Annotated in this window: 52 protein-coding genes, 4 pseudogenes and 1 riboswitch; of the genes and pseudogenes, 28 read left to right on the forward strand and 28 right to left on the reverse strand. The window is 58.7% G+C overall.

Annotated features, from left to right (window positions below; all coding sequences use genetic code 11):
- Positions 1 to 141: 141 nt before the first annotated feature.
- From EV561_RS30170 to EV561_RS30190, 5 genes are all read right to left on the reverse strand, one after another.
- On the reverse strand, positions 142 to 735 hold the full coding sequence (locus EV561_RS30170; RefSeq protein ID WP_132527456.1) for a DJ-1/PfpI family protein: 594 nt from the start codon (positions 733 to 735) through the stop codon (positions 142 to 144).
- A gap of 62 nt (positions 736 to 797) precedes the next feature.
- Positions 798 to 1,730, reverse strand: a complete 933-nt coding sequence (locus EV561_RS30175; protein ID WP_245513092.1) for a substrate-binding domain-containing protein — start codon at positions 1,728 to 1,730, stop codon at positions 798 to 800.
- Positions 1,731 to 1,809: 79 nt separating this feature from the next.
- Positions 1,810 to 2,802 (reverse strand): ABC transporter permease, encoded by a 993-nt coding sequence (locus tag EV561_RS30180; RefSeq protein WP_132527460.1) that lies wholly within the window; start codon positions 2,800 to 2,802, stop codon positions 1,810 to 1,812.
- The gene (locus EV561_RS30185; protein WP_245513085.1) at positions 2,799 to 4,370 is read right to left on the reverse strand and encodes a sugar ABC transporter ATP-binding protein; all 1,572 of its coding nucleotides are present in this window, start codon (positions 4,368 to 4,370) and stop codon (positions 2,799 to 2,801) included. The genes EV561_RS30180 and EV561_RS30185 overlap by 4 nt, the downstream gene beginning before the upstream one ends.
- Before the next feature lie 8 nt (positions 4,371 to 4,378).
- Positions 4,379 to 5,062, reverse strand: a complete 684-nt coding sequence (locus tag EV561_RS30190; protein WP_165927972.1) for a GntR family transcriptional regulator — start codon at positions 5,060 to 5,062, stop codon at positions 4,379 to 4,381.
- Between the two features lie 151 nt (positions 5,063 to 5,213).
- Between EV561_RS30190 and EV561_RS30195 the strand changes: the two genes are divergently transcribed.
- The 3 genes from EV561_RS30195 to EV561_RS30205 are packed head-to-tail and all read left to right on the forward strand — an operon-like array spanning position 5,214 to position 8,775.
- Positions 5,214 to 6,440, forward strand: coding sequence for an iron-containing alcohol dehydrogenase (locus EV561_RS30195; protein WP_132527466.1), 1,227 nt, complete (start codon positions 5,214 to 5,216; stop codon positions 6,438 to 6,440).
- A gap of 18 nt (positions 6,441 to 6,458) precedes the next feature.
- The gene (locus EV561_RS30200; RefSeq protein ID WP_132527468.1) at positions 6,459 to 7,943 is read left to right on the forward strand and encodes an NAD-dependent succinate-semialdehyde dehydrogenase; all 1,485 of its coding nucleotides are present in this window, start codon (positions 6,459 to 6,461) and stop codon (positions 7,941 to 7,943) included.
- Positions 7,944 to 7,953: 10 nt separating this feature from the next.
- Complete coding sequence (locus tag EV561_RS30205; protein ID WP_132527470.1) at positions 7,954 to 8,775, forward strand: alpha/beta hydrolase; 822 nt, start codon at positions 7,954 to 7,956, stop codon at positions 8,773 to 8,775.
- A gap of 60 nt (positions 8,776 to 8,835) precedes the next feature.
- On the opposite strand, the gene EV561_RS30210 is transcribed toward EV561_RS30205, so the two are convergent.
- Positions 8,836 to 10,155, reverse strand: a complete 1,320-nt coding sequence (locus tag EV561_RS30210) for an MFS transporter (protein ID WP_132527472.1) — start codon at positions 10,153 to 10,155, stop codon at positions 8,836 to 8,838.
- Between the two features lie 80 nt (positions 10,156 to 10,235).
- The gene (locus tag EV561_RS30215) at positions 10,236 to 11,345 is read right to left on the reverse strand and encodes a mandelate racemase/muconate lactonizing enzyme family protein (RefSeq protein WP_132527474.1); all 1,110 of its coding nucleotides are present in this window, start codon (positions 11,343 to 11,345) and stop codon (positions 10,236 to 10,238) included.
- Positions 11,346 to 11,449: 104 nt separating this feature from the next.
- Here EV561_RS30215 and EV561_RS30220 point away from each other — a divergent pair, with 104 nt between their 5' ends.
- Entirely contained in the window at positions 11,450 to 12,133 is a 684-nt protein-coding gene (locus EV561_RS30220) for a GntR family transcriptional regulator (protein WP_281026230.1), read from the forward strand.
- Between the two features lie 215 nt (positions 12,134 to 12,348).
- On the opposite strand, the gene EV561_RS30225 is transcribed toward EV561_RS30220, so the two are convergent.
- The 6 genes from EV561_RS30225 to EV561_RS30250 all read right to left on the reverse strand — a co-directional run bounded on the left by EV561_RS30225 (position 12,349) and on the right by EV561_RS30250 (position 18,960).
- Positions 12,349 to 13,302, reverse strand: a complete 954-nt coding sequence (locus EV561_RS30225; RefSeq protein WP_132527478.1) for an SMP-30/gluconolactonase/LRE family protein — start codon at positions 13,300 to 13,302, stop codon at positions 12,349 to 12,351.
- Between the two features lie 62 nt (positions 13,303 to 13,364).
- On the reverse strand, positions 13,365 to 14,342 hold the full coding sequence (locus EV561_RS30230) for a sugar-binding transcriptional regulator (protein ID WP_132527480.1): 978 nt from the start codon (positions 14,340 to 14,342) through the stop codon (positions 13,365 to 13,367).
- Positions 14,343 to 14,379: 37 nt separating this feature from the next.
- Positions 14,380 to 15,282 (reverse strand): ribokinase, encoded by a 903-nt coding sequence (locus EV561_RS30235; RefSeq protein ID WP_132527482.1) that lies wholly within the window; start codon positions 15,280 to 15,282, stop codon positions 14,380 to 14,382.
- Between the two features lie 56 nt (positions 15,283 to 15,338).
- The gene (locus EV561_RS30240; protein ID WP_132527484.1) at positions 15,339 to 16,331 is read right to left on the reverse strand and encodes a substrate-binding domain-containing protein; all 993 of its coding nucleotides are present in this window, start codon (positions 16,329 to 16,331) and stop codon (positions 15,339 to 15,341) included.
- A 57-nt stretch (positions 16,332 to 16,388) separates the two neighbouring features.
- Complete coding sequence (locus tag EV561_RS30245) at positions 16,389 to 17,402, reverse strand: ABC transporter permease (RefSeq protein WP_132527486.1); 1,014 nt, start codon at positions 17,400 to 17,402, stop codon at positions 16,389 to 16,391.
- A gap of 46 nt (positions 17,403 to 17,448) precedes the next feature.
- On the reverse strand, positions 17,449 to 18,960 hold the full coding sequence (locus tag EV561_RS30250; RefSeq protein WP_132527487.1) for a sugar ABC transporter ATP-binding protein: 1,512 nt from the start codon (positions 18,958 to 18,960) through the stop codon (positions 17,449 to 17,451).
- 477 nt (positions 18,961 to 19,437) lie between these two features.
- On the opposite strand from EV561_RS30250, the gene EV561_RS30255 reads away from it, so the two are divergent.
- The 6 genes from EV561_RS30255 to EV561_RS30280 all read left to right on the forward strand — a co-directional run bounded on the left by EV561_RS30255 (position 19,438) and on the right by EV561_RS30280 (position 25,732).
- A complete protein-coding gene (locus EV561_RS30255; RefSeq protein ID WP_132527488.1) occupies positions 19,438 to 20,211 on the forward strand; it encodes an SDR family oxidoreductase in 774 nt (257 codons plus the stop codon).
- A gap of 26 nt (positions 20,212 to 20,237) precedes the next feature.
- Positions 20,238 to 21,230: a dihydroxyacetone kinase subunit DhaK gene (locus EV561_RS30260; protein WP_132527490.1), complete on the forward strand. Its 993-nt coding sequence runs from the start codon at positions 20,238 to 20,240 to the stop codon at positions 21,228 to 21,230.
- 15 nt (positions 21,231 to 21,245) lie between these two features.
- Entirely contained in the window at positions 21,246 to 21,887 is a 642-nt protein-coding gene (dhaL, locus tag EV561_RS30265) for a dihydroxyacetone kinase subunit DhaL (RefSeq protein WP_132527492.1), read from the forward strand.
- Between the two features lie 161 nt (positions 21,888 to 22,048).
- On the forward strand, positions 22,049 to 24,145 hold the full coding sequence (locus tag EV561_RS30270) for a bifunctional sugar-binding transcriptional regulator/dihydroxyacetone kinase subunit DhaK (RefSeq protein WP_132527494.1): 2,097 nt from the start codon (positions 22,049 to 22,051) through the stop codon (positions 24,143 to 24,145).
- A gap of 57 nt (positions 24,146 to 24,202) precedes the next feature.
- Entirely contained in the window at positions 24,203 to 24,844 is a 642-nt protein-coding gene (gene dhaL / locus EV561_RS30275; protein ID WP_132527496.1) for a dihydroxyacetone kinase subunit DhaL, read from the forward strand.
- A gap of 390 nt (positions 24,845 to 25,234) precedes the next feature.
- Positions 25,235 to 25,732 (forward strand): aconitase family protein, encoded by a 498-nt coding sequence (locus EV561_RS30280; protein ID WP_132527498.1) that lies wholly within the window; start codon positions 25,235 to 25,237, stop codon positions 25,730 to 25,732.
- Between the two features lie 65 nt (positions 25,733 to 25,797).
- Here EV561_RS30280 and gcvA read toward each other — a convergent pair whose 3' ends face one another.
- Positions 25,798 to 26,712: a transcriptional regulator GcvA gene (gene gcvA, locus EV561_RS30285; RefSeq protein ID WP_132527500.1), complete on the reverse strand. Its 915-nt coding sequence runs from the start codon at positions 26,710 to 26,712 to the stop codon at positions 25,798 to 25,800.
- A gap of 226 nt (positions 26,713 to 26,938) precedes the next feature.
- Between gcvA and leuC the strand changes: the two genes are divergently transcribed.
- From leuC to EV561_RS38075, 8 genes and pseudogenes are all read left to right on the forward strand, one after another.
- The gene (gene leuC, locus EV561_RS30290; RefSeq protein ID WP_132527502.1) at positions 26,939 to 28,354 is read left to right on the forward strand and encodes a 3-isopropylmalate dehydratase large subunit; all 1,416 of its coding nucleotides are present in this window, start codon (positions 26,939 to 26,941) and stop codon (positions 28,352 to 28,354) included.
- Positions 28,351 to 28,989 carry a 3-isopropylmalate dehydratase small subunit gene (gene leuD / locus EV561_RS30295; RefSeq protein WP_132527504.1) on the forward strand — a complete coding sequence of 213 codons (639 nt, stop codon included), beginning with the start codon at positions 28,351 to 28,353 and terminating at the stop codon, positions 28,987 to 28,989. The genes leuC and leuD overlap by 4 nt, the downstream gene beginning before the upstream one ends.
- Positions 28,986 to 29,870, forward strand: coding sequence for an isocitrate lyase/PEP mutase family protein (locus tag EV561_RS30300; protein ID WP_165927965.1), 885 nt, complete (start codon positions 28,986 to 28,988; stop codon positions 29,868 to 29,870). Before leuD ends, EV561_RS30300 begins: the two co-directional genes overlap by 4 nt.
- 98 nt (positions 29,871 to 29,968) lie before the next feature.
- Positions 29,969 to 30,967, forward strand: a complete 999-nt coding sequence (locus EV561_RS30305) for an ABC transporter substrate-binding protein (protein ID WP_165927966.1) — start codon at positions 29,969 to 29,971, stop codon at positions 30,965 to 30,967.
- Positions 30,964 to 31,770, forward strand: a complete 807-nt coding sequence (locus tag EV561_RS30310; protein WP_132527510.1) for an ABC transporter ATP-binding protein — start codon at positions 30,964 to 30,966, stop codon at positions 31,768 to 31,770. Before EV561_RS30305 ends, EV561_RS30310 begins: the two co-directional genes overlap by 4 nt.
- A complete protein-coding gene (locus EV561_RS30315) occupies positions 31,767 to 32,522 on the forward strand; it encodes an ABC transporter permease (RefSeq protein ID WP_207910622.1) in 756 nt (251 codons plus the stop codon). The genes EV561_RS30310 and EV561_RS30315 overlap by 4 nt, the downstream gene beginning before the upstream one ends.
- On the forward strand, positions 32,522 to 33,268 hold the full coding sequence (locus tag EV561_RS30320; RefSeq protein WP_132527514.1) for an ABC transporter permease subunit: 747 nt from the start codon (positions 32,522 to 32,524) through the stop codon (positions 33,266 to 33,268). Before EV561_RS30315 ends, EV561_RS30320 begins: the two co-directional genes overlap by 1 nt.
- An 80-nt stretch (positions 33,269 to 33,348) precedes the next feature.
- Positions 33,349 to 33,455 (forward strand): annotated as a pseudogene (locus EV561_RS38075) (ABC transporter permease); the annotation flags it as partial.
- Positions 33,456 to 33,514: 59 nt separating this feature from the next.
- Here the strand turns inward: EV561_RS38075 and EV561_RS38600 are convergent.
- From EV561_RS38600 to EV561_RS30340, 4 genes and pseudogenes are all read right to left on the reverse strand, one after another.
- Positions 33,515 to 33,727: pseudogene (locus tag EV561_RS38600) on the reverse strand (hypothetical protein); the annotation flags it as partial.
- Positions 33,728 to 33,918: 191 nt separating this feature from the next.
- The gene (locus EV561_RS30330; protein WP_132527516.1) at positions 33,919 to 35,805 is read right to left on the reverse strand and encodes a TRAP transporter large permease subunit; all 1,887 of its coding nucleotides are present in this window, start codon (positions 35,803 to 35,805) and stop codon (positions 33,919 to 33,921) included.
- Between the two features lie 17 nt (positions 35,806 to 35,822).
- Complete coding sequence (locus EV561_RS30335; protein WP_165927967.1) at positions 35,823 to 36,728, reverse strand: alpha/beta hydrolase; 906 nt, start codon at positions 36,726 to 36,728, stop codon at positions 35,823 to 35,825.
- Positions 36,729 to 36,776: 48 nt separating this feature from the next.
- Positions 36,777 to 37,787 (reverse strand): TRAP transporter substrate-binding protein, encoded by a 1,011-nt coding sequence (locus EV561_RS30340; protein ID WP_132527520.1) that lies wholly within the window; start codon positions 37,785 to 37,787, stop codon positions 36,777 to 36,779.
- 123 nt (positions 37,788 to 37,910) lie between these two features.
- Between EV561_RS30340 and EV561_RS30345 the strand changes: the two genes are divergently transcribed.
- A complete protein-coding gene (locus tag EV561_RS30345) occupies positions 37,911 to 38,900 on the forward strand; it encodes a LysR substrate-binding domain-containing protein (RefSeq protein ID WP_165927968.1) in 990 nt (329 codons plus the stop codon).
- 43 nt (positions 38,901 to 38,943) lie between these two features.
- Here EV561_RS30345 and EV561_RS30350 read toward each other — a convergent pair whose 3' ends face one another.
- Both EV561_RS30350 and EV561_RS30360 read right to left on the reverse strand, forming a co-directional pair.
- Positions 38,944 to 40,566, reverse strand: coding sequence for a carboxylesterase family protein (locus tag EV561_RS30350; RefSeq protein WP_132527524.1), 1,623 nt, complete (start codon positions 40,564 to 40,566; stop codon positions 38,944 to 38,946).
- A gap of 593 nt (positions 40,567 to 41,159) precedes the next feature.
- The gene (locus EV561_RS30360; RefSeq protein ID WP_132527526.1) at positions 41,160 to 42,188 is read right to left on the reverse strand and encodes a fatty acid desaturase; all 1,029 of its coding nucleotides are present in this window, start codon (positions 42,186 to 42,188) and stop codon (positions 41,160 to 41,162) included.
- A gap of 14 nt (positions 42,189 to 42,202) precedes the next feature.
- On the opposite strand from EV561_RS30360, the gene EV561_RS38085 reads away from it, so the two are divergent.
- The 6 genes from EV561_RS38085 (at position 42,203) to EV561_RS30390 (ending at position 47,875) form a co-directional block, all read left to right on the forward strand.
- Complete coding sequence (locus EV561_RS38085; RefSeq protein WP_245513087.1) at positions 42,203 to 42,505, forward strand: hypothetical protein; 303 nt, start codon at positions 42,203 to 42,205, stop codon at positions 42,503 to 42,505.
- Between the two features lie 298 nt (positions 42,506 to 42,803).
- Entirely contained in the window at positions 42,804 to 43,100 is a 297-nt protein-coding gene (locus EV561_RS30370; protein ID WP_132527530.1) for a YkgJ family cysteine cluster protein, read from the forward strand.
- Positions 43,101 to 43,294: 194 nt separating this feature from the next.
- A complete protein-coding gene (locus EV561_RS30375; protein WP_132527532.1) occupies positions 43,295 to 44,269 on the forward strand; it encodes a 3'-5' exonuclease in 975 nt (324 codons plus the stop codon).
- Between the two features lie 392 nt (positions 44,270 to 44,661).
- Positions 44,662 to 44,890: riboswitch (cobalamin riboswitch) on the forward strand.
- Positions 44,891 to 45,060: 170 nt separating this feature from the next.
- Entirely contained in the window at positions 45,061 to 46,077 is a 1,017-nt protein-coding gene (locus EV561_RS30380) for an ABC transporter substrate-binding protein (protein WP_132527534.1), read from the forward strand.
- A gap of 11 nt (positions 46,078 to 46,088) precedes the next feature.
- Positions 46,089 to 47,114 carry an iron ABC transporter permease gene (locus EV561_RS30385; RefSeq protein WP_132527579.1) on the forward strand — a complete coding sequence of 342 codons (1,026 nt, stop codon included), beginning with the start codon at positions 46,089 to 46,091 and terminating at the stop codon, positions 47,112 to 47,114.
- Positions 47,111 to 47,875: an ABC transporter ATP-binding protein gene (locus tag EV561_RS30390; protein WP_132527536.1), complete on the forward strand. Its 765-nt coding sequence runs from the start codon at positions 47,111 to 47,113 to the stop codon at positions 47,873 to 47,875. Before EV561_RS30385 ends, EV561_RS30390 begins: the two co-directional genes overlap by 4 nt.
- A 58-nt stretch (positions 47,876 to 47,933) precedes the next feature.
- Here EV561_RS30390 and EV561_RS30395 read toward each other — a convergent pair whose 3' ends face one another.
- On the reverse strand, positions 47,934 to 48,596 hold the full coding sequence (locus EV561_RS30395) for a DUF1007 family protein (protein WP_132527538.1): 663 nt from the start codon (positions 48,594 to 48,596) through the stop codon (positions 47,934 to 47,936).
- Positions 48,597 to 48,892: 296 nt separating this feature from the next.
- Between EV561_RS30395 and EV561_RS30400 the strand changes: the two are divergent.
- Together EV561_RS30400 and EV561_RS30405 are read left to right on the forward strand one after the other, a co-directional pair.
- A pseudogene (locus EV561_RS30400) lies at positions 48,893 to 49,188 on the forward strand (DUF1778 domain-containing protein).
- Positions 49,185 to 49,652: pseudogene (locus EV561_RS30405) on the forward strand (GNAT family N-acetyltransferase); the annotation flags it as partial. The pseudogenes EV561_RS30400 and EV561_RS30405, both read left to right, overlap by 4 nt.
- Positions 49,653 to 50,130: 478 nt before the next feature.
- On the opposite strand, the gene EV561_RS30410 reads toward EV561_RS30405, so the two are convergent.
- Positions 50,131 to 51,393, reverse strand: a complete 1,263-nt coding sequence (locus tag EV561_RS30410; protein WP_132527542.1) for a PHB depolymerase family esterase — start codon at positions 51,391 to 51,393, stop codon at positions 50,131 to 50,133.
- 27 nt (positions 51,394 to 51,420) lie between these two features.
- The gene (locus EV561_RS30415) at positions 51,421 to 51,840 is read right to left on the reverse strand and encodes a CopG family transcriptional regulator (RefSeq protein ID WP_132527543.1); all 420 of its coding nucleotides are present in this window, start codon (positions 51,838 to 51,840) and stop codon (positions 51,421 to 51,423) included.
- Between the two features lie 367 nt (positions 51,841 to 52,207).
- Here EV561_RS30415 and EV561_RS30420 point away from each other — a divergent pair, with 367 nt between their 5' ends.
- Entirely contained in the window at positions 52,208 to 52,621 is a 414-nt protein-coding gene (locus EV561_RS30420; protein ID WP_132527545.1) for a response regulator, read from the forward strand.
- A gap of 40 nt (positions 52,622 to 52,661) precedes the next feature.
- Here the strand turns inward: EV561_RS30420 and EV561_RS30425 are convergent, their stop codons facing one another.
- The 5 genes from EV561_RS30425 to EV561_RS30445 all read right to left on the reverse strand — a co-directional run bounded on the left by EV561_RS30425 (position 52,662) and on the right by EV561_RS30445 (position 55,976).
- Entirely contained in the window at positions 52,662 to 53,834 is a 1,173-nt protein-coding gene (locus EV561_RS30425; protein WP_132527547.1) for a GAF domain-containing sensor histidine kinase, read from the reverse strand.
- Positions 53,835 to 53,965: 131 nt separating this feature from the next.
- Positions 53,966 to 54,319, reverse strand: coding sequence for a hypothetical protein (locus tag EV561_RS30430; protein WP_132527549.1), 354 nt, complete (start codon positions 54,317 to 54,319; stop codon positions 53,966 to 53,968).
- A 106-nt stretch (positions 54,320 to 54,425) separates the two neighbouring features.
- On the reverse strand, positions 54,426 to 54,929 hold the full coding sequence (locus tag EV561_RS30435; RefSeq protein ID WP_132527551.1) for a DUF892 family protein: 504 nt from the start codon (positions 54,927 to 54,929) through the stop codon (positions 54,426 to 54,428).
- An 89-nt stretch (positions 54,930 to 55,018) separates the two neighbouring features.
- Positions 55,019 to 55,627, reverse strand: coding sequence for a general stress protein (locus EV561_RS30440; RefSeq protein WP_132527553.1), 609 nt, complete (start codon positions 55,625 to 55,627; stop codon positions 55,019 to 55,021).
- A gap of 31 nt (positions 55,628 to 55,658) precedes the next feature.
- Complete coding sequence (locus EV561_RS30445) at positions 55,659 to 55,976, reverse strand: PepSY domain-containing protein (protein WP_132527555.1); 318 nt, start codon at positions 55,974 to 55,976, stop codon at positions 55,659 to 55,661.
- Positions 55,977 to 57,019: the final 1,043 nt, after the last annotated feature.

The following is a 57,019-nucleotide window of genomic DNA, read 5'->3' on the forward strand; positions in this document are numbered from 1 at the left end:
GACAAGGCCGCTGAAAGAGTAGCACCGCGGCCCGTCTACACCCCAGCTATCGAGGATCGGCGGAAAAATTAGCGCTATTTCCGCACCCTGCTAAGTGGGATGCTGGAAAGGGTGATTTGCCAGCATCCCCGCAAGAACAATTCAACGATGGTGGATTTCAGTGCCCAGAACCTTCAGGCACTCCCGAATGAAGGCTGCAAGCGCGGTCCAGCCCTTTGCGGATACCATGGTGCCGTCAACGTAGGCCTCCGTCGGCGACAGGTCGATATAGGTGCCCCCAGCAAGGGTTACTTCCGGCTCGCAGGCACCCAGCGCGGCAACCTTCTTGCCGCGGACCACCCCATCCACCGCGATGAGAATCTGCACGCCGTGGCAGATGGTGAAGATCGGCTTTTGCGTCTCGTGAAAGTGGCGGACAATCGACTGAATGCGCTTGTCGGTGCGGATATATTCAGGACCACGGCCCCCAGCACAGTAGACAGCGTCATACTGACCGAGCTGGGTCTCGGCCTCAGCGAACGTCTTGTTGATCAGGGCAAAGTGACCGAGCTTTTCGGTGTAGGTCTGGTCCCCTTCGAAGTCATGCAGCGACGTCTTGATCAGGTCGCCGGCCTTTTTGTCGGGGCAGACAACATGGACCGTGTGCCCCACCGCTTCCATGGCCTGCTGGTAAACAAAGATTTCGTATTCTTCGGTGAACTCACCGGTCAGCATTAGTATCTTCTTGCCTGGCATCGACTATCCTCCTCTTTGCACTGTCGATGTGAGGACGGCATCGCCGTCCCCACTGTGGTTGTTTAGAATGGTGAATCGGGGAAATAGTATTCCTTCGCATTCGCCTGCGTGATCAAGGGAGCGTCGAGCTTCACCGCACCACGCACGGGAGCCTGTCCGACGAACTGAGCCGCCGTCAGGTAAATCGCCGTCTTGATCATCGACGGGGGGTAGGGCGTCTCCACGGGCGTCACTGCGTCGCCGTCGATAACCTTCTTGACAATGTCCTTCATGCCATTGCCGCCAAGAGCGAGTTTGATGTCCTTGCGGCCGGACTCCTTGATGGCCTCAAGGACGCCGAGCAGCATGTCATCATCATTGGCCCAGACCGCATCAATATGCGGATACTTGGCAAGGTAGTCCTGCATCAACTTGAACGCCTCATCACTGTTCCAGTGAGCGTACTGCATGTCGAGCACCTTGATGCCGGTGTCCTTGATCGCATCCTGGAATCCCTTGATGCGCTCGTCGTCGATGACCGTCGGAATGCCCCGCAGCACAACGATGTCGCCCTTACCGCTAAGCTTGTCGATCATGTACTTGGCGGTGTTCCGGCCAACGGCGATATTGTCGCCGGCAACGTAGAGACCTTGGATGGATGGATCTGTCAGGCCGCGGTCCACGACAGTGATAAATGTGCCTTTCTCCTTGATCGCTTTGACCGGCTCGGTCAGCTCCTCGGAGGAATAGGGCAGAATAACAAGCGCATCGATTTTGCCAGAACCCGACAGGTCCTCGATCGCGGAGACCTGGTCGCTTGCCGATGGCGACGTCTTCACCGTGACATGAAGACCGGGGAACGCGGCATTGATTTCCTTGGCCGCCATCTGGGCATGGTAGACGACACCTGCTGTCCAGCCATGGTCTGCTGCCGGAATGGAGACCGCGATCTCCTTCTTGTCTGCGGCCAGGACATGGCTTGTCGTTAGCAGCGAGCCGAGTGCGACCGCCGCCATCCATTTCTTCACTAACATTGATTGACTCCTCCCAAGAGTGGACCGTTTGCGATCAGTACCCGTGCGGTCCGGACACAGGCTATTTCGAGAACCTTTGTATGAGCATGGCGATGATGATGATGACGCCCTGTACCCCCGACACGAGGTATTCGGACACGTAGTTCGACAGGACCATCAGATTGGCGATCAGCTCCAGTATAACCGCACCGGCAACCGTCCCCCAGATATGTCCTTTGCCCCCGCGCAGTGCCGTTCCGCCGATAACGACCGAAGTGATGACCTGCAACTCCCAAAGCAGTCCCGTCGTTGGCGTGGCCGCTCCTAGGCGCGGTATGTAACAGATCGCGGCGATCGCAACGCAGATCCCCTGGATGGCATAGGCGATGGTACGGGTGCTGATGATGGAAATGCCGGAGTAGCGGGCGACGTCTTCGTTCGCACCCACGGCCGCGCAGCGACGCCCGTATTTCAAGCGATAAAGGATGACGGAAGCGACAAGCGCGGCTGCGACCGAAATCACAATCGGAACAGGAATGCCGAGGAAGGACCCGAAATAGACCGGACGGTAGGCTTCCCGCAATGAGCGGTCGATCGGGATGGTGCCGCCATCCGTCAGGTAGGTGATCAACGCCCGGAATATTCCCATCGTCCCGAGTGTCGCGATGAATGGCTCGATCTTTCCCACTGTTACGATGAGGCCGTTCAAGAGGCCACAGAGCAGGCCGACGATCAGCGCGACGCCCATGCCTGCGGGGATCGCCCAACCCTGGAGGGTGGGTGCCATCGCATTCATGAACATGATGGTGATGCCTGTGATAAAGGCGGCCATCGAACCGACAGACAGATCGAGACCTCCAGATGAGATCACGAAAGTCGCGCCAACGGCAATGATCGCGATAAACGCGCTGCGTGTGATGACGTTGCTGAGATTTGTGGCAGCCAGAAAGTCTGGGTTGACGGCAAAGCCGATGATGAGGAGAGCACAGAGCGCGAGAAATGGCCCCGTATCGGCCCAGCTGATGCTCCACGCCCTCTCTCGCCCGAGTGCCCCCGGGCTCGTAATCATTGTCATGACAGTCCTCCCATTCCGCCGCGATCAGTCGTTGCAAGCAACGCTATGTTGCTCTCGGTCATATCCTTGCCGCTCAGTTCGCCATTGATCTGCCCCTCCCGCATCACCAGGATCCTGTCGCAGATCCCAATTAGTTCCTGCATCTCCGACGAGATGACGATGCAGGATTTTCCTTCGGAAACCAGCTTCTGGATGAAGGCGTAGATTTGCGCCTTGTTGGCAATATCGATCCCGCGTGTGGGCTCGTCGATGATGACGATGGCCGGATCGGAGAGCAGTACCTTCGCAAGCAACAGCTTTTGCTGATTGCCTCCGGAGAGCTGCCCCGCCTTGACACGCCGGCTCTTGATCCGGATGTCGTAGTGTTCAACCTCTTCATCGAGCAACGCATCTTCGCGTCGGCGGCGGATATGAAGGCCGGGATTGAGACGGTTTAGTGCGGAAAGCGTTAAGTTCGGCGCAAGGCGTTCCTGCAAGAGCAGGCCTTTTCCCTTGCGGTCTTCGGTCAGATAGCCGATCCCAGCGTCGATCGCTTCCCTTTGGGAGCGCAGATGAACAGGCGCGCCCTTGAGCATGACCTTGGCGGTTGCTGGCCGCAGGCCGACGAGGCCCTCAAACAGCTCCGTGCGGCCTGACCCGATCATTCCAGCAAAGCCAAGCACCTCGCCCTTACGTGCGACAAACGAGACGTTCCTGGCGTAGCCTGGAACAACGGCGTCTCGTACCTCGAAGATGACGTCGCCGTTGGTGTCGCCCCCCTTCGGCGGATAGAGCGTCGCAAGTTCGCGGCCAACCATCAGACGGGCCATGTCCATCTGGGAGAGCGTTTTTCCGCAATAGGTTCCGATCAATTTGCCGTCGCGCAGAACCGTAACGCGGTCGGCAAGTCTTTCGACTTCCTCAAGACGGTGGCTGATGTAGAGAATGGCGATGCCCCGTGCCTTCAGACGTTCGATAATCGTAATGAGGCGTTCGACTTCGGGCCCGGTAAGAACAGCGGTTGGCTCGTCGAAGATCACCACCCGATGCTCCTCCAGGAGCGCGCGTCCAATCTGGACCATTTGCCGGTCAGCGAGTGCCAAATCACGAACCAAGGCAGAGGGCGATGCGTCGCACCCGATATCTTCAAGGAGTTCGCGCGTGCGGCGCTTCATGGTCCGATCGTCGATGAAGCCTCCTCGGGTGACTTCTCGCCCGAGAAAGAGGTTTTCCGCCACGGTCAACGCCTCCGCCAAGAGGATTTCCTGGTGGACGAGAACAATTCCCGCCGCTTCGGCCTGGTGCGGTCTTGAAAAATGCACCGGCTGGCCGTCGATGAGAAGACGGCCGCCAGTCGGCTCGACGTAGCCCGCCAGGAGCCGCATCAGTGTCGATTTGCCGGCACCGTTTTCGCCGATGATCGCGTGAATTTCGCCCGGGAGAATGTCCATCACCACGTCCGTCAAAACCGTTACAGGACCGTAGCGTTTGACGAGGCCATCGGCCCGAATGACCGGCTGCTCCTTGCCCTTCGCCGGCGATCCGACGATGGAGAGTTTGCTTGCTGTTTCGACGGTGGTGGCGGACATGACGACACTCATTCGAACGCGGGGAGAAGACGGTCGCGCGACTGCTCGATGTGACGCCGCATGGCCGCGGCCGCTTTGTCTGAGCTCCCGCTTGCAAAGGCAGCCAGGATCTCTTCGTGTTCGTCGAGCGCCTCTTCAGTGACCCTTGAATGAAACATCAATCGGAAGATGTGGAAGTGGGTATGCTGGAAGCCAAGAGTTTCCCTTATCAGCTCATTGCCAGCGATCTCCATGATCCTGTCGTGAAAAACGGCATCCTGACGGGCGAACGTCGAATACCGAAGTCGCTCATCCTTGCCTTCTCGCCTGGCCATCACCCCGGCAGCTTCCTGCAGTGCTTTGAGTTTGTCCTCATCCATCAAGGCGGCTGCCTTTGCTGACGCGTCAGGCTCAAGAAGCAGACGCAATTCGTAAAGCTCGTCGAAACGCCGCCGGCTGATCTGCGGTGCTGCGCGGTATCCGACCAAATGCGTCTTGACGACCAGACCTTCGCCTTCGAGCCGTCCCAGAGCCTCGCGGATCGGGGTATGAGAGACGTTGAACTCCTTGACGAGACTGTCGACGGTGATCCGTGAACCAGGGATCATCTGCAGCGACATCAGCTGCGCGTAGATCGCCTCGTAGACCTCGTTCGCAAGGCTATTTGGTCGTGAAATTGGGCCGCTTCCAGCGCGAACAAGTGGGGCGGGCATGGGTGAGTTCTGCATGGTTTTCCTCTTGACAGGACCAACGACTAACACGATGCTTCGGGTAATTCAATCCCATATCATATACGATTTTATCTCGGACATGATATTGGCTTGTTTCGAGCGCGCGCCGAGGGGCGATAGGGGAGGGAATGACATGACGATTTTTGCAGGGCTAAGGCTGCCACGCGAGATAGTCTTCGGTGCCGGGCAACGACATGCCTTGCCGGCCATCGCAAGGCGGCTCGGCGAGAGGGCGTTCGTGTGCACCGATGAACGCTTCGCTGCCACAGAGACGTTTCAGACAATGATACAGGCGTTGCGTGCGGCAGGTCTGAAGGTGCACGTATTCGACCGAGTTCTTGCCGATGTGCCACGAGACTCGGTTACCGCCTGTATCGAGGGGGCCGCTTCATTTAATCCCCAAATGGTTATCGGCGTTGGCGGCGGTAGCTGCATGGACATGGCAAAATGCGCAGCACTTCTCCTGAGCCACGGCGGCGCTTTGCAAGACTACTACGGCGAGCTAAAAGTTCCTGGTCCCATCCTTCCTGTGATTGCAGTCCCCACCACCGCGGGAACCGGCTCCGAGGTAACGCCAGTTGCGGTGGTTTCCGATCCAGACAAGACATTGAAGGTTGGTATTTCCAGCCCTCATCTCATTGCCACGACCGCGCTCTGCGATCCTGACCTGACGGTGACATGCCCACCTGGCCTGACGGCGATTGCAGGCGCAGACGCCCTGACCCACGCGGTCGAAGCCTACACAACCTCGCGAAAACAGGCGGATCATGTGCTGTTCCAGGAACGCGTCTTTGTCGGCAAGAACGAGTTGACTGATCATTTTGCTCTGATGGCCATGCGATTATTGGGTCGGAGCCTTGAAAAGGCAGTTCTCAATGGGGCAGACGAGGTTGCGCGCAGCGAGGTCATGCTGGGATCGCTCGCCGCCGGCTGCGCGTTCGGAACGGCCGGGACGGCGGCGGCCCACGCTATCCAATACCCGGTCGGCGCGTTGACGCACACGGCGCACGGCCTTGGGGTGGCAACAGTCCTACCCTATGTCATGACTTACAATCTTAAGGTCGCGGTTGCCGAATTCGCTAGCATAGCAAGAATTCTCGGGCTGGAAGACAAAGGCCGAACGCAGGAGGAAATGGCCGGTGCCGCCATATCCGAAGTTGTGCGGCTTTTTAAGGCGATCGGAATCACGGGGTCGCTAGCAGATCTCGGTCTTGAAGCAGACAAGATCGAATGGACCGCCCAGCAGGCTCTCGGCATAGGCAGACTAATCAACAATAATCCGCGGCCCCTCGATCTGACCTCGATGAGGCGTCTGGTCGAAGCGGCCTATCACGGCAATCTCGCCGCATCGGCAATGTAAGATCGACAGGAGTGCATCATGGACCTTTCCAATCCTAACCTCACTGCCGAGGAGCAGGACCGTCTCAGTGCCATCACTCGCGGCCTCTATATTGGCGGTGATTGGCTTTCGTCGCAAAAAGGGCAAACCATAGCCGTCATCGATCCGGCGACGGAGACGATCATTGTCCATGTCCACGATGCGACCCCTGCCGACGGAATTCGCGCCGTGGAGGCCGCGTCTACGGCCGCAAAGAGATGGCGGCAGACGTCTCCACGCGATCGTTCCGAGATCTTGCGACGGTGCTTCGAACTCATGAAGGCGCGCTTGGAACCGCTTGCCCGTCTGATCTCTCTTGAAAATGGGAAAGCGCTGGGCGACGCCCGATCCGAAGTCTCCTATGCCGCCGAGTTCTTCCGCTGGAACGCCGAAGAGGCCGTACGGATCTCAGGGGAATTCGCTACAGCCCCATCCGGCGCCAACAGGATCATTGTCGATTATCAGCCGATCGGCATATGCCTTCTGATTACGCCGTGGAACTTCCCCGCAGCAATGGCAACGCGAAAGATCGCGCCGGCACTCGCTGCCGGCTGCACAGTCGTACTCAAGCCAGCGAGCGAAACGCCCTTGACAGCCTACGCACTCGCCGCGCTGTTCGAGGAAGCGGGCGTGCCGCCCGGTGTTGTCAACGTCGTCACGACCTCTGACCCCTCTTCATTGACAGCGGCAATACTGGCGGACCCGCGGGTAAGAAAGCTTTCCTTCACCGGATCGACCGGCGTCGGGCGGATATTGCTGGGCGAGGCGGCCAAGCACGTAATTTCCTGCTCGATGGAACTTGGCGGCAATGCGCCGTTTATCGTCTTTGATGACGCCGATCTGAATGTCGCCCTTGACGGTGCGATGATCGCCAAGATGCGGAATGCCGGCGAGGCATGCACGGCCGCCAATCGCATCTACGTTCAGTCTGGAATCTATGACGCATTTGCTGCGGGCCTCGCCCAACGCATGTCTGCGCTCACCGTCGGACCGGGCCTGGATGAAGCGACGGTCTGTGGACCGATGATCACGGAGAAGGCGGTTGCGAAGATTGACCGGCTCGTCGAGGACGCCCGCAGGAAGGGAGCAGAGCTGCTTTGCGGCGGCGCGCGCGCAAACCGAAAAGGGTTCTACTACCTGCCAACCGTCCTCTCGCATGTACCGCCCAATGCGGAGATGGCCCGGGAGGAAATCTTCGGGCCAGTTGCCCCGCTGTCTCGCTTTGAAGATGAAGACGAGATTATCGCTCGGGCAAACGATACTGAATACGGATTGTCCGCGTACGTCTTCACCCGTGACACTGTGCGCGGCATGCGCGTGGCAGGGCAGATCGAGGCGGGAATGGTCGCGCTTAATCGCGGACTTGTGTCCGATCCAGCGGCTCCCTTTGGAGGCGTCAAACAAAGTGGCCTTGGCCGTGAGGGTGGGCAGCATCATGGGATAGCGGAGTTCATGGAAGCCAAGTATATCGCAACCACCATCTAATGGAGGCAGCATGCCGGAGACAGATCCTTTTCGCACGCGTGATCATGTCGCAAACTTCGACTCCATCGTGGAGGAGATGGTGTCCCGAAGCGCCGCCACTCGCGCAGCGCTTGAGATGGTCGCGGACGTTCGCTATGGAGAAGGGCAGGGCGAGACGCTCGATCTCTTTCTGCCGCCGCGGCCAGCAGCCGGCATGCCTGTCCATATCTTTATCCATGGCGGCTATTGGCGAATGTTCTCAAAAGATGACTATTCCTACGTCGCCAGGACCGTCACGGAAGCGGGAGCGATCGCCGTCATCGTTGACTATGCCCTGATGCCGACCGTCACAATGCGCACGATCGTCGAACAGATCCTGCGCATGAGGGCTTGGACGGAAAGCAATATAAAGCAGTTCGGTGGCGACCCGCGTCTGACATCGGTGAGCGGCCATTCTGCGGGAGCGCATCTTGCCGCATTTCTGTTTCGCAGGGATGCTGCACTGCCACAAATACGCTCGGCATTCCTGCTTGGGGGGATCTACGATCTAAAACCCTTGCAGACGTCGTTCCTCCGGAAAGAGATTGAGATCACCGACGACGACGTCGTCGCCTTCTCGCCAATTTCGTTCACGTACGATCCGTCGCCGAAAATAACGATCGTGGTCGGGGACAGGGAAACAGCACCGTTCCACCAGCAGGCTGAAGCTTTCACCGCTCTTCTGGTGGAACAGAGACTGCAAGCGGCCAAGATTGCTCTGCCCGAGAGTGACCACATGTCGAGCGTAAGGGATCTCGGCTTGCCGGGAACGGCGGCATCTCGGCTGCTTCTCCAAACCATCTCTAAGAGCTGAAGGAAACCCGATGATCTTCACAGGATCACCGGCTGCCGATCACTTGGATTAGTCAGTGATTCAACTCGACGGCGCTATCCTTTCAAGTCGCTTGTCATGCCCGACAAGGAGCAACACGATTCCCCCGAGAAGAGGTCCTGCCGCCAGGGCGAGCAGCGCAACGCTGGTGCTGCCGCTGGCATCGCGCACGGCGCCGTAGACCGAAGGCCCGATCCAGCCGCCGAGATTGCCGACGGCATTGATCATGGCGATCCCGCCGGCGGCGGCCGTGCCGGTCAGCATCGTGCCGGGGATAGACCAGAAGCATGGTGCAAAGGACTGGTTTCCGATGACAGCGATGGTGAGCACGATCATCAATATGACCGGGTGATCCCCACCGACGAATTTACAGATCAACATGGCCGCCGCAACAATGAACATCGTCGAGCTCGCATGCCAGACGCGCTCGCCGCTGCGGTCGGAGCTGTAACCCCACAAGATCATCGCCACAAAACCGAAGATATAGGGGATGGCGGCCACCGGCCCGATCCAGTCCTTGCTGACACCGAGGCCTTTGACGATGAGCGGCATGAAGAAGACGAGACCATAGCCGGCATACTGATGCCCAAGTTCCACGAATGTGAGGAGCCATACCTTCGTATTGCTAAAGGCTGCCTTCAGCGTGAAGGTCTGCACCGATTCCTGCTGCACTCGTTCCGTGGCCAGGCGCGCCTCGAGCCAATCTTGCGACTTCTTGTCCAGCCAGCGGGCTTGGCCGGGACGGTCGGTCAACTGCCAGAGGATAAGGGCTCCGGTGACAATCGACGGCACCGCTTCGACAACAAATAGCCATTGCCATCCGGCAAGTCCAAGATAGCCGTCGAGATGCATGAGCAGGCCGCCGATCGGGGGGCCCAGGATCTGCGAAATGACACCTGCCGACATGAACCAGGCGACGACCCGACTACGATATCTTGCTGGAAACCACCACGTAATATAGATGAGCACCCCCGGAAAGAACCCAGCCTCCGCCAGTCCCAAGAAGAAGCGAACGGTATAAAAGCTCCAGCCGTTCCACACAAAGGCTGTCAGCGCCGACACGATCCCCCAGGTCACAAGGATGCGGGTCAACCAGACGCGAGCACCAAAGCGGTCGAGGACCAGGTTACTCGGGATCTCAGCGAGCAGGTAGCCGAAGAAGAAAATGCCCGCTCCAAACCCGAACTCGGCGTTGGAAAAGTTCAGTGCCGGGCTCATTGTTGTCGCTGCCATGCCGATATTGGCGCGATCCAGGCTGGCACAGAAATAGCCGAGCATCAGGATCGGCACCAACCTCCAGGTGACCTTTCGCATCGTCTGGCGTTCGATTGTACTTGTGTCGGGCGGTGGGGCCGCATCCATATCTCATCTCCCATATGTTTCGATTCACTCTGCCGCGGGCTCTCGTCCCACGCCTCCCCCAGGGACGCGACGAGAGGGCTTCAGCGCACCCGCAGTTGCTCCAGCGCCGTCTCGTCGATGTCGATCCCCAGCCCTGATGCGGTCGGCAAATGGAACAGGCCGTCCATCGGTTTCGGTGCATTGGCGAAAATTGCGTGACGTCGCGAACTCGGATCGTCGAGCTCGCAAGGTTTGGTGGCATGGAGCTGCGTCGCGCAAACGTGAAGGTTTGCCAGATGTCCTATGGTTGGCTGGGTCTGGTGTGGCACAAGTTCGACGCCATGTGCCTGACAAAGGGCGGCGCAACGCAGAAGGCCGGTGATGCCACCCATCTTCACGATGTCGGGCTGAACCATGCGAACACCCGATTCAATCAGATCGACGATTGCGGCTGAAGTGTAACTCTGTTCGCCGGCTGACACGGTAATGTCGAGTTTCTGGGCAAGCGCCCCGAGCTCACGCGGATGATAGTGCTGGAGCGGCTCTTCGAACCACCAGTATCCGAGCTCTTCCAAGGCCCGGCCAACGCGAACGGCACCTCCGAAGGAAAGACCGTTGTTGGCATCGAAAGCGAGCGGAAAATCGTCGCCGACCAGACGCCGCACGGCGCGGGCCTTTTCGATGTCGCCGGCTATGTCTTGATCGAGCTTTGTTCGGTCATTGTCGAAGCGAATCTTGATCGCGGCAGGATTGTCGCGCATTCGCGCTTCGACAATGCGGCAGACTTCGTCAACTGTTCTCTGGCCTACGCTGTTGCGGCCGATCGAGGCATAGAAGGGCAGGGATGTCCGCCAGGCCCCCCCGATCAGTTTGTAGATCGGCTGACCGAGCAGTTTTCCCTTGAGATCCCACAGCGCAATGTCGATTGCCGCCAGGGCGCCGGTGAGTGCTCCTTCCGGGCCAAGCTTTACGAGGCGATGGAGGAGCCGGTCCTGGAGGACGGCATGGTCCAGGGGATCCGCGCCAACGAGGGTAGATGCTATGTCGTTGTCGATGATGGAAAGGGACGCACGCCCCCCTTGCATCGGAGAGGCTTCACCAATGCCAACCAGACCGTCGTCGGCATGGATGCGCACAAATGCGCTGCGCATCGCCGGCTGATCATCCGGCGACCATTGGATCTGAAAAGTTTCAACGCGCTCAATCTTCACGGCTCTCGCTCCATATTATAGATTATATATAATCTTTTTTCGATAATGAGATCAAGTGTCGAGGTATAGCAAGTCACGAAAGGGAGATTTCGGTGCTGGACAACATGGAAAGAGAGTTCGACGCCCTTGGCGTCCCCAACTATCAGCGCGTCCGCGATGCGATGCGTGCAGACATCGCCCGTGGAAATCTTGCGCCGAACGCCCACCTGAAAATCAATGATCTCGCAGCCCGTTACCGCCTGAGCCCGGCGCCAATTCGCGAAGCATTGGCGCAGTTGGCGGCAGAGGGTTGGGTGGTTATTCACCCAAACCGAGGCGCATGGGTAAGGGTGATCGACGAAGCCTTCCTACAGGATTTGAACGAAATCCGGATCGCCCTGGAATCCTATATCACCGGCCAGGCGGCCGCCGTTGCGACACCTGCCCAGATCGAACTGCTGGACCAGATTGAATCTGATTACGAACGGGCCCTCTCCATCGCGGGGCCGACGGACACTGGTCGTCTCGTTCAGCTGAATGCTGCGCTTCATGATGCGATCAAAGCCATCCGCCCCAATCTGGAGGCCAAGGCGCTCATGCAGCGCCATAGCATCTTTTTCAATACGATGAGAGTGGCATGGGGCTATGGTGACTATCGCCCGCATCAGATTGCGGAAGAGCATCGACGTTTGATTGAGGCGTTTCGAAAAAACGATGGCGCTTTGGCAGAGCGTATCTGCAGGGAGCATATCGCCCACGCCATGCAAGACCTTTTGAGCCTTTGGCGAACACGAAACGGCCGGTCGTAGACGACGTGTACCGGTTCGCTCGAGCGAACCGGTAGCTGCTTATTTTATCCTTTCCGACCGAGCGCAGCGCCATGGGTCGACCGCGGGCATGAAGATCGCGGGGAGCATCCATCAACCATCCTATCTTGAACGAAACAGCCGGTTTGGTTTAGGGCTTGTGCGGGCGTATCGCCATTGCCGACAATGGCCCGAAGGAGATTGGAGTAAGCCGGCAATTATGCCTTTCTTTCTGCCAATCTGCGTAAGAGTAAATCTTCTCTGTCTTCTATTGGTGCAAGGCGAAAGCGGTGACCATGAAGCCCGGCAATCTTTGCGGGAAAGGATATCAGCCGTCCGTCTTCCGAACCCCGCGCTAGCGACGTGACGAAGATGCGGTCCATGCTTTTGCCGCCGAAACAGATCATCGAGGGAGACGATACGGGAAGGTTGATTTTTTCAACGAGGTCACCGGTCGCTGAAAACCTGTTCAAGCAGCCGGCTGAAGCTCCCGCGCTCCAATAGTAACCCTGGCTATCGACGGTTCCGCCATCCGGTCGTCCATCCGTTTCCGAGAGGCGGGCGATGATGTGGTTATTCGAAAGACTGCCCTCGACTGGATCGTAGTCGAAGACCTGCAGGAGCTGGCCGCGACTGTCGGAGTGGAACATGCGTCGTCCATCTGCGGACCACGCAAGGCCGTTGGATGTGTAAAGACCGTCAATCATGCGGGTACAGTGCCCGTCAGGATCAATGCGGTAGAGCGCAGCGTCCGGCCTGCGCGGGTCAGAGAGATTCATGCTGCCAACCCAGAAGCGGCCTTCGGGACTGGCCTTGCCGTCGTTCAGCCTGTTGCCGGCGCGTTCGGGCTCGGGGGTTGCAAACAAAGTCAGCGTGCCCGTGGCAAGGTCGAACAGATAGACGCCACTACGCAACGCCACAATCGCGCCCCCCCCCTCGCAGAGCGCGAAACTGCCTATGTCCTCCGGCATTCTCCATCTGTCGGTTTCGCCGGTTTGCGGATCGGTGCGGATCAGAGCGGGATCGAACATGTCGACCAACCAGATGCAACTTGTCTCAGCATCCCAGAACGGGCTTTCCGGTGCTGTCAGGCCGCGAAGATGTGTCTCGCAGGTCTCCAAATGGGTGTATGCGACACCCAAATCGTCCGCAGGGTCAGAGAACCGAGGCATCACATTATCCTTTGCGGTAGTTCGCCTTTCCGTGTGCGATCAGCGCAGCCGGCAGGCACAGGCTAGGTTTTGGTCGCGTCGTCGAGAGCGATGACAGCCGCAGCATTGGCAAGGGAGGTCGCCAGCGTATTAATCGCCCCTGTCCGCAGCGCCCCCAGGATGATGGCCGTCTTCGTTGCTTCGGAGGCAATAGCTATCACGTTGTTTATGTTACGTAATTCCTGAAGGCCGAGACCTATAACCCTGCCTTCGATCATGCCGCCAAGGCTGCGGCCGTCGATCGAGATGAAATCGTGCCCCATCACATCGCCGACGGTTCCGGCAACGCGGGCCTGGGTGAGTTCCTGTGGGGTGAAAAGACCCATGCGAATGAGATTGCTGTCTTCCGAGAGGTCGCCGAGTCCGACCAGCGCGACATCGGCGCGCCGCGCACAGTCGAGCGTCTCCTTGACCGTCTCGTTGCGCAACAGTGCTTCCTTCAGCTCGCGCGTTGCAACGATCGCCGGCGCATAGAGCGTCTTTGCATGTCCGCCGAAGCGCTGCTCGAGACGGCGGGCGATGTGATCCGGATTGAGCGCGGCTGCACCATGCACGGAACCCCCGATCGAGGGCGCGAATAACAGCTTGCGCGGGGTTGCCGAACTCGGCGCCTCGGTGATCGAGGCGACGTTTCGTCCCATGCCGACAGCGACCGTCATGCCATCCGTCAGAATCTGGTCAAGATAGGCAGCCACCAACGCGCCAGTGGTGTTGCGCTGCTCCTCTTCAGTGGGCTGATTGATGGCCACAAGAAGCTTGTTCAGGCCGAAGCGCCGCTGGAACTCTGCCTCGAATTTCCATGCGAGGTTGGGGTTGGCGCGCACTTGAATGCTGACGATCCCCATTTCCCGCGCACGCTTCAAAACCCTGCTGATCCGAGAGCGGGACATGTTGTACCGGCGCGCCAGATCCTCCTGCGTCACCTCCTGCAGGTAATAAAGCGCTGCTATTTCAGTCGACTGATCGATATCTAAATCATTCATCGTCGTTGCTTTGGCCATCTGACTGCATCCCTCGGGGAAAGAGGATGCCGGGGTATCAGAAATCGGTCGAAAAAGACAAGATATCGGTAAGCCGGGGGATGGAGGTCTGCGCCCCTGGCAATGTGCAGGCCAGGCTTCCCGCGACGATACCCCGCCGTACGGCGGTTGCAAAATCGCTTCCCGCGTCCAATGCGGCTGCAAATGCTCCGACGAAACTGTCGCCCGCGCTGGTCGTATCCACCGCGGTTACTTTCGGGGCAGGAATTTCCAGATGCGCACCCTGATGCCATGCCTGCGCTCCCTTGGGACCGAGCGTGACGATGGTGCTGCAGCCATAGGCGCGATGCAGGGCTTCGGCAGCCTCTGTCGGCTGGCCTACGGAAAGGCCGACGGACTCTGCGACGATCATGGCCTCATGTTCGTTGACCACGAGGACGTCGAGCTCTCTCAGCGTCTCCTCGGGAACGCGTTGTGCGGGGGCGGCGTTCAGCACGACCCTCGCACCGCGGCGGCGCGCCAACGCGACGGCCGCGAAATTTTCCGGCAGTGTCACTTCCATCTGCAGAACCAGCGTGTCCTGCGATCCGAATTCGAGCGCTTCAAGCTGGCTCACCCGGGTATCGAGATTGGCGCCGGCTGCGGCAATCACCGTATTCTCACCATCGGCGGCGACTGTCACGAGACAAAGACCTGTTGTGCGGTCTGAGCGCGCAACATGCGAGAGGTCGACACCTTCGGCCCGCAGCAGCGCGGTCGCCAGTTCGGCATGCTCATCCCGTCCAACCGTGGCCACGTGGACGACCTTCGCTCCGGAGCGGGCAGCCGCCAGCGCCTGGTTGCCGCCCTTCGATCCGGGCACCAGCGCATAGCTCGGACAGGCAAGAGACTCACCGGGCGAGGGAATGCGGGGAACATTTGTCACGAGATCGAGCGCGACAGATCCAAAGATGACGATCATGGCCTTTACCTTTTGCGGAGGTCGACCCGGATGGTCCGGGTCGACCGATTTAGCCACTACTTGTTGCGGAACTTCAGCAACGCGTCGACGTTCTGTGCGGTGACGGGAGTCCACGGAACGTTGTAGTTGGCGGACTTGCCATCGGCAAACGGCATGTCCGGATACTGCTTCCAGACGTCCGACTGCGGCTGATAGCTAGGATCAGCCAGCTTTGCGGCAACGTCGAGCGAGCCCATTGCCTGCGCACGCGCATCCTGCAGGATGGAGGTCATCTCGCCGGCCTTGACAGCCAGCAGGGCGTCAGTGATGCCATCGATACCAGCGATTGCGAAATCGCTGACATTCAGGCCCTGGCCCTTGATGGCTTCGATCGCGCCGAGCGCCATTTCATCATTCTGGCCAATGACACCGTTGATCTGGCCCGGGTAGCGGGTCAGCCAGTTTTCCATCAGAGCCTGTGCTTCCGCACGCGACCAGTTGGCGGTCTTGGTCTCGAGAACCTTGACGTTCGGGCATTCGGCAAGTGCCTTGTCGTTGCCCTGGCTGCGCTGGATCTGTGCGGAGATGCCGATCGGACCCTGGATGACGACGACGTTGCCCTTGCAGCCGATCTTGTCGAGCACGGTCTTGGCTTCCATGTAGCCCGACAGCGTGTCGTCAGAGCCGACATACGACGACAGCAGGTCGGTGTTGGCCTTGGTGTTCGTGCCGACGACCGGTATTTTCGCGTCATGGGCCATCTTGACGGCAGTCGCGCCGGCATCGGCGTCGATCGGAGCGAAGATGATTGCGTTGTACTTCTGGCTGATCATCGTCGAGAACTGATCCTGCTGGACCAGCGGATCGTAGCGGCCGTCGAACACGGTCACCTGGACCTTGCCGCTCTTAACGGCTGGGCTTTCCTGGACGGCGGCGGCCCACAGCTGCATGAACTCGGCCTTGAGGCCGTAGAGCGATACGCCGACCTTGATGGGGTCTGCGGCGCTCGCGAAGCTGGTCAACGCCGACAGTGCAAGCGCGCTGACGATGCCAAGTTTAAGAAGTTTCATTTCGGTTCCTCCCGTTGGGTTGCTGCGTGGATGGTAGGGGTGGGCGTTGCTGCCCGTTCACTCGGCCTCTTTTTGGCGAGAGCTGTCGATCATGACGGCCAGAACGATGATCAGGCCCTTGATGATCTGTTGGTAGTTTGAGTCGACCCCCAGGAGATCGAGCCCGTTGTTCATGACGGCGATGATCAGCGTCCCAAACAAGGTTCCGGTCACAGAGCCTGTGCCGCCGGAAAGGCTTGTGCCGCCGATGACGACTGCCGCGATGGCATCCAGTTCGTAGGAGACGCCGGCCTGTGTCAGGCCCGATCCGGTGCGTGCTGCCAAAAGCAGGCCGGCCAGTGCCGCCGTGACGCCGGAGATCATGAATACCGAAAGGCGAATGCGCGAAACCCGGATACCAGACGTGTTGGCTGCGCGCGGGTTGCCGCCGACCGCGTAGACATGCCGGCCGTAGCGCGTCTTGTTAAGCACCCACCAGGAGACGGCGAAGACGACGAGCAGCACGATGATGGGAGCCGGAACGCCGAACACATGGCCAGTGCCCATCCACCGGAATTCCGGTGTCAGGCTGGGTACCGGCTTGCCGCCGGTATAGAGCATTGTGAGCCCTCGCGCAGAGGAGAGCATGCCCAGCGTGACGACGAAGGAAGGGACGCGGAAGCGCGTTACGATCATGCCCGACACAGTGCCGCAGATGAGGCCGATGATAAGGCCGACGATGATCGAGACCAGCGCCGGGTAAGGCGTGCCCGGCACCCCCGCGACTGGTGACATCGTCGCGAAGCTCGCGCCGACGATGCCGGCAAGCGCCACGACCGAACCCACGGAAAGGTCTATGCCGCGCGTTAAGATCACGAAAGTCAGGCCGATCGCCAGGATCCCGTTGATCGAAGACTGGCGCAGCATGTTCAGAAGATTCTGCGATGTCAGGAAGTAGGGAGAAATGACCGTCAGGAGGCCACAGAGCACGAAGAAGGCAATGATGATGCCATAATCTCTTAAAAGGCGGCCGATCAGCGGAGCCGGCGATGCCTTCAGGCTGCTGCTGGCAGTTTGGTTCTGTGTATCCATCGTCCTATTCCACTTTGTTCTCTGGGTGCCCTGCCGGTGACCTGCCTCAAGCCGCCAGGTGAAGAAGGGTCTCTTGGTTGGCGTCGGCGCGGCCGACGACACCCGAAACCTGGCCGTCCTTGATCACCACGATACGGTCGGACATGCCGAGGACTTCCTCGACTTCGGAGGAAACCATGATGATCGATCCGCCCCCTTGAGCGAATTCGGACATCAATGCGTAGATTTCGCGCTTTGCGCCGACGTCCACGCCACGCGTCGGCTCGTCCAGCAGGAGAATCTTGGGCTTGGTCAAATGCCAGCGTCCCATCACCACCTTCTGCTGATTGCCGCCGGAAAGAGCGGTGACGGCCAGCTGGTCAGAGGCAGTGCGTATACGGAACTTGGCAATCATCTCCTTGGCGAGGCTGGTCTCCCGTCGCTTGTCGACGACGCCGATCGAGCTGGTGAGCTCCGGCAGAATCGCCAGCGAGAGGTTGCTGCGCACGCTCGAATGCAGGATGAGTCCGCTTTGCTTGCGGTCTTCAGTCACAAGTCCGAAACCGGCAGCCATCGCATCCTGAACGGTGGCGATCTTTTTCTGCTGGCCGTCGATGTCGATCCGGCCGGTCCAGCCGCTGTATAGCCCGAACAGGCACTCCAGGATTTCGGTGCGGCCGGCGCCCATCAGCCCGTAAAGGCCGAGGATTTCCCCCTGCCGCAGATCGAGGTCGATATTGCTGAGGCGTCCTGGGCGCTGCAGGCCTGTGACCGACAGGACGGTACGATCGCAGGGAGTGCTGGTCTTGACATATTCCTCGGCAAGCTCACGCCCGGCGATCATCCGGATCAGATCATTGCGGCTGAGATCTGCCATCGAACCGGAGTCGACATAGGCACCGTCGCGGAACACGGTGTAGTCGTCGGCGATACCGAAGACTTCGGTCAGGCGGTGCGACACGTAAATGATGCCCTTGCCGCGCTCCTTGAGGCGACGGATCACCGCGAACAGATTATCCGCCTCAGCGGCTCCTACGGCAGAGGTCGGCTCATCCATAATGATGATTTCGGCGTCGCGGCCGAGTGCCTTGGCGATCTCGACAAGCTGGATCTGGGCGACCGACAGGCCCCCCATCGACGTCTGCGGCGGAAGCTCGAAGCCGAGTTCATCCAGCAGTTCCTTCGCGCGCTTGTTCATTGTGGCGAAATCGACTGTGCCGAACCGAGTGATCGGCTCACGGCCGAGGAAGATGTTCTCGGCAATGGTAAGCCCGCTGACAGGGCTGAGCTCCTGCTCGATGATCGATATTCCTGCTGCAAGCGCATCCGCAGGATTGGCGAAACTGACCTCCTCACCGCGAAGACGAACGACGCCGCCGTCACGCTGGTGGATTCCCATGATGATGGACAGGAACGTCGATTTGCCGGCGCCATTGCCGCCGCAAAGAGCATGAACGGAACCTGCTCGGAGACTGAAGCGTCCGTTCACAAGTGCTGCAACGCCGCGAAACGACTTGGTGAGCCCGCTCACATCCAGCAAAAGACCGGCATCAGCCCGGTTGGGCGACGATCCAGACATTCTTCTCCTCCCATGTCACGGAATTCTCAAAATTCCGCAAGCCGCATTGGGAATTTGTGTCCCGATTGCGCATTTGTTCGTGACATATGATGCCGTGATCTGAAAGATGTCAATCTCAGTGAATCGAAAAATGAAGGATTTCTTGTTGAAGTCGCATTTTCGCGCGATGATTGATCGAACTCAAATGCAACTGGTGGGTTTTTGATCCAAAAAAGTGGTCTTAGACGGATGGATCGGGCATTGCGTGATCGATCATATGTGCAAAACAGTAAAATATATGCACAAACATGCAAGTCTCTTGCGGCATTTGCCAATGTCACTGCGATGGCGCAGGGGCGTGGTCCAATCGAGCGTCATTAAATATTGCTCATTGACATTTGTCGATCGCTATTTGATTTTTGTCGAAATGGGGGAGGAGATCGTCATCTTCGTCGACGACGCCTTACCCGCGCCAGCTCACCAACGAGGTTTGACGACATGACGGATGCTACACCAAATATCGATCTGAACTTCCCGCTTGCCGGGAAGGTGGCTCTGGTAACCGGCGGGGCGTCGGGTATCGGCGCCGCTGTGGCCACCGCCCTTGCCGCCAAAGGCGCACGGGTGGCCGTTCTCGACATCAACGAGGATGCGGCACGCGCCCAGGCGGATCGCCTGGGTAGTGGAGCCAAGCCGTTCGTCTGCAATGTGTCCGATCCGGCGTCTGTCAATAAGGCAGTCTCGGACGCGGTGGCGGCGTTCGGCGGCATCGACATCGCCGTTAACAGCGCCGGTGTCGTCTTCCTTGCTCCGGCCGAGGATTTGCCGCTCGATTATTGGGATAAGACGATCGACATCAATCTCAAGGGAACGTTCCTTGTGACCCAGGCTGTCGGCCGCGTCATGATTGGCGCCGGCAAGGGCGGCAAGATCATCAATCTCGCTTCGCAGGCGGGTACGGTCGCGATCGAAGAGCACGTTGCTTATTGCGCATCCAAGTTCGGCGTCATCGGCATGTCGAAAACTTTCGCCGCCGAATGGGGCAAGCATGGCATCTGCGTCAACACTTTGTCGCCGACCATCGTGCTGACGGAACTCGGCAAGAAGGCCTGGAGCGGCGAAAAGGGAGAGGCTGCCAAGAAGCGTATTCCCACCGGCCGCTTTGCCTATCCGGAAGAGGTCGCAGCTGCTGCGGTCTTTCTTGCGTCCGCTGGAGCGGACATGATCAACGGTGCCGATCTCCTGATCGACGGCGGTTATACGATCCTCTGAAACCAGCCTGAAGCTGTGGAGTCATCATGCAAAGATTCATCAATAACCCTGACGAAGTCGTTGAAGATACCGTCAAAGGCTTCGTAAAGGCACATTCCGATCTGGTGCGGCTTGCCGACAATCCGCGGGTTGTCGTTGCGAAGGACGCGCCGATCAAAGGCAAGGTCGGCATCATCACCGGCGGCGGATCGGGGCACGAGCCGGCCTTCGTCGGCTACACGGGCAGGAACATGCTGGACGCGGTGGCGGTCGGCGAACTGTTCTCTTCCCCGACCGCCAAGAGTTTTTACGATGCCATGCGGGAAGCGGATGGCGGCAAGGGCGTCGTCTGCCTCTACGGCAATTATGCCGGCGACAACATGAACGTGAAGATGGCGATCAAGATGGCGGAGAAGGATGGCATCCAGGTTGCCACCGTCGTGGCCAATGACGACGTCTGCTCCGCCCCCATGGAAGAACGCCAGAAGCGGCGCGGCGTTGCGGGCGAGATCTTCATGTGGAAGGTCGGCGGCGCGAAAGCTGCAACCGGCGCCAGTCTCGAAGAGGTTCGTGCAACGGCGCAAAAGGCCATCGACAATTGCCGCTCGGTCGGCGTGGGCCTTGGCCCCTGCACTCTGCCGGCCGTCGGCCATCCGAATTTCCAGATCGAACCGGGCACGATGGAAGTCGGCATCGGCCATCATGGCGAACCGGGCGTCAGGGTCGAGCCGCTGAAGAGCGCCGATGGGGTCGGCAAGAGCATGAGCGAGCTCGTGCTGGAGGACCACAATCTCGCCGCCGGCACCGAAGTCGCCGTTCTGGTTTCGGGCCTCGGCGCCACGCCGCTCAACGAACTCTACATCCTCAATGATACGATCGAGCGGGAAATCACCGCGCGTGGGCTGGTCATTCACAAGACGTTCGTCGGCAACTATTTCACATCGCTCGAAATGGTCGGGGCGACGCTCACGATCATGGCGCTCGACGACGAGCTGAAGGCACTGCTCGACGCAGATGCGCAATGCACCATGGTATTCTGAGGCGAGGAAATTATCATGCAGACATTCCAGAACGCTTCGGCGGGGTCGATCGTCCTATCCATGGCCGATCGGATCATCGAAAACCGTGCCTATCTGAGCGAGATCGACGGCAAGATCGGCGACGGCGACCATGGCGTCAACATGGCAAAGGGCTTTGGCATGGCCGCCGAACGGCTCAAGGAAAAAGATGCCTCCCTCGCCAGCGCATTGGATACGCTCGGCACTGTGCTGATGACGGAGATCGGTGGTTCCATGGGGCCGCTTTACGGCGTCATGTTCACCGAATTTGCAGAAAAACTGCAGGGCGTGACATTGGTCGATGCCGCTGCCTATAGCCACATGCTGCATGCTGGGCTTGAGGGTATTCAGTCGATCGGTTCGGCCAAGGTCGGCGACAAGACCATGCTGGATGCGCTGATACCGGCCGTTGAGGCATTCGATACGGCGCACGTCAAGGGCCAATCCTTCGGGGAGGCGCTTCAGGCTCTCGTCGAGGCGGCGGAAGCCGGGCGTGATTCGACGCTGAACCTCGTCGCGAAGATCGGACGCGCCAGCCGTCTCGGCGAGCGCTCGCTTGGTGTTCTCGATGCAGGCGCAACGTCCTGTGCCCTCATTCTAAAAGAATTGTCACTTGGAGCCCGCAGCCGGCTTCAGTGAATCGTCTCAATTCGGCGTCATGCCGTCCGTTGTCTCCCAAGACCGCGTGATCGCGTCATCAGTGATGCGGTCACGCGTTGCCTTCTTTAAGGAAGGCGGTTGCAAACCTTTGACATTGCTTCCATCCTCTGGCCGGACGAACGAGGGAGCCCCACGAATTCATGACATCCAAGACGGCTTTGGCGCGTAAAGGCGGAACAAGCGGGAGCGGCGGCGCGGAGCGGACGGATGCGATGCCCTTGCGCTACGGGGATGATCCATATGTCTGGGCCTGCTGGCTATATTACGAAGATGGAATGACCCAGGGCGAGATCGCCGATACGATGGGTGTGTCGCGGGCCACCGTCAACAGTTATCTCGCAGACGCTCGCGAGAAGGGCATTGTCAGGATTTCGCTGGATCCGGCACGTCTCGCCTCGCTCACTGTTGCCCAGCAGCTCAAGAGCCATTTCGGGCTTGTCGATTGTCTTGTGGTGCCGAGCGACGAAAGCGGCCGACCTCTGATCGAGCGGCTGGGCGTTGCCGGCGCGCAGGCGCTTCCCAGCCTTCTCAAATCTGGAGATACGCTGGCGGTCGCATGGGGCCGAACGATTCTTTCCGTCGGCGAGCATATGAAACCCGCAGCGCTGCGGGACATGACGGTCGTGCAGGCGACCGGTGGTATGAACGCCACCTTTGCCTATACGCCCGAACTCTGCGCCGCCAAGATCGCCGATACGCTTGATGCGCGCTGCGTCAACCTTACTGCGCCCGCCATCGTCGCCTCCCGGGCATTGCGCGAGCTGCTTCTGGACGAACCGTTACTAAAGGAACAGTTCGCAACGCTGGAGCAGGCCAACAGGATCATCTTCGGCATTTCGTCGCTGCGCCCAAATTCCACTATTCATACAAGCGGCCTGCTCGAGCCGACCTTGTTGCAGCACTATCTCGCGCATGGCGTGGCCGGCGTCGTCGCCGGTCGTTTCATCGACGAAAAAGGCCGGCCGGTTCACGGGCCGCTGGACGACCGGACGGTCGGCATCTCCCTTGATAATTTGAGCCGCATCGGAACGCGCGTCGGCGTTGCCGGTGGTTTCGACAAGGTGCCGGCTTTGCTCGCCGCCTTGCGGGGCGGCTACATCAATGTGCTGATCACCGATGCGGAAACCGGACGCGGAATTTTGCGCGCCGATGGCGCTGTGGGGGTAGACGACAAGCCGCAGCCAAGGGTGGCGGAGAAACGAGCGCCAGAGCCGGCGGGTTTTTATCGAACGCAGGTGAAGAAATTTCTCAATAAGCCGAATGACGTCATTGAAGAAATGATGGACGGCTTCCTGAAGGCGCACGGCGAATACATCCAACCGATCGACGGATCGTACCGAGCACTGGTGGCGCGTGATGGCCCGAGAAAGGGCAAAGTCGGTCTCGTGATCGGCGGCGGCGCGGGGCACGAGCCCTGTTTTGCCGGATATGTCGGCAAGGGGCTTGCAGATGCCGTGGCAGTCGGCAATATCTTCTCGTCGCCCCCACCCGACCCGATTGTTCGCTGTGCCGTCGCCGCCTCAGGTGGCGCTGGCGTCCTCTTCGTTTATGGCAACTATGCCGGTGACGTGATGAATTTCGAGATGGCCGCGGAGCTTGCGGCGGAAAAGGGCATTGCGGTAAGGACGGTCCTCACCACCGATGATGTGGCATCTTCGTCACCGGAGGATCGCGACGGCAGGCGCGGCGTCGCCGGTAACTTCTTCATTTTCAAGATAGCGGGAGCTGCCGCGGACAGAGGCCTGACCCTTGATGCTTGTGAGGCAGTGACGCGAAAGGCGAATGCACGCACCTATACGATCGGCGTTGCGCTCGAGCCTGGCTCCATGCCGCAGACCCGTCGGCGCAATTTCGAGATCGGCCCCGATGATATCGAAATTGGCATGGGCATCCACGGTGAACCAGGCGTTTCACGCGAACGTATGCGAACGGCGGACGAGATCGTGGATTCCGTCATGGACAAGATTTTCTCCGAGTTGAAAGCAGGGCCCGGCGAAAAAGTGGCAGTTCTCGTCAATTCTTTTGGCGGAACGCCGATGATGGAACTCTATATCCTTTACCGCCGCGTCGCCCAGCGGCTCGCGGCCAAGAAGATTGAGATAGAGGCAAAATGGGTCGGCCACTACTGCACATCGTTGGATATGGTTGGAGCGTCGATCTCCGTTTTTCATCTTGATGAAGAATTGAAGGATCTGCTCCATCACCCGTGTGAAACGAGTGCTTTGCGGGTCAATTGATCCGCATCGATGGTGCTGATCGGGCGGCCAATCAGTCTGCGATATAGGGAGGATGGAATGTCGGAGAGCCCGGCCAGTAGTTTGGCCAAGATGTTCGAGATGATCTCGAAGGCGATCGAAAACGAAAAGGACCGTCTTTCGGAGCTGGACGGTGCGATCGGTGACGGAGACCACGGCATCACAATGTCGATAGGGTTTGCCGCGGTTCACAAAACTCTGTCGAAGCTCGATCTCGGTAATAGCAGCTTGTCGGAGGTCATGTCGACTGCCGCCGACGCTTTTCTGGACGCCGTTGGCGCATCGTCCGGGCCTTTGTATTCCACAGGTTTCCGTCGCGCGGCGAAGACGCTGGCCGGTCATTCGCAGTTGGACGTGAGAGCATGTGCCGACATGATCCGCGGCATATCCTCCGGAATAGCCGAGCGTGGAAAAGGGCAGCGTGGTGACAAGACCATGCTGGATGTCTGGCTTCCGGCGGCCGACGCGGCGGCCAATGCGATCGAGGAGGACAAGACGGGAGATGCCTTCTGGAGCGCCGTCATTGCTTCCGCCGACAATGGTGCCGCCGCCACGCGTTCAATGATCGCGACCAAGGGGCGCGCAGCTAGACTTCGCGAGAGGTCGCTCGGTCATATCGATCCAGGTGCAGCCTCTGCCACCGTGATGATCCACGCAATGGCCAAGGCAATTCGCCTGTAGTCGGAAGGTGAAGCAAGGACAGCGTCGCAACTGGGCCGGTGTGGTCGAAGCATCGCAAAGGGAAAGCTCCCAATCTCATGGCAGGCCCAGTCTAAATGTAGCCTCGTCCGGGGCACGCTGTCAGGTCAAATCGTCCCTGAAGGGATCTCCGACGGAGAAAGGACGACAACACACGGGATGCGTATCGCCTTCCCTTGATGTCAACCAGCCTGCTTGTCCGTAATCAGCTTCTGCCATAGTCATTCGCGATGGTGGCTTTCCCGAAAACTACGCCACAAGCAAGCCAAGCTGATGCATCATCATTTCCGAGGATGAGATCGGTGAAGCGTTACTCGTATGAGTTGCTGTGCGCCTGGAGGCTGATCGAAAAGTGATGGGAGTGAGTATAATATGCTGGCCAGTGCCTTGGGTATGCTGAAGACGATGTACGACAAGATCTGGGATAGTCACCGGATTATGTCGCGCGATGATGGCCAGGCCCTTGTTTTTATCGATCGCCATTTTATTCATGATGTTACCGCACCGGCCTTCCAGGTCCTGCGCGACCGCGGATTGAAGCCACGCTCGCCCGAGCGTATTTTCGGCACGGCCGACCACTACGTGCCCACTCACACGCATGAAATGTCCGCGATCAACGACCCCGAACGCCGAACGATGATCGAGGCGCTGACGCGGGACGCCAAGGAATCCAACATCACCGTTTTCGGTCTCCACGATCCGCGCCAGGGTATCGTGCATATCGTCGGGCCCGAGAAGGGTTTGAGCCTTTTGGGCATGACAATCGTGTGCGCCGGCAGCCATACCTCCACGCAACCGGTGATCGCCGCTGCGTCTTCGGGCGTCGTTCCCCAGGGCAAGGTTTCCCTGTCATCTCCTGCTGATGCCTGAAGTCGGCTGACCAGCCGTACCCCCGACATCACATCCCCGTGCCAAAATAGAGAGCCTGCGATCGTTCACTGCGGATTTGATGGCGCATCCCAGTCCTCTTCTCGCGCCAAGGCGGTGATCCAGTTCTCGAAAGTCGTGATTTTCGCTGGCGGTCGCGGATTCGTATAGGTGATGCAATACGCTTGCCCGGTTGGCACCCTAAGTTGGAAAGGCTCGACCAGCCGCCCCGTTCGCAGATCGTCCTTCACAAAGGCATATTGCGCCATGACGATCCCGAGCTCGTCGATTGCGGCTTGGTATGCCAGGGCGCTATTTTCAAATTTCAGGCCGCTGTTTCCATCTATGTGTGGGAGGTTGGCCGCCCTGAGCCAATCGGGCCAGTCGTTCGGTCGGTGCATTGAACAGAGTAAAACATGCTGCGACAGGTCTGACGGCTGCTGCGGCCTTGGAAACATTTTAAACAGTCCAGGACTGCAGACCGGTAGCAGCACTTCGCCAAACAATCGGTGGTGCTTGACGTTCGGGCTTGGAATGTAGCCCGACTCGATGGCGACATCGATATCCTCGACGCTAAAGTCTGGCGGCTGATGAGATGTGGTGATCTGCACGTCAATATGTCTGTTAAGGGCGTGAAACCGCGCAAGCCGCGGCACGAGCCAGCGAATCGCGAACGTTGGCGGAAGCTTCAACTTCAGCATGTTCGCGTCCGGCTTCTTCGTCAGCTGTTTGGTCTGAAGATCAATCTCCTTAAAAACCGGGCTGATGCCGCGAAAATAGCTGTCGCCCTCTGGCGTCAATTCGCTTCCACGCCGCGTTCTTACGAAGAGCGGCACCCCCAGCCATTCTTCGAGCTGGGAAACATGTCGGCTGACCGCTCCTTGCGTTACGGATAGCTCCCGCGCGGCTTGTGTGAGGCTCCCGTTGCGGGCTGCAGCCTCAAATGCACGCAAGGCGTTCAAAGGTGGAAGGCGTAAGGTCATTGTGCCATGACTTTTTCTAGGGTCACTATGATTAAATTCTGGCTACCGAGCCCATGATTTCTCATGTTTATGTAACCGGCAGCAATCCTCATATGCAAGAAAATCAGGATATGCCAAGCCGGTGCGAGGCCGGAATGTTGATCCGAACCTTGGGAGGAGGCGGGGACGGCACAGTAGATCGCGCGTTGAGATAGGCGTGGCGATGTCGCTGTCCCTTGGCAAATGAATGAATAAGTCCGCTCAAAGTCTTTTCGAAAAAATCTGGCAGTTCCATCTCATCAAACATTTTGACGATGGTCGGGACCTGCTTTTCATTGATCGTCACGTCCTGCAGGAAACGACCAGCGCTCGCGCCTTCGAAGGTCTCGTGCGCAAGAAGCGTCCGGTCCGGCATCCCGAACTAAGCGTCGCCACGCAGGATCATATCATATCGACGGAGCCGGGGCGCACCGAAACGACCAATCCGCAGGGTCGCGAACTGCTGACCCTAATGAGGGAAAATGCCTTTGCAAACCGCATTCGGCATTTCGGCGTCGAAGACCCGCGCCAGGGCATCGTCCATGTTATCGGCCCCGAACTCGGCTTGGCTTTGCCCGGCGCGATCCTCGTCTGTGGCGACAGCCATACATCGACGGCCGGTGGATTGGGTGCTCTCGGCATCGGCATTGGGACCAGCGAGGTCGAACACGTTCTTGCGACACAGACGCTGGCACTGATAAAACCGAAAACCATGCGGATCGCCTTTTCCGGTCGCTTGCCTGCCGGCGTGACCGCCAAGGACATGATCCTGCACGCGATCGGTAAGTTTGGCATTGCTGCAGGGCAGGGGCATGCCGTCGAATATGCCGGCGACACAATTAGGGCTTTGCCGATCGAGGCGCGGCTGACGATCTGCAACATGTCGATCGAGATTGGAGCACGTCTCGGTCTGATCGCTCCGGACGAGGCGACAATCGCTTACGTCACGGGTCGCGAGTACGCCCCCAGGGGCGATGTGCTCGAACGAGCGATCGCACACTGGCGTCGGCTTGCCACCGACTCAGGAACCAATTTCGACAAGGATTTGGTGATAGATTCCACCCGCATTGCACCTCAGGTAACCTGGGGAACAACACAGCAGGATGTTGTCGGAATCGGTGAACGTGTTCCGGATCCCGCAAGTTTCAGGGACGCGGCGCGACGTGAAATGGCCACCGATTCCATGCGATACATGGATCTTTCTCCCGGCATGCCGTTGGAAGGGTTGCCAATCGACATCGCCTTCATCGGATCATGCACAAATGCCCGCCTGTCTGATCTTGAAGATGCCGCGGCGGTCGCGCGCGGCCGCAAGGTGGCCCATGGTGTCCGCGCCATGGTCGTTCCCGGCTCGATGACCGTCAAGCGTGCCGCCGAAGCCAAGGGCCTTCACAAGGTCTTTCAAGAAGCCGGTTTCGAGTGGCGGGATGCCGGCTGTTCGATGTGCGTGAGCATGAACGAAGATGTTGTGCCTCCTGGAAGCCGTTGCATTGCGACCTCAAATCGCAACTTCGAAAACAGGCAGGGACCGCGCAGCCGTACCCATCTCGCCAGTCCCGCGATGGTCGCCGCGGCTGCGATTGCCGGCAAGATTTCGGATGTGCGCAAGGTGATGGCGTCATGAGTAACGGTTTCGTCAATTTCTCCGGCATAGCAGCTGCGATGCCAGCCGCGAATATCAACACCGACGCGATCATTCCAATACCATGGATGCGCACTGCTCATGCGGACCTCGGAAAAGGTCTCTTTGCCGTGCAGCGATATGATGATGCCGGCAACGAACGTCCGGAATTCGTTCTGAACCAGCAACCTTTTCGATCCGCGTCGATCCTTCTTGGCGGCGAGAATTTCGGCTGTGGCAGTTCCCGGGAGGCCGCGGTCTGGGCGTTGGTGCAGTTTGGTATCAAATGCGTTTTCGCACCCAGCTTTGCCGATATTTTTTACGAGAACGCATTTCGAAACGGCCTTGTCGCCGGGATCATCGACAAATCTGAGCTTGAAACTTGCTTCGCTCTCTCCGCCGAAGGCGGCGGCGATCCGGTCTTCTCAGTCGATCTTATTGGGGGCACCTTGATCCATGCAAAAGGCCATCAGACCCCATTTGGCATAGCCGCATCTCGTCGTGACGCGCTCATCCGCGGCGATGACGAGATCGGCCTTACTCTTCGTTATGCGGACGAAATTGCTGCGTTTCATGCCGAGGGACTTGCCAAATATCCCTGGCTACATGCTCCTCTGACATCCAAGGTATCGACGTGAATAGACAATCGTTCCGACACGCGCTCGCTTCAGAGCGGCCCCTCATTACCCCTCTTGCTCACGACGCCCTTTCCGCGCGGTTGATCGAAGAGGCCGGGTTCAAGGCTTTCACCATCGGCGGCTCTGCTTTGCTGGCCGCGCGTCATGCCTATCCGGATATCGGCCTGATTGGCCTCACCGATATGGCGCAGGGGATAAAGGATATCGCCGACGTATCCACTCTGCCGTTTCTGACCGATGCTGACGACGGCTATGGAGACGTTAAAAGCACGGTGCGCACGGTGCTCGCCTATGAGGCAATCGGCGTCAGTGGGATGCTCATCGAAGATCAAGAACGCGACAGGAAACAGCAACGGGCCGACAAGGCGGCGGCGGTAGCCGATGAAGCCGTCATCGAGGCAAAGCTCCGCGCGGCGCTCGCCGCACGTACCAATCCCGAAACCTTCATCATCGGACGTACGGATGCCTACGGCGTCTATGGGCTTGATGCGGCAATGCGCCGGGCGGAACGTTTTCTGGCGCTCGGCGTCGACGGCATTTTCATTGCCGGACTAAGGACCGATGCCGACTACGAGCGTGTCGGCAAGACGTTCAAGGGTGCGTTCTTGTCTGCGGCAATGTTTGAAGGCGGTAACGCACCTTGGCTTGCTCCCTCTGTCCTCGGACAGATGGGGTTCAGCCAGGTATCGTTCCCGTTGAGCATTCTTCTTCGTTCCGTTGCCGCGATGCGGGCCGGCCTGGAGGATCTGCGCAGCTATGGACTTGGCAAGACGCAATTGCAGCCGTTCGCGGGAATAACACAAGCGCGTGAGATTTTGGATGTGGCCGTCAACTTGACCAAATGGCGGAGCATCGAAGCGGAATTCGGACAGGACGGCTGAACGCCGACAGTTTCGGAAGGGAGTGGGCTGACGGAGGAGATTTTCATTCAGCGCACAGGAAAGATCGGACGCAATCGAATACAATGGGAGGAAAGTGCATGCCAAGTTTGAGTTTTCAATGTCTGTCGGGCCCGGTGATCGCTCTGGTCACCGGCCTTATGCTCGCCGCGCCTGCTGGGGCCGAGCAGCTTGTCGTCAGCAATTATGGCGTCTCTGCCAATGGCATGCCCTTTGCCGTCGCGATGGCCAAGGGCTATTTCAAAGATGAGGGCGCCAACGTCACCGGTATTGTGACGTCCGACGGTGGCGGTACCACGCTTCGCAACATGTTGGCCGGCGACGTGCCTTACGGTGAAGTCAATCCCAGCGTCGTTGTCTCTGCAATCCAGAAGGGCGCTGACATCAAGATCGTCAGCGACAATGTCAGCACGGTTGCCGAATTCGTCTGGGCGGTAAAGCCGGACTCGCCGATCAAGACCGTCAAGGATCTGAAAGGCAAGAAGATTGCCTATACCAATCCGCGTTCGACCAGCCAGGCGCTCGCGACGCTTCTGCTGCAGTCCGGCGGCCTCAAGACCGAAGATGCGGAACTTGTGAAGACCGGTGGGTTTGGCGAAGGCGTGGCAGCCCTCGATACCGATCTGGTCGACATCGCTCCCATTCCCGAGCCGCTTTGGTCGAAATTCAAGGACAAGTATCGCCCCGTCGCCAAGGCGACCGATATTTTGCCGCCGCTTGAAAACGTCATCGGTGTGGTCTCGGAATCCCAAGCGAAGGCGAAGGGTGATTTTATTCGCGCCGTCATCCGCGCGCGCCGCAAAGCAGTCGATTTCATGATCCAACATCCCGATGAGGCCGGCGATATCGTCGCCAAGGCCTATAATCTTGATCCCGCTGTCGGTCGCGCCGCGGTTACCAACCTTACGACCAGTCGAACGCAGGGCATGCCGTACTGGGGACCAGGCACCATTCACATGGCCGGCCTGCAGCGCATGATCGATCTGCAGAAGTCGGTAGGAGCGATTTCGGGCGATGCCGACGTGTCGAAGATGATCGATACAAGCTTTCTGCCGGATGACATCAAGGGCATACAATGACATCAGCAGTACATGTCACGCTTCGGGCAGCGGAGAAATCATTCCAACGCTCGGGCAGCAAGGAAATCGTGCATGCAATGGGGCCGATCGACCTCGATTTGCGCAAAGGCGAGTTCTTTGCGGTCGTGGGTCCCTCCGGATGCGGCAAGTCGACCATGCTTGAGTTGATCGCCGGATTGACGACAGCAAGCAAGGGCAGCGTCGAATTCGAAGGCGTTGCTATCGGCAACCGCATCCCGGACGGCGTCGGCGTGGTTTTCCAGGAGGATGCATCCTTCCCCTGGATGACCGTGCGGAATAATATCCAATTCGGGTTGCGGCGAAAGAAGCTTAGCCAGGAAGAAAGGGAAGGGCGCGTTTCGCGCGCACTTGACATGATGGGCCTCGCCGCCTTTGCTGATAGCTACCCCGCACAGCTTTCAGGCGGCATGCGTCAACGCGTCTGCATAGCTCGCACCCTGGTCATGCAGCCGCGCCTCATCCTCCTCGATGAGCCCTTCGGAGCGCTCGATCAGCAGACCCGCTTGCTGATGGGCGACGAGCTCTTGCGTCTCTGGCGGCATACCGGAGCCACTGTATTCCTCATTACCCATGCACTGGACGAGGCCGCGATGCTCGCTGACCGTATCGGCGTTATGTCGGCACGGCCGGGAAGACTGCTGGACATCGTGGAAACCGGATGGTCCAAGGATCGCGACAGTCGCATCGTCGAAGACAATCGCTTCGGCGAAATCACGGCGCGGCTCTGGCGATCGCTGCGGACGGAATCGATGAAGTCCATGGGCAAAGTGGGAGCTGCATGATGAGCCGCCCTGCGATCTATCGTTTGATGATCATCCTCGGTTTCATTGCCCTGCTCGAAGTGCTGTGCCTGACGGGAACGATCGATGTCATAACGATGCAGCCGCCGCACCGGATGATCATTGATCTGTTTGATATGCTGGCATCCGGCAGCCTAAACGCCGCGATCGTCAAAACGCTTTCCAACGCTGCAATTGCCTTCGTGCTGGCGCTTGCTATCGGCATTATGACTGCAGTTGTTCTCTACCGCTTCCGTCTGGCGCGCGATGTCCTCGATCCCCTGTTTGCGACTTACTATGCGATCCCGGTTTTTGCCTTCTATCCGTTGCTTATCATTGTGCTGGGGCTCGGAGATGCGCCGCAGATATTGCTGGGCTTCATGCTGGCGGTCGTGGCTATCATAGTGAACACGTTGAACGGCCTGGATCGCGTACCCCGCGTTCTTCTCAAGACGGCGAGGGTCAATTGTATGGGACCCGTCGAGACCGCAGCAAAAATCATGCTGCCGTCCGCGGCCCCCTATGTGCTGACCGGGGCCAAGCTCGCAGTTGCCTATTCGCTGATCGGCATCATTGGTGCCGAGTTCATCATGTCGCGTGGCGGCATGGGATATGAGATCAGCTTTGCCTATAACAATTTCGATAACGCCACCATGTATCCGTTGATCATCCTGATCCTGTTCGTTTCGATCAGCGTGAACACGATCCTTGCTTATTGGGAGAAACGGCTCATGCGGCGGAGGGGACAGGGATAATGTCTGGTTCGCAAACGGCACTGCGAAATGCCGCAATCCTCATTCTACTCGTGCTCATTTGCTGGCAGCTGCTTTACTGGGATGTTGGCGATATTGCACTGCGCTCGCCGGCGCAGACCCTGACCTATGTCGGCACCTTGCTTACCGGGGATATGATTTGGCCGCATCTGTGGGAAACGATGCGGGCCTTCGTGATGGCATTGATTCTGGCAATCTTTGCCGGCCTGGCGATCGGATTTACGCTCGGCTACAACCGCTCGGCGGCTCAGACCTTCGAGCCTATCCTCGTCGCATTCTATTCGATTCCCAAGATCACACTTTATCCGATCCTGCTCCTCATTTTCGGGCTTGGAATATCGGCGAAGGTGGCATTCGGCACGATTCACGGCATCATTCCGATCGCCCTTTTCACCATGAACGCCGTTCGCAACGTTCGCCCGGTGTTGATCAAGACGGGCAAAGTCATGCAGCTCAGTCAGGTCGACATGGTTCGTTCTGTCCTGTTTCCCGCCGCGCTTCCGGAAATATTCACCGGCCTCCGCGTCGGCTTTTCGTTGACACTCATTGGCACCCTGCTTGGCGAAATGTTTGCTTCTCAGAGCGGGCTAGGCTTTCTCCTGATGAACGCGATAGGGCTGCATAACATCGATCTCATTATGGCGATAACGCTGCTGCTGGTCATCTTTGCGGCAACGGTCAGCAGCGTCCTGCTCTTTTATGATCGCAAGCTGCACAAACAGAAGTAGCCATGCGGCGAGATTTCGGGGTGGGCACCGCTCGCCTTTTCCAGGACGAGCGCGGGATGCTGTGGCGTAAGGAGATAATATTGGGGCAGCCCTACCTGCTTCAGTCCATCGCCGCCGTCGTGCTTGGCGGAACGCTCATCTTCGGAGGCGCTCGGCGACCGCGCTCGGCACCGCGTCGGCATCGGTGTGGGAACCCTCCGGATCCCATACGATATGCCCGAACTCGGCCGCGCTTCCATTGACTCCTCGTACAACGGTGCTGTCGCGGACAATCGCACCGCCGACGCCGAGGTCAAACTTGCAGAGCAGGAAATCGGATTCTCCGGTCGCGGCACCCCACGCCATCTCCGCAAGAGCCCCGCAGTGAGGCGCCTCGATCAAGACGTGTCGCCCTCGTGCTGCCACTACTTGTTCCCGGCCAATAACCGCACGCCCCGCAGCGCGCCTTTCATGACGCATTATTCGTGCTGCGCGTCACGCCGCGTGCCATCCTTCGTGCCGCTCGAACGACGGGGTTAGTCATAACGAAGCCGGTGAAATGACCGCTGCTCGCGTTCTACTCTAGGCGGCTCTTTTGGCTGTGCGACCAATCACCTAGTAATTTGGCGTATTGAAATGATAGTCGAACAGCGTCTGGGCGTGGGCTCTGTCTATTGTATGAGGCCTATGGAAAGCCACGGAACCAGAGCAATGATCACCACGCCGATGGTGAGTATGGCGAGATAGGGCCAGAGATGTCGCATCGCCCTGTTGGGATCGGCTCCGCCGATTGCACAGGTGATATAGAAACCGACGCCGAAGGGCGGGGTGAACAGACCAAGGCTCATCGCCAGAATGGCTACGATCGCGTAGTAGATGTCGTTGATACCTAGGCCTTGGGCAATCGGGAACATCAACGGTCCGAAAAGCACGATAGCCGGCAGTCCCTCAAGCACGCTGCCGAGAATTGCAAACAACAGGATGGAAAGGGCCATGAAGGTCGGCACGCCGCCCGGAACTGCCGCAATGGCGTCGGCAAGCGTCTGAGAGAAGCCCGACTGGGTGATTGCCCATGCCATCGCCGTAGCAGCGCCGGTTACGAATAGAATGGCCCCCGAAAGAGAGGCCGTCGCAGCCAGCATGGGAATCAGCCGCTTCCACTCGAATTGCCGGTAGAGCAGGAGGCCGACGATGAGCGCGTAGACGATGCCGACGGTCGAGACTTCGGTGGCTGTCGCGACACCCTCGACGACGGCGCTGCGGATGACGAATGGCAGCGCAAGTGCCGGCAGCGCGACTACGAAACTCTTCCACATTAAGCTGCGCTTCACCGCAGGTCCCTTCGCCTTCGGCGCCTTGCGGGTGCGAAACCAGACGAATATGCAGAGCATGACGCCCAACAAGGCGGACGGCAGCAAGCCCGCGGTAAACAATCCCGCAATCGACAGGCCCGTTACCGAACCGACTGCGATCAGGATAAGGCTCGGGGGGACCGTTTCCGTCTGCGCGCCGGTTGCCGCAAGCAGGGCGGTCATGGCGTCTCGGTCGTTTCCGAGCTTTTCCATCTCGGGAAACAATGCCGGTGCAATCGCCGCCATATCGGCAGCCTTCGAGCCTGAAATTCCCGAGACCAGATACATCGCCGCGATGAGGACATATTGCAATCCGCCCCGGACATGGCCGAGCAGGTTTGACAGGAAGATGATCATCCGTTCCGCCATGCCCGTCATCTCGATGAGCAGACCGAGGAAGACGAATGTCGGGATCGCCAGCAGAAGCAATTGCGACATGCCGGCATCCAGGCGTGCAACCAGGATGGACGGCGGCACGTAGGTTCCGAGCGTCAGATAGGCAAAGGTCGCGGTGCTGAAGGCAAAAGCAATGGGAATGCCCGAAAAGACCATCAGCGGGACGCCGACCAGAAAGAAGATGGCAAGATTGGCCTGATCGAGATCGAGAAAGAAGGGTTGCAGAAAGGCAAGCACGGAAGCCGCAATCACCACGGCAACAACCGAGACGACGGCGACCATGCGCGGCATGGTGCGAAACCGCAGGATCGCCGAGACGATCATCAACCCGATGCCGACAGGCATGGCGACCGCCCGCCAGAACATCGATATTTCGAGACTGGGGCTAATGACGCCGGCCTCTGTCTGAACATGCTCGAAGGATGGCGGCAACAAAAGCAGCAGAAAGGCGATAACCACAGCCAGCGCGAAGCCCGACAGATAGCTCTGCCATGAGGCCGGCAGCATCGAGACGAAAGTGGTCATCCGCATATGTTCCCACCGCCGCAAGGCGATCGCGGCGCCGAGCATGCCGAGCCAGAGGAACAGGATGGAATCGAATTCGTCCGTCCATACGAGCGGATGGTGGAAGACGTAACGGGCAACGATGCCCAGGAACAGGACGACGATCTCGATAGCCAGCAATAAAGCCGCTACTGCTGAGATGGCCGCGACGAAGAATTCGTCGACTACCGTCAATATGCCGGTCTTCCGATCCTCGTCAGCCCGCTTTTCAATTGTCTTACCGCTCAAGGTTCTCGCCCCAGCCATGGATGTACCCTCCCGGCTCAGCCTGCCGCTGCCGCTGCCCGACGCTGCTGCGTGGCGGTATCGGATGCGGGATCCCAACAAGCGTCCACAAACGTCGTCAATTCGGCGTTGAACCGCTCCGCCGCCTCGTAGAACACGGAATGCCCGCATCCATCGTAAAGGCTCAAGGTCGCATGGGGGACGAGTCGGTGGGTGATTTCCGCGGCGCTTGGGAGGACCAGAATATCATCACGACCATGGACGATGAGGGTTGGGACGGTGACGGCCTTCAGGGCCGCTTCGGAGATTGTCGGCTCGGTCCACCATTTACCGATCTGCTGGCGGATCTCGAAGGGGCAGACCATGTTGTAGGCGAGCGCGAACGCAAATTCCTCGCCTGAAGGCTGCACGCCAAAGCAGTTGCGAAGGAACGCCAGCGAGACCTCCACCCGGCTGCCGAGGTCATCGATATCGAGCTTTTGCACGACGGCGTTACCGGCGCCGATAACCTCAGGCACTTCGACCGGCCGACAGGACAGGAAGGCGACGCCGCTCAGCTGCGCATCGCCGTAGTCGACCAGATATTGCCGCACGATCCGCCCGCCAAGCGACCAGCCGGCGAGGACTGGCTTGCGGAGCTTGAGTGCATCGATGACGGATTGTACCTCGCCGGACCAGCGCTTGCCTTGCTGATACCACCCGTCGCCGAAAGGCTTGTCGGAGAGGCCGTGCCCGCGCGGATCGAAGGAAATGATACGGAACCTCTGCATTTCTGGATCCGAGTATTGTTTGACGAAAGACAGATAGCTTTGCGCAACGCCCGTGACCAACAGCAGTTCGGGTCCTTCGGGATTGCCCCATTCCCGTACTTCGATCACCACACCGTCGTCGGTGCGAACGCGATGGCGGCGACCGGCAGGCCGGTTTTCGAAAGCATTCTTCAATTCAATCTCCAGATCAGCGACGGCCCGAAAGGCCGTATGACATTACCTTCAGCCCAGGGGCCCCGTGTAATGTTCGAGGCGCGTCCAGGCCTCATCTCCGATTTGCTTGCGCCAATTGGCGTAGAACCCAGCCTGCTTGAGCTTGGCGCGGAAGGAATCGGGCTCGGTCGGGTTCACCGCCAGTCCCTTGGTCTTCAACTGGTCGATGAGCGTCTTGTTGAGCGTGACGAGATCGGCGCGCTGCAACAACGCTTTTTCGCTGAAGACCGAGTTCGCGATGTTCTGAACATCTTCGGGCAGGCGCTTCCAAGCGGCGCCGTTGGCGATGATCCAGAACCCGTCCCAGACGTGGTTCGTCAGCGACATGTATTTCTGCACTTCATAGAACTTGCCGCTATCGATCTGCGACAGCGGGTTTTCCTGACCATCGACGACTTTGGTCTGCAGGGCTGTATAGATTTCGCCGAACTGCATACTGACCGGAGCAACGCCGAGGCCTTGGAACAGGGAGACGAGGGGCGGAGCGCCTGGCACGCGAAGTTTCAGGCCGGCAAGATCGTCGGCTGTGTTGATCGCCCGCGCGCTATTGGTGACCTGCCGGTAGCCAAGATCCCACATCTTGGTCATCGGAACGAGATTGGTCTTGCTGGAAATCTGATCGCGAACATAGGTGCCGAGATCTCCGTCCATGGCCTCCCAGACTTTGTCGTAGTTCGGGAAGGCGAATCCCATGCCGTCGATTGCGGTCACAGGCAGAACGGAGGCAAGAATGAGGCCGGCGGCCGGGAAGAATTCGACCGCTCCACTGCGAACCTGCGATAGAAGATCGTTGTCGCCGCCGAGCTGACTGTTGGGGAAGACCTGGATGTTTAGACGGCCGCTGGTTTTCTCGAGGATTTCGCTCGAAGCTTCAACAAGACGTTTGCTGAAGGGATGGTCGGCAGGCGTGCTGTGGCCGAGTTTGTAGCGAAACTGCGCGGCAAGGGCGTTCTTCGACATGGTCGCTGCTGCAGCAGCTGCCGCAGCCCCGCCAATGAAATGACGGCGATTGATATGCATATGTATTCCTCCCATTATTCTCGGTCTTCGCCGGCCGCTCCCCGGTACCGGCTGAAGTCGGTTTGCATGATGTCGCGCCTTTGTGACAGATGCCATTGCCCATTCGTGAAGCTGCATGCGTCGTTGGCGAAGATCCCGGCCGCGTGCTATCGTTCGGATGTAAGTTCTTGTATTGGCTATCGTTCAGTGCAAGGCGCGGGGAACATCGCTCTGGGGGAGGGCCATTTGACGCGTGTCGATCTGATTACACTTAGTCTTTTCATCGCTGTGGCTGAAGAAACGAGCCTGGCTAAGGCGGCTGAGCGCGAACATCTTGCGGCCTCGGCAATCAGCAAGCGCCTTGCTGACCTGGAACTCAATTTCAACATCAAGTTGTTCGAGCGCAAGCCGCACGGCATGTTCCTGACCGCCGCCGGCTCGGCACTGCTGCATCACGCCCGCCTTATCATGCGTAATGTTGCCGAGCTCGAAGCGGAGCTACAGGATTTCTCCGCCGGCGTGCGCGGTACCATCCGTGTTCAGGCGAACGCCACCGCGATGGGGAGCTATCTGCCAGAAGATCTGAAGACCTTCCTAGCCCTTTATCCCGAAGTTCGCGTCGAGGTGGGAGAAAGCACGACGCCTGAGACATTGCGCGCGATTGCAGACAATGCCGCCGATATCGGAATTTACGGTGACGTGATCGTTCCAACCGATTTGACATCCTTTGTCTATCGGGCTGACCGTCTCGCGCTGCTCGTTCCGCTGAGCCATCCCTTGGCCTGCAAGGATTGCGTCACCTTTGCCGACACGGTTGAATACAACTATATCGGCGCTCCGAAAGGGAGCTCGATCGACACCGCGCTCATACGCGCTGGAAGTGATCTTGGCGTGACGCTACGCATGAGCACGCGCACCTCCGGCTTCGACGCGATCAGCCGCATGGTCGCCGCCGGGCTTGGAGTAGCCGTGGTGCCGCACAGTGTGGCAACCTCTTATGCCGAAGCTCTTGGTGTAAAAGTCCTTACACTCAACGAACAATGGGCCGAGAGGCGATTGATGATCAGCGTTCGAAGTATCGATTCGTTGACTCCCGCGGCCGCGGCGTTCCTTGCCCATTTGACCACGGACTAAAGGTGGGTTGGAGAAGTTAAGGAGCGCGAGCGTTCGGCGCTGGCTATTTTCGTTCCACCGTTCTCCAGAAGGCGCATTGGTGTTCTGTCGCGAAATTGTTGATGCTTCTGGAGGTCGGCTTGTTAAGGGATTGCACCGGCCCTGCCTTGCCATCATCGAATCGGGGCCATACCGGCAGGCCCGTTCCATCGGGATTGCCGGCGCGAGCAAAATTTGCCCAATAGGCGCGCATCTGCCTACCAAGCGCTTTCTGGGCGTCCGTCATGTCGGGCGTTCCCTTAAGCGTGATGCTGGTCAGATCGAAGAGATATTGAAGCTCACTGAAATGGCCTGCCCGATAGGAAAAGCTGATCGGCGGAGCGACGATTGAGCGCGCATCGGTGTCAGCCATCTCATATTCAAAGGTCGGTGAATATTTTGCCATGACCTTGTTGATCTCGAACGCGGGGCAGGCGATCACACCATCGGTGATGACTTGGGCGGCCGCCAATCCCGGCGCCTTGTACTTCGAAAGAGCATAGGTTTTCGATATCGCCGGGATGGCTGCGTCGGCAAAGCCGACACGCGGTATGAAGGATCCGATACCCTGAAGCGCCTTCTCGTAATCCTTTGCGACAAGCGGGCTCCCCGACAGATCGAACATGAAACCCGCAATCAGATTGCCTTCGTCATGGTTCGTTCCGTTGATGACCGGTACGCGGTTGTAATGTCCGGCCCCGAGAGCGTCGGCGATCGGACCGATCAGGAGCTTCCCGTCGATGATCGTCGCAATCGGCGTTGCCTGCGCAGAAACGAGTGCATCGACCGGTACCTTGCGAAGACAGGCGGCCGCCTCCGCGCCGGCATCCACTGGGCAGCCCACTTTCTGGGCGAGGGTTTTGCCCTGGTCCTCCGCCGTCTGCAATGTCTGGTCCGCAGGAGCGCCGCTTTCGATGATCGCCTTCTGGAAAAGGCCGGCAGCCATCGGCGAAACGATGTGCGCGTAGATCGCGATCGCTCCGGCCGACTCGCCGAAAATTGTCACGTTGTCGGGATTGCCGCCGAAGGAGGCTATGTTGTCGCGAACCCATCTAAGAGACTGCTGTTGATCGAGCAGGCCATAATTCGCAACGGCATGATCTTCCGCATCCAGTGCGGGATGGGCAAAGAAGCCGAGCGCGCCAAGACGATAGTTGACCGTAACGACGACGACATCATTTTCCCTGGCAAGGTCGTCGGCATTGTAGAGATCCCCGGAACCCCCAGTAAAGCCGCCGCCATAGAAGAACACCATGACGGGCTTCCGCTGCCAGAATTGCATGCCGGAGCCGTCCGCGGGAACGGTAACGTTGAGAAAAAGGCAATCCTCATTCGAAGAAGGGACACCCCACGGGCTCTTGCCCTGCGGGCAGCCGCTGCCTGGTTTGGTCGCATCGACCGTTCCGCTTGCCGCCGGGGCCGGGGCGGGTGGCTTCCATCGCAGATCGCCGATCGGCGCTTGGGCATAGCGGATGCCCATAAATTTCGCGAGACCCGGCGAAGAGGTACCGACAAGCGTTTCGCGCCCGACATTTGCTTGAGGCGCATCGACAGCAAAGACTGACGTAGCTGACAGTACCGCCATTGCCACGGCTGCGGGCACAAAAAACCGTTTGGCGCCACGCAGCGACGCCGCCAAAATAGACATGAATTCCTCCCAGACCACGGATGCCTACAAGAGCTGCCCTTGTTTCGATCGCTCGGGCGTGTCCTCACCTATCCGTAACAGGAGACTATGCACTGAGGCCCGGCGATGGCTATTTCCGAATCAAGAACGGCCATGCGTGGAATGAGAAGGGCGAACTGCCAGTGAATTTGAGAAGCTGCTTATCCCGCAATCGATAGCTGCTGCGCTAGCTGTCGACACCCAGCTGGATCCGTCCGAGCCATACGATCTCGCCGTTTAGATAGTCCGTTTCGAGAGAGCCGGTACCCCGGACAACGCTTTGCATCGTCGATGACCCCATTCGATCACGGCCCGAAACGGTGCCCAAGGTTGTTTCCTTGCGAGCGGGCGCATCCGACTTGTCCTAATCAACGCCGGGCGCGCCCAAGACTTGCTCGCCTTCGGCGCGCACTGTCTCGTATCATTCGTTCTGTACCAGTGACGCGCTCGGGCAGTGTCGATCCGGCCAAACCGCGCGGCGGCTTCCGAGACGATATGTTGGGCGGTCACGGGATCGCCGATACCCTGCGCAACGCGGCCAGTCCTATCCATGCCCCAATGGTGCTGCGATCTTCCTACGGACATCTCTTGGCCTCGCTCAGCGAAACGAGCCGCCGCGAGTTCTCGTCCCAAAGGATGAATTTTACGCAGCGCAAGCTCTCTTTGAGGGTGATCCGGCTGACGCTTGTAAGTTCCGGATAATCGCGCAACACTTCCGGCAGCCTGTAGAAGGGCACGCGGCTTGAAATATGGTGGATGTGATGCATGCCGATATTGGCGGTTATCCAACGCAGAGGCCGCGGGAGATCGTAATATGAAGCGCCGTGCATGGCCGCATGCTGGAGCGTCCATTCCGGGGGCCTGGACCAGTGGGTCTCCTCGAATTGGTGCTGGATATAAAACAGCCACACACCGACCGAACCGGCGATGAGCACGATCGGCAGATGGATCAACAGAAAAGGGACGATCCCGACAGCCCATATCAGGAGTGCTGCGAGTGCCACAACGACCGCGTTCGTTCCCATCGTCGAGATCCACGGAAGCGCACCGGCTCGCATCATCCCGAATGGCAGTCTCTGCTTGAACAGGAAAAGCCATGCCGGACCAATGCCAAACATGACAAGCGGATGCCGATATAGCCTGTAGCCGAGCTTTCCAAGACGCGACAGGGCGCGATATTCGGCAACGGTGAACGTGGCGATATCGCCGACACCTCTTTCGTCGAGATTGCCGGCCGAGGCGTGGTGTTCGGCATGCGCGCGGCGCCAATAGTCGTAAGGCGTAAGTGTCAGGATGCCGATTGCGCGACCCGTCCAGTCATCGAACCGACGCCTTCCGAAGAACGAGCCATGCCCACAATCGTGCTGCACCATGAAGAGCCGCAAGAGAAATCCGGCTGCCGGGATAACAAGGATCAAGCCGAGCCAATACCCATGGTCTATCGCCATCCAGGCTGCCGCCCAGAGAAGCACGAATGGTACCAAGCTCACGCACAGCTCAAACAGGCTTCGGCCGATCGCCGGCTTTCGGTAGGTCGAGAGAATTTTGAGCCAGGTTCTTTCAGTCTTGTCGCCGCCCGGGCCAGTTCTGGTCGTGGCGTTCATGGGCGATGCGCATCTTGCGCCTCGGCGGCGCTGCGAAAGAAGTGTTCGGCGTGCTGGTAATCGTTTTCGGCTCCGATGCGGTCGCCAGTCGAAATCTTTGCCTCGGCAAACCGAAGGTGCTCGTGGTATCGATCCAAGAGGCGTTCCCTCGAAGGAGGAGCAATTCTCTGGCTGCGGGAAAGATGCTGATTGTTCATGATATGTCGGCCCATCGGGCGCTCCTCGTTCTGATAAAGCAAGTTGCCAAATCGATCTGCTCGGCAACGATCCGGCGTTGCTCGTCTCGGGCAAATGTCTTTGTCCTGGTAGCCGCCTGAGCTCGTGGCGGAGGCGGACCAGACAGCGTTGCGGCTGTCGTAGACTGTTGTTTTGAATTGGGGTTCATGGGATCCATGCGCACGAGCAGCGCTCGACAGCGTCAATTAAAATCGCTGATTGGAAGATTGTGAATTTATGCCGGCAATCGGACGGCAGCCTCTGTAACGAGCACTGCGCTCGGAAGATTCAACCTATACAGCAGCATTGTGGCGGCTTCACGTCCCAGATCCAGTGAAGAGCAGGGCATTGCGAAATGAGATGCCTAGCATTGTCTGGCTATTGCGTTAATACACGGTCATGACCGTCCCAATTGACTTTGACTGTGAAGCCTGCGGTGCTTGCTGCTCGTTCTCGCCCGCCTGGCCCAGATTTTCCACCGAGACGGATGCGGAGCTCGACGCTATACCGGCGCGCTTTGTTTCGGAGGATCAGCGGGGGATGCGGTGCAACGGGGCGCGTTGTTCTGCTTTGGCTGGCATTGTTGGTTCTCGGACATCTTGTCTGGTTTACGAACTTCGGCCCGATGTCTGCCGGGCCTGTGTCCCAGGAGACGGAGCCTGTCTGGAGGCACGTTCGTCTTTTGGGCTCGACTAAACGAAAGGCAACAGCAACAAAGCCGCCCTGCTGCTCCACGGTTTCTACCAGGTCTCAAAGGCTTGTTTTCGGGTGTTTTTGGATTTGGGCCTTGGTGTCGCCGGTTCAGATCCCAACAAGGTGAGTAAGCCTGGTCATGACTTGAAAGTGGCGGCATGATATCTGGCGATTTTCGGCGACAAAGATTGAGAGGCATGACCACACAATTCGACATGTTTTCCGACAATGACGTCGAAGCGCCTGCAAGATCTCCTCGCGCCGTTTCGTCGAAGCGAATGACGCCGGCTACCCTCCACGAAGAGGGCATGGTCGCCCACCTCTCGGCGACTGGTCGCTATCGTGTCTTAAGAAAACTCGAGCCGCGTGGAATAGCGTCAGTAATTCGGCCCGAATATCGGCTCCGCGGCGTCATTATCGACACGGAAACGACGGGTCTCGATCATCGCAGGGATGAGATCATCGAGATCGGAGCGATAGGCTTCACGTTTGATGAGCAGGGTGGGATCGGCGACGTCACCGGCGTTTACGGTGGCTTGCAGCAGCCAACAACGTCTATTCCCGCCGAAATTACTAAACTGACGGGCATCACCGGTGAAATGGTGGCGGGCCAGTTTATCGACATGCTGGCATTGAGGCACATCATCGATCCTGCGGATCTGATCGTCGCGCACAATGCCCGGTTCGACCGCCCTTTTTGCGAAGCCTTCTCAGCATCGTTTTCCGGCAAGGCATGGGCGTGCTCCAACGTGGAGATCGACTGGTCGTCGCGCGGGTTCGAGGGAACGAAACTTGGCTATCTCGTTGGGCAGGCGGGTCTTTTTCATGAAGGCCATCGGGCCATCGACGATTGCTTCGCTTTGCTTGAGGTGCTCTCGCTAGGGAGCAATTCTGACGCACGCTCGCCTTTTGCCGAACTCTATCAGGCAAGCCAGCGGTCGCGGGTCCGCATCTTTGCCGAAAACAGTCCGTTCGACATGAAGGATCACCTCAAGGCGCGCGGTTACCGCTGGTCCGATGGCAGCGATGGCCGCCCGAAATGCTGGTGGATCGAAGTTGATGAAGCGGACCTAGACGATGAGCTCAATTATCTCCGCTCCGATATCTATCGGTATCCGGAAGCCGATCCGCCCTTCCGGCACTTGACCGCATTCGATCGGTTTCGGGCTTGACCGTCTGGCTGTGTCGCAGCCGCCTCACTATCCTTTGCACTCTTTGGGGACGATCAGCAGTAGGCCGGGCATCTAACCGGTTTCCCCAAGGGGCAATGGTCGCCAGCAGCGCCGGAAGCACGCAAGTCGACTTGACTGGGACAAGGTTTAGGCAATAGTGTTATGTAATAACATAACTAAAGAAATTACCATGATGCGATCCACCCCCCCGTCATCGTCCTTTCCAGCTTTCTGAGACCGAGCTTGACAGGCCTCCTGTCGATGCCTCCCAACTCATCCGCAACATTGGCGAAATCTAGCGGATCCTTTTGTCAGCTGAGCGCGCCGCGCTGCCTGGTATCACACCATCTATCCAATGCAATCGACAGCGTCTTGACCTCGAGGCGTCGTTCACCTTAACTGATGCCGACGGTTTCCCAAGGATGACTCTGAGGGGATTAATAGGGAACACGGTGCGGACGACCCAAAGTGGGACCAAGACCGTGGCTGCCCCCGCAACTGTAAGCGGATTGCCGACCATCCAGGGGCCCTTGAGGCCATGCCACTGCGAAAACCGCGGGAAGGCAGATGGACGGCAAAGATCCGTGAGCCAGGAGACCTGCCGTCAAATCGTCATCCAATCAGCCGGGCGGGGATGCCCGGACAAGGAACAGATATGACAGACCTGACCCTTCGCTTATCGCGATGCCCATCGGCCTCGATTGGATTTCTCATGCCCGATTTTCGCGTGCGGCCTTTCCTCTGAAACCGCACCGGGCCGAACTCCTCCTGCAAACATCGAGAACCAACCAATGACATCGCTTTTAAAATCGCTTGCCGTCGCCTGCGGCCTTGCCTTCGTCGCCGCGCCCGCTTTCGCGGCCACGCAATATCCGCTCACCGTCACCAATTGTGGCCTGAAGGTTACCTTCGGCAAGGCGCCTGCGAAGATCGTCTCGATCGGCCAGAGCATGACGGAAGTGCTCTACGCTCTTGGTCTTTCAAACAAGGTTGTAGGCACGGCCGTCTGGTTCAGCCCAGTGCTGCCGCAATTTGCCGACGTCAACAGCAAGATCAGGCGTCTGGCCGACAACGATCCGAGCTTTGAATCCGTGGTCGGGCAGGAGCCTGATCTCGTCGCTGCGGAATTTGAGTGGCATGTCGGGCCGCAGGGTTCCGTCGGAAAGCGCGAGCAGTTTTCTGCGCTCGGAATCAACACCTATGTGTCGCCAGCCGACTGCGTCGCCAAGGTCAACGATAATGGCGGCGACGGTGTTCGCAAGGAACTGTTCTCCATGGACCTGATCTATCAGGAAATCGCCGAGCTCTCGGAGATCTTCGACGTCAAGGATCGTGGCGACGCACTGATCGCCGACCTGAAGAGGCGCGAGGCCGACGCGGTCGCCTCGGTCGCATCCGTCAAGATGAAGAAGGTGCCCATCGTCTTCTGGTTTGCCAGCAAGGAGGTCAATGGCGACGCCTTCATCGCCGGCAAGAACAGCGCTCCCGCCTATCTCCTCAAGACCCTGGGCGCTACAAATGTGGTGACGACCGAGGAGGAATGGCCGCTCGTCGGATGGGAAACGATCAGCGCGGCTAATCCCGCTGTGATCGTCATGGCTGATATGGATCGGCGTCGTTACGCCGCCGACAATCCGAAGATGAAGCGCGATTTTCTCGAGCACGACCCGGTCACCAGCCAGATGGCGGCAGTGAAGGACAAGCGCATCGTTCTGATGGATGCCGAAGCAATGAGCCCATCGATCCGTACCGTAGACGGCATCGAGCAGTTGGCGAGCGCTATCAAGTCTTTTGGCCTGACGCAGTGACACGGTTTGATATGGGAAGGCGGGGCGTCTGGTCGCTCCTTTTGTTGTTTGTCCTTGGCTTCGTCCTGCTTGCCTTCGCGATCACTCTCGCCGTGTCGATCGGCGAGATTTCCATTCCGCTCTCGACGACCGCCGAGGCGGTGGCCAATCGCCTGTTCGGCGCAGAATTCGAAATCAGTCGCATCCATCAGGGGATCGTCTGGGACTACAGGCTGAGCCGGGCCCTGGTGGCGGCCAGCGCCGGCGCGGCGCTCGCGTTGAGCGGTACAGTGCTGCAGGCAATGCTGCGCAACCCGCTCGCCGAACCCTATCTGCTCGGCATTTCCGCAGGCGCGTCCACGGGGGCCGTCGCCGTCATGATCCTCGGTTTCGGTTATGGGGAGCTGACGCTGTCGGGCGGTGCATTCATTGGCGCCGTTCTCGCATTCGCGCTGGTGGTCCTGCTGGCTGCCGGCGCGGGCGGCACCGGCGAGCGTATCATTCTCTGCGGCGTCGCCGGCTCACAGCTCTTCAATGCGTTGACGTCCTATATCGTCACGACCTCGGCCAATGCCGAGCAAGCCCGCGGCGTGATGTTCTGGCTGCTCGGCTCGTTAAGCGGCGTGCGCTGGCCGGATGTTTATCTGGCAGCTCCGGTCACAGTCGTCGGCTTTCTCGTCTGTTTCTGGCATGTGCGGGCGCTCGATGCCTTCGTTTTCGGAATGGATGCAGCCGCGTCGTTGGGCATCCCAGTGCGCCGCGTGCAGGCGATCCTTCTAGGCGCGACGGCGCTGATGACGGCCACTGTTGTCAGCATCGTGGGTTCGATCGGCTTCGTGGGACTCGTCATCCCGCATGCCGCCCGTTTCATCGTTGGGCCGGGCCATGGACGCCTGTTGCCAGCGGCAGCACTTGCCGGAGCAATCTTCATGGTGGTCGCTGACATCATCTCGCGCATCATCATCCCGCAGCAGATCCTGCCAATCGGCGTGGTGACTGCCATTTTCGGTGCTCCCGCCTTTGCAGCCATTCTCTACCGTGCCCGGAGATCCGCATGACCATATCGACCCACAACGTCAGTTTTGCCGTGGGTAACACCGTCATCGTCGATGGCGTCAACCTGGCAATCGAGAAGGGCAAGACGCTGGGACTGCTCGGGCCGAACGGCTCGGGTAAGTCGAGCCTGCTGCGGCTTATCGGTCGGCTGCGCAAAGTCAAGAGCGGTGTCATCCGACTAGGCGATCACTCGATCGCCGACTTGTCGAGAGGCGATTTGGCGCGGCGGGTCGCGCTTGTCGAACAACACGCAACAACAGATACGCAACTGACGGTCATGGATGTCGCGAGGCTCGGACGAACGCCGCATCGCGGATTGCTTCCCTTATCCTCTGCCGGCGACGATGCGATCGTATTGGGTGCGCTCGCCCGGGTCGGCATGAAAGAGCGGGCCGCACAGCTTTGGCACACTTTATCAGGCGGCGAACGCCAACGCGTTCATATCGCGCGCGCTCTGGCACAGACGCCGAGCGAACTGCTTCTCGATGAACCCACCAATCATCTCGACATCCAGCATCAGCTGGATATTCTCGGCCTTGTTTCGAAGCTCGACATCACCTGCATCGTCGCTCTGCACGATCTCAACCTTGCCGCCATGTTCTGCGACCGGTTGGCCGTCTTGAACAAGGGGCAACTCGTGGCGATCGGTGCGCCGGAAGAGGTTCTCACCAAGACGCTGATCGCCGATGTCTTCGAGGTCGATGCCCATGTCGAGCGTTCGCCCATCCACGGCCGCTGCCATGTGCAGTATCTCTTGGCCTGACGCTGCAATCGGTCGAAAGCCTGACGCCCAACGCGCCGGGGACGCCCGAACGGCGTGTTTAGCAGCGCACTTCCAGCCGGGTCGCGACGAGCTGCGAATAGTCCGTGCCGGTTGGATCGTTGAAAAACAGTGTCGTCAGCATGGCCTGGTTCTCGGCCAGGATTTCCTTCGAACCGGGCCGAACGACCTTTCGCTTGCAGCTTGCAAAGCCCGGGCCCGATGTCTTGATGTCGTTGTCGCTCGCAAAATCGAGCGCCGTGTAAAGCGTCGGATCGTAGACGCCGAAGACGGTTAGACCTTTGAGGCTGGTCGGCGCCGCCGGCTTTTGCGAAAACGACAGGATGAGCGCCTGGTTTTCGTAGCTTGCGCGAATGATGTCGGGTTTTGTCAGCGCAACGGCTTTCCCGTTGACGGTTATGTTTGTGTAGTAATTGTATTTCGCCATCGATGTCCGCACGGTCTTCGCGACGGCCTCAAGCTCGGACGGATCGAGCGTGTCATTCTGGTTCTTGTCGAAATCGATCAGCACGGACGAAGAGAATACTTCATCGAAGCGCCATCTATCGTGAACCTCGCTCAAAGTGCCGTCTGCGCCAGCGACAGCTTCGAACTGTGCGTCCACGAAAATGTGAGGGTGCGCGGAAGCCGGCGCAGGGACGGAACCGATAAAGACAGTCACCAAAAATAAGAATGAAATGGCTCGGGCACGATCGAAGGTCATGCATCTGAATGTGCAAGGAATGGGTCCTATTTATGATCTAGCCGCGCAAGGCAAAGAGTACGCCGGCCCGAGTGAGCGCTCCTAGAAAGGTGGATGGTCCGAGGCCATTCGAACTGATTCAGCGGGGCCCCCGATTTTCTGCTTTTATTTCTTCCAAGACAGCGGTGTTGTAGGTTTAGATCCTTTAAGGTGATTGAACCAAATGGCACTGCACGAGATGCGTAACGACATCGTCTTTACGATGCTTGTAAAGACGATGTCGTTACGCCACGTAGTGCGTGCAGACACGAGTTCCTATGCCGGCTTCACACACGACCAAAAGCCCGGACGCAAGCGTGCCGCTGAATATGCGCATCAAGCCGTCGACCCGCAACTTGATCGACCGCGCCGCCGAGTTGCTTGGTAAGACGCGCACGGATTTCATGCTGGAGGCTTCCGAGCGTCGCGCTGAGGAGGTGATGCTTGACCGTACCATCTTTGCGGTAAGCCCCGAAATCTATGCCGAATACCTTGCCCGGCTCGATGCGCCCGCGCACCCAATGAGCGTCTGAAACGCACCATGTCGACCACAGCGCCGTGGGATGAGGCGTGACCCTCAGCGCGCCGGCACCACTGGCCGATCATCATGAACTGGCCGAATTTAATTCAGGCGTCCCCGAACTGGATGACTGGCCGCGTCGCCGCGCCCGAGCCAATCGATCAGGCGGCGCATCGCGCACGTTCGTAGTGTGCGAGGAAGGCCGGGTCATCGCTTACTACGCGCTCGCCTCCGGCGCGGTAAAGCAGGCGGAAGCACCTGGCCGTTTTCGGCGCGACATGCCTGATCCAATTCCAGTCGCCGTGCTTGGTCGCCTCGCAATTGATCTATCCTATCAGGGACGAGGCATTGGAAGGGCGTTAGTGCGCGATGGAGGCCTGCGCCTGCTCAATGCCGCTGAAATACTCGGCATCCGCGGCGTGCTGGTGCATGCAATTTCTGAGGACGCGCGAGCCTTCTATAAGGCCGTCGGCTTTCTGTCTTCTTCGTTCGACCCCATGGTGCTGATGATCGGATTGCATGACCTCAACAACGCGCTGAACTCCCAAACGAAACTCAAAGGTCTTGCTTTGGCATGCTCATTCGTTTTCTCGCGGCATCAGTGCCGAGGACGAGCGGGAATAGGAGCGCAGTTTTAAGAAATGACGTATTGGAGGATTGCCCGTCGGTTGGCGGCTAAGTTCGTTGCCACAGTTGTCTGCCTCAAGGAGCTGGCCTGAATTCCGGCGCCCTCGCTTGACGCTGCGACAACGGTCCACGTTAATTAACCGCACTTGCATAAGCTAGGCGCTTATTAAAATAACGGCGCTCTTGCTTAAATAACGGCAGAGTTCGCTGCCACACAGTTTTGCCAATCGACGCCTTTGTCAACTTTAAGAACTTTGACGCAAATCCTGGATAATAGATCCTATGCTCCGAGTTTTTGTATCAATGCCGGCTTCCGTCGCCCAGCGCCAAATCGCCCGAACCGTGCTCGCTGAACGCGGGATTGCACGTCTAGCGGCCGCCGGACTCGAGGAAAAACCGCACCATCTCGTCTGTTGCGCAAGGCCCGCGCTGGTCGGTGTACGATCCGCGCGCATCGCCGCCGGACCAGGCATGGCCACCGCCCTCGACAAGCCAGTATTCCAGAGTTGGTCGCCCTTCCGCGTTCCTGAAAATTTTCCTCGTATAGGGGCGGTTACCGGCAGAGCGATCGGTCTCCGTTTGGGTTGTGGCGTGTGGACCCGGCGGAATGGCCATCGAGACTATCCGCTCGGCATTGGATGGATGCACGGTGCGGTCCGCGCCACCTTGAAACACGATCGTGCGAACGCCCGGTGTGGATCGTTGGCGCGGTTGCGGGTGGGATAAAACGACACCCGCGTCGCCTCGCATGACGGAGAAGGCCGACATGACGTCGTTTGCGGCACCGTAGGCCAATCCGGAATGAATGCCCACGGCGCTATAGAGTTCCGGATATGTCTCGCTCATGACCGCCGCCATCGCGCCGCCTGCCGATAGTCCCGCTACAAAAACCCGGGGGCGATCGAGGTCAAATTCCGCCATGAGCTCCGCGGTAATTCCTGCAATGATCGAAGGCTCGCCGGCATCGCGCTTCTGGTCCGCCGGTCTGAACCAGTTCCAGCAGGAGGAGGCGTTGTCCGTTGCCGTCTGGTGGGGATAGGCAACGAGGAGACCATGTGTCTCCGCCACGGCATTCATGCCGGTTCCCGTCGCGAAGTCCTCGGGGTTTTGTTTGCAGCCGTGCAGCATGACGATCAGTCCACGCGGCTCGCCTCGTGCGGATGCTGGTATATAGAGTTTGTAGCCTCGGGTGCCGGCAGCGCAGGAATAGGATCGCGCCAGAAATTGCGCGCCAGATGGCACAGCAGGAGAGGGGCTATGTCTCGCCAGTCCTGGCAAGCCTAGACTTGGCATTGAGGAGAATGCTCCCGATCCCGCCCGTCCTTCGCGCAAGATGCGGAGTGTCTCGCCAAGCGGCTTTCGCAGCCGATGACATCCAACATCGTCAGGCCGTTCCCTCGATCCAGGTACTTGCTCTTCTCTAGGCTCGATGACTTCCGCGTCAGGATCTATCTGGAACGGTTTCGAATGACGCGTGTGCGGAGTGTCCGCGGTGACCGGTTCCGTAGGAGCACGAGGATCGGCCGTTGGACGGCGAGCAAGCAGAGCCTGGATGACGCGGGTCGCCTCGACGAGATTCGAAGCTCGCGTCAGCGACGTTGCCCGCCTCATGGCAATGAGAAAATTGTTCATCTGATGTCCTTGTGGCCGCGCCTATGTCTAGCGAATACGATCGGTCAATGCCGATTTCAGTTCCGCACTGGCGTGCAGCGCGCCGAGCACGGTGATTGCGTGAATTGTCGCGAGCGCGAGTTCGGGTGTGACATCTGGCGCGATGCGGGCCAGTCCAAGCACCCTGATCTCGAGCTTTTCGCCAGCGGCCTTCACCGCTTCCAGATCAGCCTTGGTATAGTCCCTCAAGCCAAGTTCCAGCGATTGCCTGATGATGGATTGTTTGACCACCTCACCCTCGCTGGCGAGCTGATTGCGGATCGCTGTCCGTATGAAATCGCTGCGATTTGAATAGAAGCCTTCCTGCACCAGAACGTCGACACGGCCAAGATCGACATAGCCGAGATTGATCGTGATCTTTTCCGTCTCACTGTTTTTCTCACGAAGCCTGTACACATTGTCAGCCATATCGTTCTCCATCCATATGGATGGTACATGGATGGTGTCTTGATGTTCTTCAAGAGGCGGCGGCGCGGAAACCGAAAATTGCAGCGCGTCTTGACCAGAGGTGAGGGCATAGTGCGGTGCTGAGGCCGCTTCGCCAGCGGCAATAGTGTGTGGAGACGGCGTCTGCGTTGTGACGCTCAAGGCTGATCGGTCCTATCTCCGTTGAGTCGCGACAAACCTGTTTCCTCTGGGGACGTTTGGCCTCTTTTAACCGACAGGAACAGGCTCACGGCATAGTCCTGATGTCCACAATCTCACCAGTCTCGCGGTTATTTTTGGAATCATATCAAAAGCTTGGAACAAGCCCTCGCAGATAGTGTTACCGAGCATGGATAGCGAGAAACTCGACACCATTGCGAAACCCATCGCACTCGTCGTGGATGACGAACCCTTGATACGGATGGATACCGCCGACCTCATTTCCGACGCTGGATATCATGTCGTAGAGGCCGCCACGGCCGACGAAGCTTTCGAATTTCTTGAAAGGTACAGCTCGCTGCAACTGCTCTTCACGGATGTGCAGACAGGCGGGGACCTTGACGGTTTCGAACTGGCCAGGAAGGTCGCCAATCGGTGGCCGAACATAGAGGTGGTTGTCGCATCCGGGGCGAGGATGCCGAAAGAGGGGGACCTCCCGAGCAATGCGAGTTTCATTCAGAAGCCATTTTCTGCCGAAACCGTCCTTGAGGCATTGAAAACGCACTTTCCAAACGGACCAAGTAAGCCCCGAGATATCGGCTGACATGCGCAGGGTTCCCGCCGGTCAAGACTTGCCGGCTGGACTATAAGGGCATCGTCAATGTGAACCGGGTCTCGGTCTCGTCAGAGTTCACCGAGAGTCTTCCGCCATGCACTCTGGCGATCTCGCTTGCTATATAGAGACCCAGACCCAGACCCTGCTGGCTGCTGATGACCTCGCCTCGGAAGAATGGCCGAAACAGGGTTGGCTTGACCTTTTCCGATATCGGCTTGCCACTGTTGGCGACCCAGAGTTCTAGGCGGCCTCCAGTCGTGGTCGCGCCGATCTCGATCGGCTTTGTACGATCGCCGTGCGTCACGGCATTGTCGATCAGGTTCGAAAGAAGCTGAGACATACGGGGATGGTCGCAGCGGACGCCGCGATCGAGTTCGAAACTGGTACGGATATCCAGATCCGGATGCACTGATCGGATCTCCTCGACGACATTGTCCAGAACGGGACGCAGCGACGCCTGCGCAACGACGTCAAGCTTCAAACCATCGCCCAGGCGAGCTCTTGCAAAATCAAGCACGTTGTCGACGAGATCGCGCATGCGGAGCGCGCTCGACTGCATGAGACCAAGTATGTCGCGGCTTTCCGAACTCATTTCTGCTGTCCGACCCAAGCGCCTGATTCCCGCCATCACCGAAGCAATCGGATTACGCAGATCGTGGCCAAGGACTGCGACAAACTGTTCTCGCACGACCGAGAGCTCGCGCTCCTCTGCGAGGTCGACCTGCGCCTGGACAAGATCCGAGTTGCTGTCCAGATTGCTGGCAATCAGTTTGGCGAAGAGCTGGAACATCCCGATCGTCTCGGGATTGTCGACCTTATGAGGCGCTGGGTCGATGGCACACAGCGTTCCGAAGAAACTGGCGTCGCGACGAATGATCGGTACGGAAATGTAGCTTTTCAGCCCATAGATGGCAGGCGTGTGATGGTCGCGGTATTCTGGGATTTCATCAACGTCATCTATCACGACGAGATGGTGACTTTGCCGAATCTCATGGCTGATCGTCGACTCAACCTTGAGTTCGCCGCCAGCCTTCAGCCCGAAATCGACATTGTCGAGAACGGCGCAAGCCAGCCAGCGGCTGTCGGTCACCCGGGCGACTGCGGCAAACCCCATCCCGGTCGTCTTGCAGATAACTTCGAGAATCGTGGGAACCTCGGCCATCCGGCCGATCGCCTCGACGTCTCCTCGGATGTCATCCATGGCACGCTCCTTCTGCAGGCTTCGGTCTTACAGTTTCAGAGCCAGGATATCATTTCAATAAGACATGGGGGAATGACGATCGGGTGACGAGGACAAACCCGAGATTGTCCCCCGTCGATGCGCTTGCGATCCTAGTCGTACTTCAGGGTAGCCTTCAAATGCTTGAGCTCGAGATCCTGCCGAGCTGCCGCTTGCTCGACACTATGTCGATAGAAAGCGTTGGTCTCGGCTATAATCTTGTTCATTTCCGTGATTTGGCTCTGCAGCTCGTAGGGCATGCAGGCCGATGTTATTGTGCCTCCGCAAGCCGTAGCCGCCCGTCTCATCACGGATGCGCGGCCTTTCCATGTCTCGTTGAAGGCATCGGACCAAGCCGCGGGGGTATCGGCGGAAAGCTGCAGAACCATTGTCGTAAGCGGGCCTTCTGCGGCTCCGGATTCGCCTTCGCTCAACTCGACGATCCTGATGTCCTGGAATTCGGTCATTGAATAATTCTCCTCCGTTGGCTGCCTGGACTGGCTCGGCCGGTCACCGATGGTGATAGCGATGACCGTGCACGGGAGTGTCAGTGGCGGGACTACGTCGACCGCATCAGGCTGCCTTTTCGGCATTCTGATTGACGACCTTCGTTGCAATGGACGTGAGAGCGATATCCGTCGCCTGTTCCTCGTCGAGTGTAGTCTGCAGGAGCTTGGCGGCATCCTTCATGCCCAATTCCAGCGCCCATGTGCGCAAGGTACCATAGCGCGACATCTCATAGTGTTCGACCGCCTGGGCTGCCGCAAGAAGGCCAGCGTCGAGTGCCGGCGTCCCTTCGTATTCTTCCATGACGCTGGCGCCTTCCTTGACGATGCCCATCATCGCGTCGCAGGTCTTCTGCTCCGGCTTCTTGCCGATGATCTTGAAGACATCTTCGAGACGGGTGACGTGCACCTTGGTCTCGGCGAGGTGCTTGATGAAAGCCTCCTTGAGTTGCTTGCTCTTGGCCGCATTGTGCATTTTGGGAAGCGTGGCAACGATCTTGTGTTCGGCGAAATACACGTCCTTCAAAGTGTCGTGAAAGAGGACGTCGAGTGTTTTGGTTTCCTTGGCCATGATTGGCTCCCTAGGTTCGATGGTTTTTGTCGGGGACCGGGGATGCCCGGTCATGTTCACGGCCGCCTCCAGGCAGCCGCACATTGCGATCAGGCCGCCGGAGGACGCCGGTAGCGATCGCGTTCCTGTTCGATCTGTTCAGGCCCATAGGGGTCGAGCGTGTCGTCGAAGCGTGTCCAGCCCTCCTGGTTATAGGCAGCCCTGCGCTCCGCAGGATCCACCCAGTTCGAACGCCTCAGTATTGCTTCGGCTTCGGGCGCAAGCGCGTCGTCGACCTTGGCCGTAACCAGCGAGCCGCCGCGGCGCACACCTTCGGCGTAAAGGTTAGCGTCGGCCTCGGACACGCCCGAGCCGGTCAACGCTCCGATCAGTCCACCGGCCGCGCCGCCAGCTACAGCACCCGCGACAGCTCCGACTGCCGTCGCCGCAAGCCAGCCCGCTGCAACCACAGGACCGACGCCTGGAATGGCCATGATGCCGAGCCCGGTCAAAAGACCGCCAGCGCCGCCAACGACGGCACCAAGGCCTGCGCCGGATTCCGCTCCGGTCGCAGCACCAGACTGCCTGTCCGAATAATGGTCGTCCGCATTGTTGGAAATGATGCTGATGTCATTCGACGGGACGCCAGTTGCTTCAAGCGCGCTGACAGCGGAGCTTGCATCGGTGTAGTCGTCAAAAAGTCCAGTAATGGTTTTCATGAAGGTATCCTTGAGAAATTGAGAAGGGGCGTTACTTCGCGACGACGTTGCCCTGGTAGTCGAGGGCGACCATGACGGCCTTGCCGTCCTTCATGCCTGCCGCCATCCAGATGCCGCTGTGGTCTTTCTTGAGGTCTTTGATCTCGGAGAAGCCGGCTTTCTCGATGCGGTCCTTGGCCTGGGCCTCGGTGAAACTGTTCGCGCCTGCGACCGGCGCAGCCGGGTTCTTTGTGTCCTGCGTCGTCATTGCGGGAGTTCCGGCATCGGTGGAGGGCGCAAGATTCGTTTGCGCGACAGCGGCCAGCGCCGACGCTGCGACGAGCGCCGCGGCAAGGATCATATTTTTCATTGAGGGTTTTCTCTTTCTCTGGCCGGGTTCACACGACCGTGAAGTCAGAACCTCGCCAGCTCCTATAAGTTCCGTCCCACTGCAGGAATATCGGGCTTGGCGATCAGCGAAGTTGGGGGACGCGCCCGTGCCGATCTCCGTTTTTGTCAGAAATGGCTTGACCTTGAGTGCAAGCAGAAAAAGACGTGCGGGCGCTATTTGAGCCGTCATGGACGGGGTCCCATCCGTTACCGACATCGGTATCGGTGCTTGGTAATGTTCGGTTGAGGAGGCTTTTTGCATGATGCCTGAGCCGTGGAATAACGCCGCGTTCGCATAACGGGATGCGTCACCAGGGGGCGCGATCAAAGTGATTAGTGGAAAGGGGTTGCTATATCCTGCCGAGCAGCGCACCCTTCGATCGTCGGAGCCAACCTTTTGCGGGCGGCTGCGGTTTGGAAGCATGGGACGCTTTCGCCCCAATCTGAAAGGGCTCGCCATGCTTGGTCCAGTCCGACAACTCCATCAGAAGTTAACAGGACATTCGATTATCGGCGGTTTCTTCGGCCAAGGCCGAAGAAGGGAACGACGGCCGGCAATGAACGGCGAAATCCAAAGCCTCTCCGTCATGCGCTTTAAGCACTATGGCCAAGGTATGGGCAGTGACAACGATCTGCTTAGAATAATGCGAGCCCAACCGTAAACTGCCAATCTGGACAATACATTGCCCTGGGATTGTTTGCGTACCCGCGGTCGTGAGCAGCTACGCGCATCGCTTGGTGGTGCGCGTAGCGCATCTCGTCAATGTTGGAGAAAGCAGCGATCACGCTGCGTTGCGGAGCTATCATGACAAACGGAAGAATTTCCTCGTACAGGTATGCCAGTCGGTTTCCCGGCGATAAAAGCGTTGTAACGGACATCGTCTCTCGCGGGATCACAACCGTTGAAACGGAAGAACGGGTAGCAAAGACTGCGCTTTTAAGATCGCTTCGACTGGCTGGGCAAAACGGCAGAGATGAACCGGATACGTCGAACTTTATTCCTAGTTTGACATAGTCAGCGCT

The organism is Rhizobium sp. BK376, from assembly GCF_004341625.1.
Lineage (GTDB): Bacteria > Pseudomonadota > Alphaproteobacteria > Rhizobiales > Rhizobiaceae > Rhizobium.

Bases quoted from the DNA above. Each gene is read 5' to 3' on its own strand.
- leuC (WP_132527502.1), top strand. From the start codon at position 26,939: ATGAATAAGTCCGCTCAAAGTCTTTTCGAAAAAATCTGGCAGTTCCAT.
- EV561_RS30410 (WP_132527542.1), bottom strand. From the start codon at position 51,393: ATGAACAATTTTCTCATTGCCATGAGGCGGGCAACGTCGCTGACGCGA.
- EV561_RS30170 (WP_132527456.1), bottom strand. From the start codon at position 735: ATGCCAGGCAAGAAGATACTAATGCTGACCGGTGAGTTCACCGAAGAA.
- dhaL (WP_132527496.1), top strand. From the start codon at position 24,203: ATGTCGGAGAGCCCGGCCAGTAGTTTGGCCAAGATGTTCGAGATGATC.
- EV561_RS30390 (WP_132527536.1), top strand. From the start codon at position 47,111: ATGACCATATCGACCCACAACGTCAGTTTTGCCGTGGGTAACACCGTC.
- EV561_RS30185 (WP_245513085.1), bottom strand. From the start codon at position 4,370: ATGTCCGCCACCACCGTCGAAACAGCAAGCAAACTCTCCATCGTCGGA.
- EV561_RS30225 (WP_132527478.1), bottom strand. From the start codon at position 13,302: ATGCCTCGGTTCTCTGACCCTGCGGACGATTTGGGTGTCGCATACACC.
- EV561_RS30240 (WP_132527484.1), bottom strand. From the start codon at position 16,331: ATGAAACTTCTTAAACTTGGCATCGTCAGCGCGCTTGCACTGTCGGCG.
- EV561_RS30235 (WP_132527482.1), bottom strand. From the start codon at position 15,282: ATGATCGTCATCTTTGGATCTGTCGCGCTCGATCTCGTGACAAATGTT.
- EV561_RS30435 (WP_132527551.1), bottom strand. From the start codon at position 54,929: ATGGCCAAGGAAACCAAAACACTCGACGTCCTCTTTCACGACACTTTG.
- gcvA (WP_132527500.1), bottom strand. From the start codon at position 26,712: ATGACCTTACGCCTTCCACCTTTGAACGCCTTGCGTGCATTTGAGGCT.
- leuD (WP_132527504.1), top strand. From the start codon at position 28,351: ATGAGTAACGGTTTCGTCAATTTCTCCGGCATAGCAGCTGCGATGCCA.
- EV561_RS30220 (WP_281026230.1), top strand. From the start codon at position 11,450: ATGGAAAGAGAGTTCGACGCCCTTGGCGTCCCCAACTATCAGCGCGTC.
- EV561_RS30305 (WP_165927966.1), top strand. From the start codon at position 29,969: ATGCCAAGTTTGAGTTTTCAATGTCTGTCGGGCCCGGTGATCGCTCTG.
- EV561_RS30255 (WP_132527488.1), top strand. From the start codon at position 19,438: ATGACGGATGCTACACCAAATATCGATCTGAACTTCCCGCTTGCCGGG.
- EV561_RS30205 (WP_132527470.1), top strand. From the start codon at position 7,954: ATGCCGGAGACAGATCCTTTTCGCACGCGTGATCATGTCGCAAACTTC.
- EV561_RS30200 (WP_132527468.1), top strand. From the start codon at position 6,459: ATGGACCTTTCCAATCCTAACCTCACTGCCGAGGAGCAGGACCGTCTC.
- EV561_RS30315 (WP_207910622.1), top strand. From the start codon at position 31,767: ATGATGAGCCGCCCTGCGATCTATCGTTTGATGATCATCCTCGGTTTC.
- EV561_RS30320 (WP_132527514.1), top strand. From the start codon at position 32,522: ATGTCTGGTTCGCAAACGGCACTGCGAAATGCCGCAATCCTCATTCTA.
- EV561_RS30270 (WP_132527494.1), top strand. From the start codon at position 22,049: ATGACATCCAAGACGGCTTTGGCGCGTAAAGGCGGAACAAGCGGGAGC.
- EV561_RS30385 (WP_132527579.1), top strand. From the start codon at position 46,089: ATGGGAAGGCGGGGCGTCTGGTCGCTCCTTTTGTTGTTTGTCCTTGGC.
- EV561_RS30380 (WP_132527534.1), top strand. From the start codon at position 45,061: ATGACATCGCTTTTAAAATCGCTTGCCGTCGCCTGCGGCCTTGCCTTC.
- EV561_RS30330 (WP_132527516.1), bottom strand. From the start codon at position 35,805: ATGGCTGGGGCGAGAACCTTGAGCGGTAAGACAATTGAAAAGCGGGCT.
- EV561_RS30420 (WP_132527545.1), top strand. From the start codon at position 52,208: ATGGATAGCGAGAAACTCGACACCATTGCGAAACCCATCGCACTCGTC.
- EV561_RS30440 (WP_132527553.1), bottom strand. From the start codon at position 55,627: ATGAAAACCATTACTGGACTTTTTGACGACTACACCGATGCAAGCTCC.
- EV561_RS30360 (WP_132527526.1), bottom strand. From the start codon at position 42,188: ATGAACGCCACGACCAGAACTGGCCCGGGCGGCGACAAGACTGAAAGA.
- EV561_RS30310 (WP_132527510.1), top strand. From the start codon at position 30,964: ATGACATCAGCAGTACATGTCACGCTTCGGGCAGCGGAGAAATCATTC.
- EV561_RS30230 (WP_132527480.1), bottom strand. From the start codon at position 14,342: ATGGCCAAAGCAACGACGATGAATGATTTAGATATCGATCAGTCGACT.
- EV561_RS30250 (WP_132527487.1), bottom strand. From the start codon at position 18,960: ATGTCTGGATCGTCGCCCAACCGGGCTGATGCCGGTCTTTTGCTGGAT.
- EV561_RS30395 (WP_132527538.1), bottom strand. From the start codon at position 48,596: ATGACCTTCGATCGTGCCCGAGCCATTTCATTCTTATTTTTGGTGACT.
- EV561_RS30350 (WP_132527524.1), bottom strand. From the start codon at position 40,566: ATGTCTATTTTGGCGGCGTCGCTGCGTGGCGCCAAACGGTTTTTTGTG.
- EV561_RS30175 (WP_245513092.1), bottom strand. From the start codon at position 1,730: ATGGCGGCGGTCGCACTCGGCTCGCTGCTAACGACAAGCCATGTCCTG.
- EV561_RS30425 (WP_132527547.1), bottom strand. From the start codon at position 53,834: ATGGATGACATCCGAGGAGACGTCGAGGCGATCGGCCGGATGGCCGAG.
- EV561_RS30280 (WP_132527498.1), top strand. From the start codon at position 25,235: ATGCTGGCCAGTGCCTTGGGTATGCTGAAGACGATGTACGACAAGATC.
- dhaL (WP_132527492.1), top strand. From the start codon at position 21,246: ATGCAGACATTCCAGAACGCTTCGGCGGGGTCGATCGTCCTATCCATG.
- EV561_RS30340 (WP_132527520.1), bottom strand. From the start codon at position 37,787: ATGCATATCAATCGCCGTCATTTCATTGGCGGGGCTGCGGCAGCTGCT.
- EV561_RS30445 (WP_132527555.1), bottom strand. From the start codon at position 55,976: ATGAAAAATATGATCCTTGCCGCGGCGCTCGTCGCAGCGTCGGCGCTG.
- EV561_RS30430 (WP_132527549.1), bottom strand. From the start codon at position 54,319: ATGACCGAATTCCAGGACATCAGGATCGTCGAGTTGAGCGAAGGCGAA.
- EV561_RS30210 (WP_132527472.1), bottom strand. From the start codon at position 10,155: ATGGATGCGGCCCCACCGCCCGACACAAGTACAATCGAACGCCAGACG.
- EV561_RS30375 (WP_132527532.1), top strand. From the start codon at position 43,295: ATGACCACACAATTCGACATGTTTTCCGACAATGACGTCGAAGCGCCT.
- EV561_RS30180 (WP_132527460.1), bottom strand. From the start codon at position 2,802: ATGACAATGATTACGAGCCCGGGGGCACTCGGGCGAGAGAGGGCGTGG.
- EV561_RS30190 (WP_165927972.1), bottom strand. From the start codon at position 5,062: ATGCCCGCCCCACTTGTTCGCGCTGGAAGCGGCCCAATTTCACGACCA.
- EV561_RS30260 (WP_132527490.1), top strand. From the start codon at position 20,238: ATGCAAAGATTCATCAATAACCCTGACGAAGTCGTTGAAGATACCGTC.
- EV561_RS30195 (WP_132527466.1), top strand. From the start codon at position 5,214: ATGACGATTTTTGCAGGGCTAAGGCTGCCACGCGAGATAGTCTTCGGT.
- EV561_RS30370 (WP_132527530.1), top strand. From the start codon at position 42,804: ATGACCGTCCCAATTGACTTTGACTGTGAAGCCTGCGGTGCTTGCTGC.
- EV561_RS30415 (WP_132527543.1), bottom strand. From the start codon at position 51,840: ATGGCTGACAATGTGTACAGGCTTCGTGAGAAAAACAGTGAGACGGAA.
- EV561_RS30245 (WP_132527486.1), bottom strand. From the start codon at position 17,402: ATGGATACACAGAACCAAACTGCCAGCAGCAGCCTGAAGGCATCGCCG.